The organism is Gallibacterium melopsittaci, assembly GCF_042433085.1.
Lineage (GTDB): Bacteria > Pseudomonadota > Gammaproteobacteria > Enterobacterales > Pasteurellaceae > Gallibacterium > Gallibacterium melopsittaci.
Window position 1 is genome coordinate 1 of record NZ_JBHLWA010000001.1, and the last position, 57,671, is coordinate 57,671.

A 57,671-nucleotide genomic window follows, 5' to 3' on the forward strand; every position below is an offset into this window, starting at 1 on the left:
TGACGCGTTTTCAGGTCAGCAATCTCGGTTTTATCAACTTGTTCGTTTGCTGTTGTGGTATCGCGAGAAAGGGTAGTCGGAATATCGCCTTGTTGCGTGGTAAGCTGAATATTGCTACCTACCGCACTGTGTGTAGTGCTGCTGTCTTGTTTATTGATATTTCCTAAGGCACTTAAGCCTGTTGCTAAGCCATTAACAATATTTTGCGTTGGGTCAGTAGAAAGCCCACCGCCGATAGATTCCACTTTGGCTTCACTGTGATTCTCAATATTTTCTGAGGTTAAGCTGCCTGTGGTAAAGTGGTTTTTCTCTTGGCTTGCTTGACTATCAACAATAGCTCCTTTTAAGTGTGTATTACCTGCTACATTGACAGTTAACCCTGCTTCACCTGCGTGTAACCCGCTTTGCGTTTCAACTTGTGCATAATTGAGTTTACCTTGATTGAGGCTGCCATTGACAGACGCATAAGAGCCACTGCCTATCACCGATACGCCAGCACTTATCCCACCTTGTGATTGTTTACTATCATACTGTTGGCTATCTTGGCGGCTTTCGATCATAATAGAGAAAATTACCTATCAATTTCGATATTTCATATTTTCCATACAAATTCTAGTATTATCACCATCTTGGGCTAAGCACCATTTCAAAGGTGGTCTAAAATACAGTCCTGAATTATAAAGACACTGAAAAAGATATCTTTGATGTAATTTTATAGCCTCTTTAAAGATTTTATATTCATCTTTATTTTCATACACTTTTTCCCAAGAAGAATTACCTTTATCAAATATCTTTTTTTGATTTGAATCTAATATGCTATAAGCCATATCGTCACAATCATTCCATATTTTTTCTTTTTTCACGTCACTTATGTTTTCAGGAGCATACCAGAATTTAAAAGATGATGGAGAACCATTTGCCAGATAACAACCAGATAATAGTAATAAGGAAAATAATAATATAATTTTTTTCATTATTCTTTCCCCTCTTTACTATTTAAGATAACTTTATTATTAAATTCCATTTTCTCTATTTTAGGTCCAATTTTTCCCCATATTCTTTTTTGATATGCCTCAATTTCGTTTATTTTTTCAATATCTACCTTTCTTTCCCTATTAGTACTTAAAAAGCGTATTGACTCCTTATCACGATAATATGCTTTTGTATGATGCCCAGTAATCAAATCCCATAATGGAATCCCTGTACTATTACTTCCTGTTGTATCAAAATAAGAAATTTTTCTTGACATAATTATTACTTTTGTAATCCACCAGACTAACATTACTAATAACTTTTGGAAGATTTTCTCTTTATTTTCTGTTTATGTAAAGTCTGCTTTTGTTTTTTTAGATTATTTGTTCAAATATTTCTCTATAATGAAATTAATATTTTATTTATTTATTTTTGTGTGAGGGGATTTTAAATTTATAATAAATTCAATGAATTATTGATTATTATTGTTATGAATACAATTAAATTTAAATGGACTGAGTTCTGTTCGATACAGAATTCAGTCCTTAAAATAGTAGTCCAACTTTTTTTAGCAGATCAATGAAAAATGGCATTATTTTTATCAATGATGTGGCAAATTAATGGTGCGAATTTGCATATTTAAACCGTCAATCATTAATAAACGGCCACATAATGATGTACCAATATTTAATAATACTTTGATTGCTTCTAATGCTTGGATTGAACCAACAACACCTACAATAGGGGAAAGTACACCTGCTTCCACGCAACTTAAAACATTTTCACCAAATAATTGGCTTAAATCACGATAAGTTGGTGTATTTGGTTGATAAGTGAAGACACTGACTTGTCCTTCCATACGAATTGCAGCACCAGATATCAGCGGTTTTTTCTGCTGTTCACAGAGGAGATCCAGTTGATTTCTGGTTTCAACATTATCTGTGCAGTCTAAAACCAGATCATAATGCGTTATCAGGTCAGATAATTCTTGGTTATTTAATTGTGCATTAATGGTATTAATTTGAATGAGTGGATTTAACTCAGATAACGTTTGTTTTGCTGAGTCAACTTTGGCTAATCCAATTCGGGTATCATTATGCAGTACTTGACGTTGCAAATTAGAGAGCGCAACAGTATCAAAATCAACCAGCATTAATTCACCAATACCTGCAGCAGCGAGATATTGTGAGGCTGCACAGCCTAAACCACCTAGCCCAATGATTAAGACTTTACTGCCTTTTAGACGTTCTTGACCATCAAAATCAATTGATTTCATAATGATTTGACGGTTATAACGTAGCGTTTCGTGATCAGTAAGTTCAATTTGCATAATTAATCAAGTAAGAAATTAAATGGTTCAATGGTTACGGTTTCGCCAGCAGTGACATTGCCACGATCCTTTTCTAACACAATAAAACAGTTACTTTGCACGAAAGAACTGAACATATGTGAACCTTGGAAACGTACTGGAACGACTTCAATTTGCCCTTGTTCATTGACAGAGTAATGACCACGTTGGAAGTCTAAACGACCTGCACTTTTTTTTAGGTTTGTCGCAGCTATTGCCTTGAATTGTTGAGGTGCTTGGTATTGACTAAAACCACTTAATTTTGCAATAGCTGGTTGTACTAATTGATAGAAAGTAACAAAGGCCGAAACGGGATTACCAGGCAAACCACAAAACCACGCATTGGTTAATTTTCCAAATGCAAAAGGTTTACCAGGTTTCATCAATAATTTCCAAAAGTTGATTGTGCCTAAACGCTCAATCACAGTTTTAGTAAAATCCGCTTCACCAACAGATACTCCACCACTGGTAATGACTAAATCGGCTTGTTTTTCTGCTGCACTAAAAGCTTTTTCAAATTCGGCTTCGTTATCAGGCAAAATACCGTAATCTAATACTTCACAATTTAAACGTTGTAGCATTAATTTCACGGCAAAACGATTAGTGTCATAGATTTGTCCAGCTTGTAATGGCTGACCAACAGGGACAAGTTCATCACCAGTAGAAATAATAGCAACTTTTAAACGAGGAAAGACTTCGACTTTTTCAATTCCTAAGGAAGCTAATAGAGGTAGTGAAGCAGAAGTTAATTTTGAGCCTTTGCTTAAAACAATCTCACCTATTTTGACATCATCACCAACGCGCCGTACATTTTCGCCTAATTTTGGTATTGCGTGGAAAGAAACAGAACCATCTGTATTCATTTGAACTTTTTCTTGCATAACAACCGCATCAGTACCAGCGGGAACCATTGCACCTGTCATTATTCTAATTACACTATTTGCAGGCCATTCACCTTGAAATGGCTGTCCAGCAAAGGCTTTACCCGCAACCATTAATGGTTTACCTGAGGATAAATCTGCTAAACGGACAGCATATCCATCCATTGCAGAGTTATCAAATGCAGGAACATTGATTGGCGAGATAATATCTGTTGCACAAATACGATGATCGGCTTCAGTAAGAGGAAGTATTTCATTTGGTCGATTAATTGAAGTCGGAAGTTGTTCTAAGAGTTGTTGACGAGCTTGTTCAAAAGTTAATAAATCTGCCATAACATTACCTTAATTAAAAAATATTGTGCAGAATTTTAACTCAATTAGGGAAAGGGATTAAATACTAAATAGGGAGAGTTTTTGTTTTTATAAAAAATCCCTTCGACTAGGAAGGGATTTTATAGATAACTTCAATTAGAGATTATTGCTCAAAACGTTTAAAGACTAATGTTGCGTTCGTTCCACCAAAACCAAAACTATTAGACATTACAGTTTGTAGGTTTGCATTACGGCGTGTTTCAGTAACAATATTACAGCCTTCAGCACGTTCATCTAACGTTTCAATATTAATACTTGGTGCAATAAAGTCATTTTCTAACATTAATAAGGTGTAGATTGCTTCATGTACACCAGCCGCACCTAAAGAGTGTCCAGTCATTGATTTTGTAGATGAAATCGCTGGCATATTTTCAGAGAATACGTCTTTAATTGCTTCTAACTCTTTTACGTCACCAACAGGGGTTGAAGTACCATGAACATTGAGGTAATCAATCGGCGTATCTACTGTTGCTAGCGCTTGTTTCATACAACGGATTGCGCCTTCACCACTTGGTGCAACCATATCATAACCGTCAGAAGTAGCACCATAACCTACGATTTCCGCATAAATTTTTGCACCACGAGCTAATGCGTGTTCAAGTTCTTCAACCACTACAATACCACCACCGCCAGCGATCACGAATCCGTCACGATTAGCATCATAAGCACGAGAGGCTTTTTCAGGGGTATCGTTATATTTGGTTGATACTGCACCCATCGCATCAAATTCACAGGCACATTCCCAAGATAACTCTTCTGCACCGCCAGCAAAAATAATATCTTGTTTACCAAGTTGAATTAATTCAACAGCATGACCGATACAATGAGCAGAAGTCGCACATGCAGAACTAATACTGTAGTTTACGCCTTTGATTTTAAATGGCGTTGCTAAACAAGCAGAAACACTAGATGCCATAGTGCGTGTTACTGCATAAGGACCAATGGCTTTTACACCACGAGGAGTACGCATAGCATCAGCTGCAACAATTTGATTGTGTGCAGAACCAGTACCCGCACCAACAACTAAGCCTGTTCTTTCATTAGAAACCATCTCTTCGGTTAACCCAGCATCTTCAATCGCTTCTTTCATTGAAAGGTAAGCATAAGCTGCAGCATCACCCATAAAACGGATAACTTTACGATCGATATGTTCACTTGGTGTCATTTTAATTGTACCAGCGACATGAGAACGCATACCCATTTCGACAAATTCTGGCATCGTAGTAATGCCTGATTTTCCCTCTAATAATGACGCTAATACTTCTTCTTTATTATTTCCGATACTAGAAATAACACCAAAACCAGTAATCACAGCTCTTTTCATTCGTAGTCCTTATGTAACTTGAGTGGATTTAAATAAATTTAAAAATTGTCGGTCTTTATACTAGGAATTTCGCAGAATACAAGCAATTTTTTACACAACCAATAACAGATAAGACCATTTATCCTGTTTTCACTTGTTGCATAAATAAAAATGATAGTTAGCTTACATCTTAAATAACTAGCGGTATTGAGTAAGATGGTTACTACTTTACAGAGGTGTTTTGTAACCGCTTAGGATATTTAGGTGAAATTCGGTGATGATTATAATATCATTACCCACCTTTGATAAAGTTATCTATTACATTCTATGTCTATGCAAAAAGTATCGTTTGCAGAAGTTTCCTTTCAAGCGAGTACGCCAATTTCCAGTCAGTTTGAGGATATTTATTTTTCACCAGAAGATGGTTTAGCAGAAAGTATCTATGTATTTCAACAGGGTAACAATCTATGGGAACGTTGGCAAAAGCACTCTCAAGAGTATTTTGTGATAGCGGAAACAGGGTTTGGAACAGGATTGAATTTTTTTGCGGTAAGTGCTTTATTCGCTCAATTTCGCCAAACTTTTCCACAAGCAACATTAAAACGACTCTTTTTTATTAGCTTTGAAAAATATCCTTTAACGTCTACAAGTTTGGAACAAGCGTATGCTGTTTATCCACAATTTCAATCTGCGGTGCAGCAGTTATTAAAACATTGGCAATTACCTATTGCAGGTTGTTATCGTTACCACTTTTCATCTGCCATAACATTAGATTTATGGTTTGGTGAGTTAGCTGATAATTTGCCGCAGTTAGGTGATTATTACAATGAGCAGATTGATGCTTGGTTTTTAGATGGATTCGCACCAAGTAAAAATCCAAGTATGTGGACGGATGTTTTATTTCAACAGATGTTTCGTTTAACCACAATAAATGGCACATTTGCTACGTTTACAGCAGCAAGTATTGTGCGTAAAGGATTATTAGCCGCTGGTTTTGAGGTACAAAAACGCAAAGGGTTTGGTAAAAAAAGAGAATGTTTAGTTGGACAAAAGATTGCCGTAAGTTCTCAACCTTTAATTACTCCTTGGTATTTACCACAAGCAGCAAATAACCCTAAAGAAGTTGCGATTATTGGTGGCGGTATTGCGAGTGTTTGTTTAGCTTATGCATTATGGCAGAGAGGAAGCGAAGTCACGATTTATTGTGAAGATGAAGCATTAGCGTTAAATGCGTCAGGAAATAAGCAAGGGGCATTTTATCCACAATTAAGTGATGACGATGAACGTCATTGTCGTTTTTATACTCACGCATTTGCTTATGGGCAGCAGTTTTTACATCAGATTACTCAACAGATTGATTTTGAACACCAATGGTGTGATGTATTGCTATGTGGCTATCAGCCATCAGTGAATCAGAAGTTAAAAAAAATTGCCGATAGAGGTTTCCCTGATACGTTGTTCCAATTACAAACAGCCGAACAATTAACGGAACGGGCGGGACTGAAAATAAGCTGTGATGGTGCTGTCATTTTTGGTGGTGCGTGGTTGAATCCACGTCAATTTGTACAAAATCTTGCTGCCTTTTTACAGCAACAAGGGGTAAAAATTTATCAGCAAACAGCCATTCAATCTCTTAGTTATCAAGATCAGTTATGGCATTTAGTCAGTACTGAACAGCAATATCGTCATCACTCAGTGGTGATTGCGAATGGACATAAATTACCGCAATTTAGTCAAACACAAGAATTACCAACTTATTCTGTGCGTGGGCAAGTGAGTCAAATTTCGACAACGGAAAGGTTACAACAGTTAAAAGCAATTTTGTGTTATGACGGCTATTTAACACCAGTGGATTCGGAAAAACGCTTTCATTGTCTTGGTGCTAGTCATATTCGTAATTGTGAACAACGTCACTTTAGTGAACAAGAACAACAAGAAAATCAACAGAAAATACAACAAAATCTTGCACCAGCAGATTGGCTTGAAGATATTGATACAAGTAGTAATTTAGCCAGAGTTGGTGTGCGTTGTAGTGTACGAGATCGCTTACCAATTTGCGGTAATGTAGGTGACTTTAGTCAACAAACTGCAGATTACCATAATTTATTTAATTTACGCCGCCGTCGTCAAACAATAGCACCAGCCGCACATTATCCTAATCTTTATCTTTTAGGCGCATTAGGTTCTAGAGGCCTCACTTCGGCACCATTGTTAGCTGAAACATTAGCTTCATTGATTTATGGCGAACCTTTGCCATTAAGTGCTGATATTTTAGCTGAGTTACAGCCGAATCGATTTTGGGTGCGTAAATGGTTAAAGGGTACACCAGTACCAAGTAGAGTAGTAACAAAGACAACAAAAAGTGAATTATAGATGAAAATATATAGTAAACATCAACGAGAATTAGATCTCTCTCAACCACAAGTAATGGGTATTTTGAATGTTACGCCAGATTCTTTTTCTGATAGTGGCAAGTTCTTAGCATTAGATAATGCGTTGTATCATGCAGAACAGATGATTCAACAAGGAGCGAGCATTATTGATATTGGTGGTGAATCAACTCGTCCAATGGCAGATGAAGTCACAGTAGAACAAGAACTAGCTCGAGTAGTACCTGTAGTGGAAGCATTACGACAACGTTTTGATTGTTGGATTTCAGTCGATACCTCGAAAGCAATGGTGATGCGTGAAGCAGCTAAAGTGGGAATGGATTTAATTAATGATATTCGTGCATTAAGTGAAGAAGGAGCATTAACTGCAGCAGTAGAGTTAGATCTTCCAGTTTGTTTAATGCATATGCAGGGACAACCTCGCACTATGCAACAAAATCCAGTCTATCAAGATGTAGTATCAGAAGTATTGGATTGGCTGTTACAACGTGCAGCAGTTTGTGAGCAGGCTGGTATTAGACGTGAGAATGTGATTCTAGATGTAGGATTTGGTTTTGGTAAAACACTGGAACATAATTACCTGTTATTGAATCAATTAGAGCGTTTTGTCGCGACAGATTATCCGATCTTAATTGGTTTATCTCGTAAATCGATGATTGGAAATGTGTTAAATAAACCAGTTGATCAGCGAATGATTGGTAGTGTGGCAGGGGCATTAATTGCAGTAATGAAAGGTGCACAAATCGTACGAGTGCATGATGTGGCAGCAACAGTTGATGCATTAAAAATTTGGCAAGCAACAGTGAATTAAAATTGTAGTAGAATAGCAACCAATTTGTGTTCGATAGACAATAAAAAAGGAATAGATTATGGCAGAACGTAAATATTTTGGTACTGATGGTGTGCGTGGGCGAGTAGGTAATTATCCGATTACGCCAGAATTTGCTTTAAAGTTAGGTTGGGCAGCAGGAAAAGTATTAGCAACGCAAGGATCGCGTAAAGTATTAATTGGTAAAGATACGCGTATTTCGGGTTATATGTTGGAATCTGCATTGGAAGCAGGTTTGGCGGCAGCTGGATTATCAGCAGCTTTTGTTGGTCCAATGCCAACCCCAGCGATCGCTTATTTAACTCGTACGTTTCGTGCTGAGGCTGGGATTGTGATTTCTGCTTCACACAATCCTTATTATGATAATGGGATCAAATTCTTTTCGGCACATGGCACAAAATTACCAGATGAAGTTGAATTAGCGATTGAAGCGTTACTAGAACAACCAATGACCTGTGTGGAATCTGCTGATTTAGGTAAAGCGAGTCGTATTAATGATGCAGCAGGACGTTATATTGAATTTTGTAAAAGTACATTCCCTGTGCATTTGAGCCTAGAAGGATTAAAAATAGTTGTCGATTGTGCAAATGGCGCAACCTACCATATTGCACCGAATGTGATGCGTGAACTAGGAGCAACTGTCATTGAAATTGGTACAAAACCAGATGGAATGAATATCAATGAGCGTTGTGGAGCAACTGATGTACGAGCTTTACAGGAAGTTGTTGTGCAAAGTAAGGCTGATGTTGGTTTAGCATATGATGGTGACGGCGATCGTATTATGATGGTCGATCATCTTGGTAATAAAGTTGATGGTGACCAAATTCTCTTTATTATTGCTCGAGAAGCATTACGTTCAGGAAAATTATCTGGCGGTGTCGTTGGGACATTAATGAGTAATATGAGTTTAGAACTTGCATTAAAAATGTTGGGAATTCCTTTTGTACGAGCGAAAGTTGGTGATCGTTATGTATTGGAACAAATGCAAGAACGTGGCTGGAAATTAGGTGGTGAAAATTCAGGTCATATTATTATTGCAGATAAAAATACGACAGGAGATGGCATTATTGCTTCACTACAAGTGTTAGCAGCAATGGTGACGCACGGTTTATCTTTAAATGAGTTAGCCAGTGCAGTACAACTATTCCCACAAGTTTTAATTAATGTGCGTTTTGATGGTGGTGCGAATCCACTTGAGAGTGATGCTGTAAAACAAGTTGCTGCAGATGTGGAAAAAAGATTGCATGGTAAAGGGCGTGTCTTATTACGAAAATCTGGTACTGAACCATTAATTCGAGTAATGGTAGAGTGTGAGGATGAGGTATTAGCCAAAAGCTGTGCAGAAGAAATTGCAGAAATTGTAAAGAAAAGTTAGTTTTAATTGATGAAATTAGAAAAAAATTTCACTATAATTATTAACTTTATAGGCGAAAAATATAAGGGTAAACAATGAAATTAAAAAGTTTGTTACTTCCAGTGACATTATCTGTGATGTTAGCCGCTTGTGGCAATCTGAGTAATGTCAATAAAGATGGCACAGCAGATAAGCTAGTATGGCCAAAAGTAGAAAGTAGTACTTTTAATTCTAATGGGTCTCAAAAGGGAATTTGGCCAAATTGGGATAATGTACATCAAATTTCAAAAGGGATGAATAAAGACCAAATTATGGCTCTTATTGGACGTCCTCATTTTAATGAAGGAATGTTTGATGTGCGTGAATGGGATTATGTCTTTAACTTACGCCAAAATGGCAAACATAAAGTTTGTCAATTTAAAGTTCTTTTCGATAAAAATATGGATGCACAATCTTTCTATTGGCTACCAGAGAATTGTGGCAGCCATGAAGAATACCAACTTTCCAGCGATTTTTTATTTGATTTAAATTCGGCTGATTTAAAGGCAGAGAGCCGTGAGGTGATTGGTGATCTAGTAAAAAAGTTAGCTAAAGACAAGCAAATTACAGTGACTGGTTATACCGATCGTTTAGGTTCAGATAGCTATAATTTAGCTTTGTCAAAAAAGAGAGCTGAAACAGTAAAAAAGTATATGGTTGAGTTAGGTGTAGAAGCAAATCGCATTAATGCGATTGGTTTAGGAAAAGCTGATCCAATTATGGCTTGTGATGCAGTAAGTGGTAAAGCATTAGTTAGCTGTTTAGCACCTAACCGTCGTGTAGTTATTGCAACTGATTAATTGTGTGTTCTTATCTAAACAAAAGGGCTATTTGACAGCCCTTTTGTTTTAACTTCATTTCTTTTTTATCTTCTCAAGTGTAAAATATGCCACTTCAACTCTAAACGCATAAAGCAAGTTTCAACAATGGGTAATAATCAATTGCTTGCTGTTTTTGTGAATGAAATAAGGAATTTTAGTTTATGGCATCAGTAAATAATTCTTATCCAGAACAAGCAGAGATGTTTAATTTAGCGACACTTTTTCAATATTACTGGAAGAAAAAATGGTGGATTATTTTATCAACTATTATTTTTACTGGTGCAGCTTATTTTTATGCCAATTCAATAAAACCTGAATGGAGTACTTCGGCAGAAGCGATTCCAGCTAATCCTAGTGCTATTGAAAAAATACTCGATTTAAATCAACGCTATGCATTAATTAGTGGTGAGAATTTTGATGTTAATGGTGTAAATGCGGCACTTTTTAATCAATTTGTGACAAATACAGCTATTTACGATGTTCGTAAAAATTATTTTTTAGAATCAGACTTATATAAAAACTTAAGTAGTAAACAAGCTGATGTACAGCAAAAATCTGCTTTAGAAAAACTGATTAAGAATATTACCGTTGTGACACCAGATATGAATAAAAAGGGGAATAATATTACCGTTATTACTGCTGAAAATAAGGCATTAGCGGATATTCCGTCAGTAAAATTAAGCTTTGTTGGCGATGATCTTCAATTATTACAAAAAACATTAGATGGGTTTATACAGTTTACGAATAAGATTACTTATCAACAGGCAATAGCTGATTTCTTGATTAAGGTAAAACAAAAAATTACTGCATTAAAATATCAACAAAAGCAGATTGAAGAACAATTACTATTAGAGAAACAATCTCAAATTCAATATTTACAAGCCGCCTTAGCCACAGCACAGCTCGCAGGAAATAATTCTCAAGATAACAATTTACGTTTAAATATTGATCTTAATGAAAAAAATATAAATTTATCAAATCCATATCTCTATTTATTGGGTAGTCAAAATTTGGCTGCACAGTTGGATGGATTAAAGCAACAAAAATTTATTTATCCTGCTTCTTATTATGCAGCTAAGCAAAAAATTGTTGATTTAGCGAATTTAGTTAATGATGCAGAAGCATTAAAAATTGATACTTTCCAATATAAAACTTCTCCAACTTATCCATATAAAGTAAAACCACAAAAAGCCTTAATTTGGGCTATTGGATTTTTATTTGGTTTAATCTTTTCTTGTATGGTTCTATTATTTATTTTGGTACTAAAGAAAAAATAATATGGGTAGTGCTATCGGCGATAAGCTGCTGAAAAATACGTTAATTTATAGTATTGGCAGCTTTGGATCAAAAATCCTTTCTTTTTTATTATTGCCTCTGTTTTCACTTTATTTATCAACAGTGGAAATGGGGCAATATGATTTAATTCTGACCTTTACGATGTTGGTTACGCCAGTAGTAACATTGCAATTATCAGATGCGATTTATCGTTGGTTAATTTCTGATGAGAAAACACCTGGCTCAGAAGCTAATGTGATTAGTACAGCTTTATTAATTTTTGCCTTTGCTAGTTTATTACTATTAGTAGTGGCAGCAACAATTAATTATTTTTATCCACAGCCTTATTTCGTAGAAACCTTAGTGTTATTACTTATTTCCTCTTTATTTTATATTTTGCAACAGGCATTGAGAGGACTAGGATTAACTAAACAATTTGCTTTATCCGGTATTTTATATTCGTTCTTACTATTATTATTTTCAGTAGCTGCTTTGTGGTGGTTTAGTGATAAATTATTTGCGGTATTAGCTGGAATGATTGTAGCCAATGGCATAGTCACATTGATTATTCTATTTCATTGGAAAATAAGCCGTTATCTTGCTTGGAAAAAGATCGATCGAAAGTTAATTAAACCAATGTTAGTTTATTCACTGCCCTTAGTGCCAAATGCCGTGAGTTGGTGGTTAATGACAATGGCGAATAAATATATTATTTTCCAACAAATTGATACAGCGGCTAATGGGATTTATGCTGTTTCTTCTCGTTTGCCAAGCATTTTAATGATTGTTTTTTCATTATTTTTATTAGCTTGGCAAGATGTCATTCTAAAAAATGATCAAGCAGATTATCGTGAAGTTACGGCAGCAACTTTTGCCCAGTTAGCAAAATTTATGTTTTCAATTGGCTTAATTTTTATCAGTATTAGTGAGCCATTGATCCATTATTTATTTGCTTCAACATTTTATTCTGCGTGGCAATATATGCCATTATTGGTATTAGCAACAGTATTTACTTCTTTTTGTGCATTTTTAGGAACAGCCTACCAACAGAAGAAAAATACATTAAAAATCCTTACGACGACTTTATTAGGTGCAGTGATCAATATTGCAATTAGTTTTAGCTTAATGGCTAAAATAGGATTGTTTGCTGCTGCATTAGGAACATTAGCGAGCTTTATGTTAGTGTTCTTTATTCGCCAACGCGATGTGAAATCTTTTTATCCAGTCCATCTTGCGTGGCAATCTTTTTGGTTTCCATTGGGATTAAGTTTTGCTTATTGTTATTTAGTGAACCTTAATCAATTTAGTATCAATTTAATTTTGCTTGTCGCTGCGATAGTTCTATTTTTTATTTTGAACTGGCAGTTAATCAGTAAAATTTTACATAAAGTAAAAGAGAGAGTTTTATGATCAACCCAAATAGACAACAATTATCTCGTTTAAGTGACATTATTTATGATCGTTTAGATCCCTTAATTGATAATGATTATGTTCTCTTAGATATTCCTGATCATCAGAATATTGGGGATCAAGCTATTTGGGCTGGAGAAATGGCCTATTTGGCACGTTTACCCTATAAATTAAAATATGCGGCACCTTACTATAATGTTGATCTGAAAAAAATTGGAAAAGATGACATTATTCTTTTTCATGGTGGTGGTAATTTTGGTGATGTGTGGGATGTATGTCAGAAATTGCGTGAACATGTGATTATGCATTGTCCAGAGAATAAAATTATCGTTTTTCCGCAAACTGTTTATTATCAATCACAACAAGCACTGGAGAAGAGCGCTGAAATTTTTAATGCTCACGGTAATGTGACAATTTGTGCAAGAGATCAAGTTTCTTATGGTTTGTTAAACAAATATTTTACTAAATGCCAAATTTTATTATTACCTGATATGGCATTCTGTTTGAATTTAGACTCCTTGATTGCGGAAGAAAAAACAGGCAAAACATTATTTGTGAAACGTACAGATAAAGAATTAAACACTGCTGCTGATTACCACGAAGTGGCAGAATTGGAAAATGTGACGATTTCAGATTGGCCAAGTTTTGAGAAAGAGTTTAAACAATTAATTAAATATAACCCAAATTTTGCCTTTTTCTCTTTGCGAGAGTTTTTATTTCGTGTAGCTAACCGTTTACCAGTGCTGATGCCACTTTATGTACAACCAATCGAGAAGATCGAAAATCGCCGTGATTTTTATATGGAGCTAGGCATCAATTTCTTAAATCGTTTTGATCAAATTTATACAACCCGCTTACATTGCTTCATTCTTGGTATTTTGTTAGGTAAAACAGTTTATATTTATGATAACTCCTATGGAAAAAATGCCTCGTTTTATCAAACGTGGTTACAGGATTTTAATCAATGTCATTTATTGAATGAGTCAACAAAATGAAAAGCGATATATTAGTTTCAGTGATTATTCCTTGCTATAACGGTGAGCAATATATTGAAGAAGCAGTTCAATCCATTTTACAGCAGAGTTATCATCACTTAGAAGTATTGGTCGTCAATGATGGATCAACCGATAGTTCTGCCGAAATTTTACAACGTTTGGCACAAGAAGATTTACGTGTTCGTTATATTGAAAATGAGCAAAATCTTGGCTTAATTGCAACCTTAAATAAAGCAATTCAATTAGCTCAAGGTAAATATATTGCTCGTATGGATGCCGATGATATTGCTTTGCCTGATCGGATTGAGAAACAGGTGGCATTTTTAGCTCAACATTCAGATGTTGCAGTGCTAGGTGGAGCAGTCGAAACTTTTGGTGAAGGAGTAGAAAATAAAATATTATCTTTACCAGCAGAAGATATGCAGATTAAAGCCTATCTTTTTTTAGCTTCAGCATTTCATCATCCGACAGTGATGTTTAATCTTGATGCCGTTGATAAAGCGGAATTAGTCTATCAACAACAATATTATCGAGCAGAAGATTATGGTCTTTGGGTCACATTGCTCACTAAAGGATACAAATTTGCTAATTTGTCAGAGGTTATTTTGCGTTATCGTATTTTGCCAAATAGTGAAACACGCTTGTTAGCAAAAAATTTAGCACAAAAAAATGAAGTATTGCGTAATATTCACCAATACTTGTTTACGCATCTAAATCTATCATTAACAGATGAACAAATTACGCAATATTCATTAGCCATTAACCGAGCTAATATTCAGTCATTGCAGCTAGGACAACTTTGTGCCATTTATCGCCAAGTTAGTAGCAAGGTGATTTACCCTGTGAAAAAATTGCTACTAAGCCGTTGGTTTAAATTATTGGCGTTAAAATTATTGAAGCGTTAACTCTCAGATAAGTATGAAAAAATTTGTCTTTTATTGGCTGTTTTTTACGTGGTTATTTAATATTAAATATAACTTCATTCCATTACATCCAGCTTTTACGTTGGGGATTATTGGTGTCTGTCTGTTAGTGCGTGATTACTGGCGACAACAACGTCTGGCTTTGCAATTCTTACCGTTAGGGTTGATTGTCATTCCCTTTGCTTTATCATTATTTCCTGCCAAGTTATTCAATCCAGCAGGATTTGAAATAGCTTATCTGATTCAAAATGGGCTTACGCCAATTATTTATCTTTTTGCGACCTACTTTTTCTATCGCTTTGCCGAGCATATTTATCCAAAAGTGGATTATCAATGTTTAACTGCAATTTGGATTAATACTGTGGTAGTGCAATCAATCCTTACGCTTGCTGTGAATATTTTGCCGTTTATGCAAGATATTTTGTTGTGGTTGATTCGATATAGTGAGGGACGAGGATTAATAGTTGCTTCTTTAGAACAAGGGAATCGTTTTATTGGTTTTGGGACACAGTTTTTTGGAGCAGGCATTATTTATGCGTTTACTATTATTCTATTGTCATTCCGTTTAGCCCAGCAACAGAATGGCATATTGTTTATCCGAGATTTAGTGATATTAGCAGTAATAAGTTTAGTTGGCTTATTGTTAGCGAGAACAGTATTAGTGGGTATTGCGATTGGCGGTATTATTTTTTGTTATCAGCGTTATTTTCGTGATTATTATCGAACCGCGTTATTCTGCTTTTTACTGTTACCGAGTGCATTATTGTTATTACTTATCTTTTTATATGCTGTATTAAATAACTTGTTAGGTGTGGATTTACTGCATTCAAAATTATTTTATTTTGCAGCAGAGATCTTTATCAATCTTTTTTCTGGTTCGGGGTTAGAAACAGAATCTACGGATATTTTGTTAGAGATGTATCAGGTTTTACCTACAACATTAAGGACGTGGTTAATCGGTGACGGGTTTTATTTGGCTCAGAATAGTATCGATGGGCTTTACTATATGGGTATTGATGTAGGGTATCTGCGTATTATCTTTGCCGTAGGGATTATTGGTTTATTGGTGAATTTAATGGTACATAGTTATTTGAGTGCCAAGATTATGCAATTACAACCACAACGAGCTTTACTTTATTTTGCGTTGCTCACACTCTATTTTATTTTGTTAATGAAAGGAATGGTGAGTTTTATTGCTTTACTTGGTTATTTTTATTTAGCTGAGTTAGCAGAGGTTAAATATGCAAACAGATAACAAAATTCATATTTTATATTTATGCGGTATTGCCGTACATGGTGGGGTAGGAAGCTATTTAAAAAGTGTAGCGCAACATTTCCCACAAGATCAGTATGTTTTACACATTACTTATTATTCGGCAGAACGTTTTGTTGAATTTGAACAAGCAATTTTAGCGCAGAATGCAAGTGTTGTTTTTCATCACTTGCCTGCTTTTTCGATCAAGAATTTGTTGACTGGAAAATTGTGGCGAGCAACGAAAGCCTTATACCAACAATATCATTTTGATTTGGTACATGCCCATAATCCTTATCTTTCCTTTATTCATTTCTATTGTGCAAAGCAGAATGGTATTGTAGGTCGCATTTTGCATTCACATAGTAGTCAACCATCGGGTAGCAAAATTAAAGCTCAGATTAATCGCCTGTTTTATCAACTTACCAAGTTATTTGTTACAGATCGGATTGCGTGTAGTCGAGTAGCAGGAGAGTTTTTATTTAGTAATCAACCTTATCAAATTATCTATAATGCGATTGATTGCAAACGTTTTGCATTTGATGCGGATAGTCGTAAGCAGTTGCGAAGCCAATTTCAACTAACAGAGGATACGATTGTACTCGGGCATGTAGGCAATTTTGAACCAGTCAAAAATCATCAGTTTTTACTCAATTTGATTGAGCAATTAGCAAAAACAACCACAAACTATAAACTTTTTTTAATTGGTGTTGGGGACAAACAAACCGAGTATGAACAGTGGGTATCGCAGCATCAACTCAATGATAAGGTTGTATTTTTAGGTTATCGCAAAGATGTTCCTCAATTATTGAATATGTTTGATATGTTCTTATTACCCTCTTTTTTTGAGGGATTTCCATTATCTACGCTAGAATCTCAATGTAATGGATTGCCTACTTTAGTTAGTAATAGTGTGACAGAAGAAGTCGCGATAACTGATCTTGTACAGTTTTATCCAATTGATCAAGGTGAGTCAATGTGGTCAGAGGCAATTCAACAAGCGACTTTATCCAATAAACGAGAAAGTTATGCAGCTGAGCTACAAACAAAAGGATTTAGTATTGATCAGCATATTCAACAATTAATTGATTGTTATCAACGTGTATTAGCACGAAAGTCATAAAGTTTGAAGGAATAAGTAATGAATTTTTCAGTATTGATGTCTTTGTATTATAAAGAAAAAGCAGAATATTTAACGCAATGTTTTCAAAGCCTGTTGGCACAAACAGTACCTGCAACTGAAATTGTTTTAGTGTTTGATGGGCCAATTCCACAATCTTTACAAGATTGTGTGAACGAATGGCAAACTCGCTTGCCACTAAAGATTGTGCCATTACCAGAAAATGTTGGATTAGGTAAGGCGTTAAATGCAGGATTAGCGGAATGTAGTTATGAATGGGTATTTCGGATGGATACAGATGATCTTTGTGTAGAAGATCGTTTTGCGAAACAAGTGGCATATATTGAAGCACATCCAGAAGTATCAATGGTTGGTGGGCAAATTGAAGAATTTGATACTGATAATCCAGAAGTAAAATCAATTCGCCGTGTACCGATCGAGGATAGCGAAATCAAAAAAATGGCACCAGTACGTTGTCCATTTAATCATATGGCATTGGCGTATAAAAAATCAGCCATCCAAGCTGTTGGCGGGTATCAACATCATCTATTCTTAGAAGACTACAATTTATGGTTACGTTTTTTAAGTGCAGGTTATATTACGCATAATTTACCCGATATTTTGATCAAAATGCGTGCAGGGCAAGGAATGTATAATCGTCGCCGTGGGGCACAATACTTTAAAAGTGAATGGAAGTTGGCAAAACTCAAGATCAAACTGGGTATGCAGAATCCAGTTAGTGCATTGGGAGTATTTATGGTGCGTGCAACGACGCGTATTCTACCAGGTAAGCTCTTGGGACAAGTGTATAAATTATTGCGTAAATTATAAGGAATGGCTATGAAACGAGTTGCTTTAATTCCTGTTCGTTCGACTGAACAAGCAGATATTCCTAATAAAAATGTATTGATGCTAGAAGGTAAATTGGTTGCAGGCTATACGATTGAAACCGTTTTACAAAGTGGGTGCTTTGATAAAATTGTGGTGTTAACTGATAAATTGGAATATCAAGATGCCTTAAGTCATTATGCGGTTGAGTTACAGTTATGTGAAACAGCTACCCTTATGACAGAAGATGCTTTGGTGACAGCTTGGCAAACCACAGAAGCATTAGCCGATGAATATCAAATCATTGCGATTTTTGCACCAGAAATGCCATTACGTTCAGTTGCTCAAATTCAACAAGCTGTTGAATTATTTGAGCAACAACAAGTTGATGAATTATATACCGTTAATCCTCAAGGTGTAAGAAATCCATCTATTTTACTCAAACGGTTATCTAGTCAAGTAGAACCTATAAAAACGTGCCATTATACCCTCAGTAAAGAAGCATCTTTATATATTGAAGATAGTTTTGAGTATGAGATTGTAAAAGCATTGTTGCAATTACGAGTGCGTTATCAAACCTCTTTACTGAATGTAAAACGCCGTATTGCTGAACGAAAACCAGATTTTCAACAAGTACGCGAAATAACCTTAGTGGGACATTCTTTATGGGATTATTGGCAAATTGAGCAATTAAATGATATTCCAGTCAATAATTTAGGGATTGGTGGCATTACCACTCAACAATATGTGGAATTAATTTTACAACCTCAAATGATCAAAGGATTGGGTAAATACACCCTAATTTTCTTGGGTATTAACGAGATGTGTCGTCCTGGCTGGCGAGCAGAAGATACCTTATATTGGCTTGATCAAACGATTCAACATTTGAAACAGATTAATCCAGCAACACAATTATATTTAATGGAAGTCAGTTATATGGCGTTTAAGCGAGAGTGTAGCAATGCAGAGATTGATCTATTTAATCATCAATTACGTCAACATTTTGCGGATAAAGGCGTGACGTTAATTGCTTCAAATAGTGTATTGCAGGATGGTTATCGTAAGCTCGATCTTGCATTTACTGATGATGGATTACATTTCAATCAAGTTGGTTATGGTCAGTTATCAAAATTATTGATACAAACACTTTTTGCCCAATAACGAGCAATTTTTTGAAGAATATAAATGTATGGGATTAAGCGAAAGGAGAAATAAGATGATAGCTAATCATAGTGAGGAATATAGCCAAAAAAATGTGGATCAGCAAGAACTGGCTAAATTTGAGAAAATGGCAGCGAGTTGGTGGGATTCAAATGGTGATTTCAAACCTATTCATCAGCTTAATCCATTACGTGTGAATTATATCTTGCAGCATGTGGGTGCATTAGCAGGAAAAAAAGTTTTAGATGTAGGCTGCGGTGGAGGCATTCTTGCAGAAAGTTTGGCAAAAACGGGGGCGATAGTAACGGGAATTGATATGAGTACTGAACCGTTAGCTGTGGCACGACAACATGCAGCAGAGCAAGAATTAATTATTAATTATCAACAAATTACTGTCGAAGATTTTTTGCAAAATCAGCAACAACAGCAAGCAGAAAAATTTGATGTTATTACCTGTATGGAAATGTTAGAGCATGTACCAGATCCGTTGTCCGTGATTCGTAGTTGTCAACAATTATTAAAGCCCAATGGCGTGTTGTTTATGTCAACTATTAATCGCACTTTAAAAGCGTGGGCTTTGGTCGTGCTTGGTGCGGAATATGTGTTGAAACTGTTACCACAAGGTACACACGATTATGAAAAATTTATTAAACCAGCAGAGTTACTTAATTATTGTGATCAAGTGGGATTAGTTTGCGAACAATTAAAGGGGTATCATTACAACCCACTTACAGGGCATTTCTGGTTAAATAATGATGTGAGTGCAAATTATTGGGGTGTATTTAAACAGATAAAATAGGCGAGAAAAAGATGTTATGTGCAATCTATAAAAGTCGTAAAAAAGAGGGAATGTATCTTTATATTGAAAAACGAGATAATTTTTCTGCCGTTCCAGAAGCATTATTAAACCTCTTTGGACAGCCACAATTTGTGATGTTATTTAATTTGTTAGGGCAGAAAAAATTAGCACAAGTGGATAATGAAACTGTATTGGAGCAGATTAAACAGCAAGGCTTTTATTTGCAAATGCCACCACCACCAGAAGATTTATTAGCAGGTTTTAAGCAAGAACAAGTAAAAAATAGGTTGTAAATTAATAAGATGTTTAAAAAAGTTATTCTTAGTGTTGCTGCATTAGTATTGGTTGGTTGTAGCAACTCAACCTCAAAAATGCCAACACAAGATATCAATTTTAGTTATCCTCAAGCTCGTATTCCTACCAATTTTAATCACTATGTTGATTATCTTCGCCAGCAAGCTGTGGCTCAAGGCGTAGATCCAACGGTAGTTTATTCGCAACAAAATATTCAATTTGTGGAACGTTCAATCGAATTAGATCAACAACAAGCAGGACGTAAGCGGAGCAGTACACCAGCAGCTCCAAATCCTAATGGAGTAACAAATTATCTCAATCGGGTATTAACTGATGCAAAAGTAGCACTAGCTATTCGTTATTTTGCTGAGCAACGCGTAGCAGTAGAAACTGCAAGCAGACGATTTGGGGTACAACCACAATATTTGGTTGCATTATGGGGAATGGAGAGCAGTTTTGGTCGTTATCAAGGCAATTTTGATGTACTTTCTGTCTTAGCAACATTAGCTTTTGAAGGACGGCGAGAATCTTTGTTTGCCAATGAGTTTATTAAAGCCTTAAGAATTATTGATCAAGGGCATATTGAACGTGAAAAGATGAAAGGATCTTGGGCAGGTGCAATGGGACAAACTCAATTTATGCCAAGTTCTTACTTAAGTTATGCGAAAGATGGTGATAATGATGGCATCGCAGATATTTGGCAAAATTACTATGATGCGTTTGCGTCAATTGCTAATTATTTGGCAACAGTAGGATGGAATAGCCAATTGCCATGGGGCGTGGAAGTACAACTTTCTGAGTGGATTGATCCAAACAGTGCTGGGACAGAAAATTATAAAGCTAAAACCATAAATGATTGGCAACGTTTGGGAATCGTATTACCACAAGATGCCTTTTCTCAACGTACTATTGGACAATTACAACAAACGAAGGTGTGGTTAGTATTGCCAAATGGTTTGGCTGGACGTGCTTTTTTAGTTTCACAAAACTTTAAAACAATTATGGACTGGAATAAATCCTATTATTTTGCTATCAGTATTGGCAAATTTGCTGATCGAATTGCGCAAGGTTCAGGGTTATAGTGTGAAAAATCCCTTTATATTGGTATAAAGGGATCCTTTACGTTAGAGAAAGGGCTTAAATCGTCGCCCACAGATCGTATTCATCTGCGTTATGAATGGTTGCCATCACAATATCGCCGACGTTAACCTGTTGTTCACTTAAATTATCAAGATAAACCACGCCATCAATTTCAGGTGCATCTGCCATTGAACGACCGATAATGCCTTCCTCATCAATTTCATCAATCATCACCGGTAACGTTTTACCAATTTTCTGTTGTAAACGTGCCGCAGAAATTTGTTGTTGTAATTGCATAAAGCGATGGAAGCGTTCTTCTTTCACCTCTTCAGGAACTTGATCTGCCATCTCTGTTGCTGGCGCACCTTCGACGGGACTAAATTTAAAACAGCCAACACGATCCAGTTGTGCTTCCTGAATAAAATCAAGCAACATTTGGAAATCTTCTTCCGTTTCCCCAGGGAAACCAACGATAAAGGTTGAACGTAAGGTTAGTTCAGGGCAAATTTCACGCCACTGTTTGATTCGCTCTAATGTACGATCAATCGCACCAGGGCGTTTCATGGCTTTTAGGATTTTTGGGCTAGCATGTTGGAGCGGAATATCTAAATATGGCAAGATTTTTCCCTGTGCCATTAATGGAATTAATTTATCCACATGTGGATATGGATAAACATAATGCAAACGAACCCATACCCCTAAGCTACCAAGTTGTTCACATAAAGTGAGCAAGTCATTTTTAATTGGCATTCCATTCCAGAAAACCGTTTTTGATTTTTGTTCTTTCTGATTTTTATCCAACGCATATGCAGAGGTATCTTGAGAAACGATTAATAACTCTTTTACCCCAGCATCGACTAAACGCTTTGCTTCGTCCAAAATGGTATTAATTGGGCGACTATCTAAATCACCACGCATTGATGGAATAATGCAGAATGTACAACGGTGATCGCAGCCTTCAGAAATTTTGACATAGGCATAATGTTTAGGCGTTAATTTAATTCCTTGTTTTGGTACCACATTGATATACGGATTATATTCAGGTTTTGGTGCATATTTATGGACATGATTCATCACTGCTTCATAACTGTGTGGACCAGTAATTTCTAATACTTTTGGGTGTACTTCACGGATTTGATTTTCTTTTGCGCCTAAACAACCCGTTACGATCACTTTGCCATTTTCTTCTAATGCTTCACCAATCGCTTCTAACGATTCTTGTACCGCACTATCAATAAAACCACAGGTGTTGACAATGACAAGATCTGCATTTTCATAAGTAGGGACAATGTTATAACCCTCTGCACGCAATTCAGTTAAAATACGTTCAGAGTCCACTAAATTTTTCGGACAACCAAGGCTTAAAAAGCCAATATTAGGTGTTGTAGTATTCATAGTTTTTATAGTTTGGATAATAGGATTAATCACTCAAAAAAGGCGTAGATTGTACAAAATTTAGGTGGGGAATGCTAGCATCGTATGTCAGATACTGCAGTATCTGACATACTGATAAACATTAGCGTTATGCTTGGGTGAGTTTGATTAAACGGGCGATATTTTGTGCCGTAGAGATTAAATTATCCTTTCCTAGTGCAAGTGTTTCTTCCAATGAGGCAAGGTTGCGGATAATTGGGAAAACCGCATCAATGCCTCCGTCATATACCACTTCATAATCAGAACGTAAGCAACCAGCAATGGCAATCACGGGTTTATTAAATTGTTTGGCGACTTTGGCAACGCCAATTGGTGTTTTACCGTGAATAGTTTGTCCATCAATTCTTCCTTCGCCAGTAATCACTAAATCTGCGTCCTTAATATAATGAGCTAATTGTGTTGCTGAAATAATGATTTCAACCCCCGCTTTTAATTGACAATGTGGCAATAATTGTAAGCCAGCCCCCATACCACCAGCGGCACCTGCCCCAGCAATATGATTAATCTCTTTGTGGTATTGTTGAGCGACAATTTTAGCAAAATGTGCTAGAGCAGTATCTAACTGTTGAACCATATTTGGAGTAGCACCTTTTTGTGGACCAAAGGTTGCTGAAGCACCAGTTTCGCCACATAAAGGGTTATCAACATCACACGCCACTTCAAATTGTACATTAGCTAAGTGTGGAACTAAGGTATCTAATTGAATTTGTTGTAAGTGTTGTAGTGCTGCACCACCAAAAGGTAGTTCATTTCCTTGAACATCAGTAAATTTAGCACCTAATGCTTGCAACATTCCTACGCCAGCGTCATTTGTTGCACTACCGCCAATACCAAGAATGATTTTGGTTACACCATAGTCTAAAGCAGCTTTAATTAATTCACCTGTACCATAACTGGTGGTAATGAGTGGATTACGCTGTTGTTCAGGTACAAGATGTAATCCTGAGGCAGCTGCCATTTCAATAATGGCTGTTTTTTGATCTGCTGAAAGTCCCCATTCTGCAATTACAGTATTACCAAGTGGTGCAGTAACTTGTGTTTTAATGACTGTTCCTTGCCACGCATCAATCAATGATTGTACTGTACCTTCACCGCCATCAGCCATCGGAATTTTGTAATATTCCGCATCTGGGAAAATACGCTTAAAACCTATCTCAATCGCTTGAGCTACTTGTAAAGCAGTTAGGCTTTCTTTAAAAGAATCTGGGGCGATAATAATTTTCATAAAAACCTCACTTAGCGAAAGATACCAAATATTAAAGTTGCAACTATCGTCATAGTAAAACCTACTATACTCTCATAAGGAATGAGCTTGAGTCGTTCTTTCATTTCCATATTCACACTTCCACCAGTTGCATGGAAAAATGAACCATGAGGCATATGATCGAAGACTGTTGCTCCAGCATGAATCATTGCTGCACCAGCTAAACTACTAATACCTAATTCTATTAATGTACTACTAAATACATTAGAGGCTACAACCGTTCCTGCAGTCGTTGAGGCGGTTGCTAATGACATTAATGCACCAGAAATTGGAGCTAGTAAGAAGTCAGGTAAACCTGAAGAAGATAAGGTAGTAACAATAACATCTTTTAATGTTGAATGACTGATAATACCAGCAAGTGTTCCAGTGCCTAATAACATGATGGCAACTGGCATCATTTTGTTTAATCCGCTGATCATATATTGGTTACAAAATTTAATTTTTCCCATTGAGAACAAACCAATAAATCCACCTAAGGGTAGAGCAATTAAAGGATCAACTGCGATGTTACAAAGTGGTCGCAAAGCTAAGAGAATAATGGCAATTAAAGGTGCTGAAATTGCACTAAAAAAATTTGGTAAATCTTCTTTTTTTGTAGTTTGTACTTCATCAGTATGAACAAAACTTCCTTTATGAATTAATTTTTTCGCTAAAAAGTAAGTGATAATTGCACCAAAAATGGCTGGAATAATGCCAGCAGCCATAACAGATGTTAGCGGTAGATGAAATGCATCTGCTGCAGCAATTGCATTAGGATTTGGGGACATAATATTCCCAGCTTTACCTCCACCAATCATAGCTAATAAAATTGCCATTTTTGATAGATGGCAACGTTTAGCTAATGCAAGAGCAATAGGAGAAACAGTAATCACAGAAACATCTACAAATACACCAACTGCAGTTAATAACAATGTAGCTAAAATTAAAGCAAATAAAGCTCTATTTTCACCTAATTTTTGAACAATTGTTTCTGCAATAGAGGTTGCCGCACCAGACTCAATTAAAACGCCAGCTAATATACCAGCAGCAAGGATTCGCATTACGGCAGTTGATATACCTTGAGCTCCACCAATCATTAATGAAACAGTATCGGTTAGTGTTGTACCACTAATTAGACCTCCACATAATGCACCGATCATCATACCGTATGCTGGTGGTACTTTTTTTAAAATTAATATAATGGCAATAATTAAAGCAATTATTGCACCTAATGCAGAAATGCTCATATAAATTAGTCTCCATAAAATAGTTGTAAGTATGGATATTATTGAGAATCTGGAGAAAAAATCGTTGGATAATTTAACAAATTTAATTGCATTTATTTGGTTATTTTTGTAGGTTTCTCTAATTTCTTTTGTTGTAAACTAAACAAGTATAAAATGAATTTTTCTGCTATCTTATTGAAAGATAAATGAGTTATTTCTTCAATTTTTTGTAAGCGATAGCGTAAGGAATTTTGATGTATAAAAAGTGATTCAGAAGTGAGAGTAAGATCACAATTTGAAGAAAAATATTTTTCGAGAGTTTTGACTAGATTAGTATATTTATCTTCAGTTAAAACTTGTAAAGGGCGTAGAAGTTCTTGACATTGCCAAGAGTCAAAATATTGTTCTAATAAAGCGGGTAATTTGTAATCTTCAAATAGATAAAGTGCTTTGTTAGGAGATTTTTTAATCCCGTATTCTAATGTACTGAAGGCTGTAGAATAAGCATAATAGAGAGCCTGTTTACCTGAAAATATACCACCAATAGCGATTTTTGCCTTTACTGGTAATCTATTCACAAACTGTGTTGGCAATGAAAAATTTTGATTCGTTGGTATTGCTTGTAAAATGGCAATTTGATTTAAAGCCGTGATAACAGTCATCTTACTCGGATAATATTGTTCAAGATAAATGAACAAATGTTGGATATTCTCTTCATTTCCTTCTTGTAATTTGAGTAAAATACACACAAAGTTTTCATCAAAATTAATACCAAACTCTTTTGCTTTAATTAATAGTTCATTAGATAGTGTGGCGGTTTTAATAATAGTTAAAAAAAACTCCTCTTTATAACGATGACGCCAACGTTCTTGTTCCAAAAGGATGGCTTGTTCTGTAATTAGTTCAGCGGTCATTTTAACTAATTCAGCAAAAGGTTTGACCTCTGAAGGCATTCCTGAAATTCCAACTACACCTAAAATTTTTCCTTGATAAGTAATTGGAAGATTAATTCCTTCTCGTGCTTCATAATTCCACAATTTTGCGAGTTCGCTAGTGATCTCAATTACTCGATTTTCACGAATAGCGAGAACTGCGCCAGTATGTTTTTGATTTAGACGTGATGGATTTCCAGATGCAATAATAATGCCATTTTGATCCATAACATTTACTGAATAAGGAATAATCTTCATCGTACGGATAACAATTTTTTGTGCAATTTCTTTATTAATATTCATTTTTAAGATGGTAATAAATAGTAAGGATGAAAAAGATAATCTATTTTAGAAGAAAAGGGATAAGAGAGGAGGAAAATCTTCTCTAAAACAGCGAAATAAACAGGGATTAGGCTTTCCTCTAATTAGGTAGAGCTGTTACTGTGCTGACGATAAAATAGACAATTTGGTAAATTTTTGATATTTTGAAACAAATTTTATCTATCTTTATTTCAAAAAATCTAATAAAATTTCTAAAATTAGTTAATAAATTGTGAAGTCCATCTGCTGATTTCACAGTCCTAATTTAACAGATAATGTTTTATCAGTCGCTTAATACTTTCCTTGCTGTAGAAAGTATTACAGCATTTTGTCAACTTATAATACATAAAAAGGAAGAACCCATGTCGGATATGGTAAAAAATGACGTGGATCCGATTGAAACCAACGATTGGTTGTTGGCAATCGATTCAGTGATTCGTGAAGAGGGTGTTGAACGAGCTCAATATATTATTGAACAACTTATTCAACGTGCGAGAGCAAATAATGTTTCACTTCCAACTGGAATGACAACAGACTATATCAATACCATTCCTGTTAGTGAAGAGCCTAATTACCCAGGTAATTTAGACCTTGAACGTCGTATTCGTGGAGCTGTTCGTTGGAATGCTATTATGGCTGTATTACGTGCGTCTAAGAAAGATCTAGAATTAGGCGGACACATGGCGTCTTTCCAATCTTCCGCAACTATTTATGAAGTTTGTTTCAACCATTTCTTTAAAGCGCGTAATGAAAAAAATGGTGGAGACCTCGTTTTCTTCCAAGGTCACATCGCACCAGGAATTTATGCACGTGCATTTGTTGAAGGTCGTTTAACTGAAGAACAAATGGATAACTTCCGCCAAGAAGCACATGGCAAAGGTTTATCTTCTTATCCACATCCGAGATTATTACCAGAATTCTGGCAATTCCCAACTGTATCAATGGGCTTAGGACCATTGAATGCAATTTATCAAGCTCGTTTCTTAAAATATTTAAATAATCGTGGCTTAAAAGATACTTCAGATCAAACCGTATATGCCTTCTTAGGTGATGGTGAAATGGATGAAGTTGAATCACGTGGTGCATTAGCATTTGCTGCACGTGAAAAATTAGATAATTTAGTATTTATCATTAACTGTAACCTACAACGCCTTGATGGCCCAGTAACAGGTAACGGTAAGATTATCCAAGAATTAGAAAGTAACTTTAACGGCGCTGGCTGGGAAGTGATTAAAGTAATTTGGGGGCGTCGTTGGGATCGCTTATTACAAAAAGACACTTCAGGTAAATTATTACAATTAATGATGGAAGTTGTTGATGGTGACTACCAAACAATGAAATCAAAAGATGGTGCTTACGTACGTGAACACTTCTTTGGTCGTTATCCAGAAACTGCAGATTTAGTTAAAGATATGACAGATGATGAAATCTGGGCATTAAATCGCGGTGGTCACGATCCAATCAAAATCTTTGCTGCATTAAATAAAGCAAAACAAGTGAAAGATAAACCAGTTGTATTACTTGTGAAAACCATTAAAGGTTATGGTATGGGTGATGCAGCAGAAGGTAAGAATATTGCTCACCAAGTTAAGAAAATGGATATGTCTGGCGTTAAACACGTTCGTGACCGTTTCAATATTCCTGTCTCTGATGCAGATCTTGAAAAATTACCATATATCCAATTTGCTGAAGGTTCAGAAGAGTACAAATATATTCATGAACGTCGTCAAGCATTAAAAGGTTATGTGCCAACTCGTTTACCACGCTTTACACAACAATTTGATGTACCAGCTATTGAAGAGTTTTCACAATTATTTGAAGCACAATCACGTCCTATCTCTACGACTATGGCATTTGTGCGTACATTAAATGTGTTATTAAAAGATAAATCAATTGGTAAACACATTGTGCCAATTATTGCTGATGAAGCACGTACTTTTGGTATGGAAGGGCTTTTCCGTCAAATCGGTATCTATAACCCACATGGTCAAAATTATATGCCTCAAGACCGTGAACAAGTGGCTTATTATCGTGAAGCAGTTGATGGTCAAGTGTTACAAGAAGGTATCAATGAGCAAGGTGCAACAGCATCTTGGATTGCAGCAGCAACTTCATACAGTACCAATGACTTGCCAATGATCCCATTCTTTGTGTACTACTCAATGTTTGGTTTCCAACGTGTTGGTGATTTAATGTGGTTAGCTGGCGACCAACGTGCGAGAGGATTTATGATTGGTGGTACTTCAGGTCGTACAACCTTAAATGGTGAAGGTTTACAACATGAAGATGGTCATAGCCATATTCAAGCATTAACTATCCCAAGTTGTGTATCTTATGACCCAGCATTTGCATTCGAAGTCCCAGTTATTATTCAAGATGGTGTACGTCGTATGTATGGTCCAGAGCAAGAAGATGTGTATTACTACATCACAACCTTGAATGAAACTTATGATCAACCAGCAATGCCGAAAGGTGCAGAAGAGGGTATTCGTAAAGGTATCTATAAATTTGAAACTGTTACTGGTCAAGGTAAAGGTAAGGTTCAATTATTAGGTTCTGGTGCAATTCTTCGTCATGTTCGTGAAGCAGCACAATTATTAGCAAATGATTTCGGTGTTTCTTCTGATGTTTATAGCGTAACTTCATTCACAGAACTTGCGAGAGAAGGTAACGAAATCGAACGTTATAATACTTTACATCCAGAAGCAGAAGCGAAAGTGCCTTACATCACTAAAGTGATGAATGATGCACCAGCGGTTGCTGCGACAGATTATATGCGTTTATTTGCTGATCAAGTACGTGCTTATGTACCAGCAAGCAGCTATCTTGTTCTTGGTACAGATGGTTTCGGCCGTTCAGATAGCCGTGAAAACTTACGTTCACACTTTGAAGTTGATGCAAAACATGTTGCAGTTGCTGCATTATCTCAACTTGTGAAAGCAGGTACTTTAGATAAGAAAGTATTGGTAGAAGCAATCAGCAAATATGGTATTGATGCTGATAAAGCATACTCTTTACACGCATAATTAACTGTAACAATCACAAGGATATAAAAACATGTCAAAACAAATTCTTATACCTGATATCGGCGGTGATGAAGTTACTGTAACAGAAGTTATGGTCAAAGTAGGTGATACTGTTGAAGTTGATCAAAGTGTGATCAATGTTGAGGGTGATAAAGCTTCAATGGAAGTACCAGCACCAGAAGCAGGTGTAGTAAAAGAACTTTTAGTAAAAGTTGGTGATAAAGTTTCTACTGGTACACCAATGTTTATTTTAGAAGAAGCAGGTGCGGCAGCACCAGCTTCAGCGCCAGCAGCAGAAGCACCTGTAGCGGCAGCACCAGTGGCAGCAGCATCTATTGTTGATGTAAATGTACCTGATATTGGTGGTGATGAAGTTAACGTGACTGAAATTATGGTCAGTGTTGGCGATAGCGTTACTGCAGAACAATCATTAATCACTGTTGAAGGTGATAAGGCTTCAATGGAAGTGCCAGCACCATTTGCAGGCGTAGTAAAAGAAATCTTAGTGAAATCAGGTGATAAAGTTTCTACTGGTTCATTAATTATGCGTTTTGAAGTAGCAGGTGCAGCAGCTGCGCCTGTAGCAGAAGCAGCTCTGGCACCAGCAGCACAACCTGCAGCAGTATCAGGTGGTGTACAAGATGTTCATGTACCTGATATTGGTGGAGATGAAGTTAATGTTACCGAAATTATGGTAAATGTTGGTGATAGCGTAAGTGAAGAACAATCATTAATTACCGTTGAAGGTGATAAGGCTTCAATGGAAGTGCCAGCACCATTTGCAGGTGTAGTAAAAGAAATTTTAGTGAAATCAGGCGATAAAGTTTCTACTGGTTCATTGATTATGCGTTTTGAAGTAGCAGGTGCAGCACCTGTCGCAGCAGCACCAGCTCAACAACCAGCAGCTCCAGCAGCAGCGCCTGCGCCAGTAGCTTCAGCTCCAGTTGCTGCGTCATCTGAAGATGTGACAAAGAGTGCAAGTTTTGCACATGCCACACCAGTTGTTCGCCGTTTAGCACGTGAGTTTGGTGTTAACTTAGATAAAGTTAAAGGAACTGGCCGTAAAGGACGTATCTTAAAAGAAGACGTTCAAGCATATGTGAAGAATGCTGTTAAGATTGCTGAATCTGGTGCAGCAGCACCAGCAGCTGCAGCAGCAGGTAATGCAGGTGCAGGTTTAGGCTTATTACCATGGCCGAAAGTTGATTTCAGTAAATTTGGTGAAACTGAAGAAGTTGAATTAGGTCGTATTAAGAAGATCTCTGGTGCGAACTTACATCGTAACTGGGTAATGATTCCTCATGTTACACAATGGGATAAAGCTGATATTACTGAACTCGAAAAATTCAGAAAAGAACAAAATGTTCTTGCTGAAAAACAAAAACTTGATGTTAAAATTACTCCGCTTGTCTTTATTATGAAAGCTGTTGCGAAAGCGTTAGAAGCGTATCCAACATTTAATAGCTCAATTACTGAAGATGCACAGCGTTTAATCTTGAAGAAATACATCAATATTGGTGTGGCAGTAGATACACCAAATGGTTTAGTGGTACCTGTATTCAGAGATGTTAATAAGAAAGGTGTTATTGAGCTTTCTCGTGAATTAGCAGAAGTTTCTAAGAAAGCGCGTGCTGGTAAATTAACTGCATCTGATATGCAAGGTGGTTGTTTCACTATTTCAAGCTTAGGTGGTATTGGCGGTACTCACTTTACCCCAATCGTAAATGCACCAGAAGTTGCAATCTTAGGTGTGTCTAAATCAGAAATGACACCAGTTTGGAATGGTAAAGAATTTACTCCACGTTTGATGTTACCATTATCATTATCTTACGATCACCGTGTGATCGATGGTGCTGATGGTGCACGCTTTATTACCTATATCAGTGGTGTGTTGTCGGATTTACGCCGCTTAGTCATGTAGTAAATGGAAGCAAAAGCCTGATTATTCAGGCTTTTGTTACAAATTAATTTAAATTACCGTATCTAAATGGATTAGATACAGGGAAAAAAGAGGCTGAACATGAATAAAGAAATTAAAACACAAGTGGTCGTATTAGGTGCTGGTCCTGCTGGATACTCTGCAGCATTCCGTTGTGCGGACTTGGGCTTGGAAACTGTAATTATTGAACGTTTCTCAACACTTGGTGGTGTATGTTTAAATGTGGGTTGTATTCCATCTAAAGCATTATTACACGTTGCCAAAGTGATTGAAGAAGCAAAATCTTTAGCTCAACATGGTATCGTTTTCGGTGAACCAAAAACCGATATTGAAAAAATTCGTGGCTGGAAAGAAAAAGTAATTAGCCAATTAACTGGCGGTTTAGCTGGTATGGCGAAAATGCGTAAAGTTCAAGTTGTTAATGGTTATGGTAAATTTGCGAGTGCAAATAGCATTATTGTTGCTGGTGAAGAGGGTGAAACCAAAATTACCTTTGATAATGCAATCATTGCAGCAGGTTCTCGTCCAATTCAATTACCATTTATTCCACATGATGATCCTCGTGTTTGGGATTCAACAGATGCATTAAAACTTAAAGAAGTACCAGAAAAATTACTCATTATGGGTGGTGGTATTATCGGTCTTGAAATGGGAACTGTTTATCATGCATTAGGTTCACAAATTGATGTAGTGGAAATGTTTGATCAAGTTATCCCAGCAGCGGATAAAGATGTTGTTAAGATCTTTACTAAACGTATTGAGAAGAAATTTAACCTTTTATTAGAAACTAAAGTGACTGCAGTAGAAGCAAAAGAAGATGGTATTTATGTTTCAATGGAAGGTAAAGGTGCAAATGAAACTCGTCGTTATGATGCAGTATTAGTAGCGATTGGTCGTACCCCAAATGGTAAATTAATTGATGCTCATGTCGCTGGTGTTGAAGTTGATGAGCGTGGCTTTATTCGTACTGATAAACAAATGCGTACTAATGTGCCACATATCTTCGCAATCGGTGATATTGTTGGTCAACCAATGTTAGCTCACAAAGGTGTTCATGAAGGCCATGTTGCTGCGGAAGTTATCGCTGGACAAAAACACTACTTCGATCCAAAAGTCATTCCTTCAATTGCTTATACTGAACCAGAGGTGGCTTGGGTAGGTAAGACAGAGAAAGAATGTAAAGCGGAAGGTATCGCTTATGAAGTTGCAACATTCCCATGGGCAGCATCAGGTCGTGCGATTGCTTCTGACTGTTCAGATGGTATGACTAAACTTATTTTTGATAAGAATACGCATCGTGTAATTGGTGGAGCGATTGTTGGTACTAATGGTGGTGAATTATTAGGTGAAATCGGCTTAGCCATCGAAATGGGCTGTGATGCAGAAGATTTAGCCTTAACTATCCATGCTCACCCAACATTACATGAATCAGTAGGTCTTGCAGCAGAAGTGTTTGAGGGTACCGTAACAGACTTACCAAATGCAAAAGCGAAAAAGAAAAAATAATTTCCTAGCAAATTAATTTTTTCGTAATACAATTTAAAAATCTGCACTTTAGCGATAGTTGAGGTGCAGATTTTTTACTTATTTATCTTCATACCCTTGAGATTAGGAAAAAGTTCCCCATATACCCCGAATTCGTGTAATAGACAAGAGAACAATAATTATGAATATAGAATTATCAGATACAAAACAAATTCCTGTCTTACCATTGCGAGATGTTGTCGTTTTTCCTCATATAGTGATGCCACTCTATGTTGGACGAGCTAAATCAATACGAAGCCTGGATGAGGCAATGGACAGTGGCAAAGATATTTTATTAGTCACACAAAAAGAAGCGAATCTGGAAGAACCTAGAGCAGAAGATATTTATCAAGTTGGTACCGTTGCTACCATTATTCAATTATTAAAATTACATGATGGTACAGTAAAGGTTTTAGTCGAAGGTAAAACAAGAGCAAAAATAGAACAATTTTATGATGATGAATATTTTGCTGCCGAAGTGACAGAAATTCCTGAAATTATTGATAATCAACTTGAATTAAACGTTATTCAGAATACGGTATTAACAGAATTAGATAAATTCTCAACTCAACAACATAATAAGATTAAACCAGAAGTCTTAGCTGCATTAAAAGAAATCGATGCACCCGAAAAATTATCTGATACCTTAGCTGGTAATATGCCGTTAAGTATTGAGAAAAAACAAGGCTTATTGGAAGAAGCTAATGTATTAAAACGTTTTGAAGCACTTATCGGATTAATTCAAACTGAGATGGAAATTAACAGTATTGATAAGAAAATCCGTGATCGTGTGAAGAAACAGATGGAAAAGAATCAACGTGATTACTATCTCAATGAGCAAATTAAAGCAATTCAAAAAGAATTAGGCGAAGTTGAAGGTGCAGAGAATGAAATTCAGCAATTAAAGAAAAAAATTGCTGATGCCAGAATGCCGAAAGCCGTAGAAGAAAAGGCAGAAGCAGAATTACAAAAGCTCAAAATGATGTCGCCTATGTCTGCTGAAGCAACCGTTGTACGTAGTTATATTGATTGGATGGTGCAAGTGCCATGGCATAAACGTACTAAAGTGAAGAAAGATCTGAAGAAGGCAGAAGAGGTATTAAATAACGATCATTATGGTTTAGAACGTGTTAAAGAGCGTATTTTAGAATATTTAGCCGTACAAACTCGTACTAACCAAATGCGTGGACCGATTCTTTGTCTTGTTGGACCGCCAGGGGTAGGAAAAACATCTTTAGGGCAATCTATTGCACAAGCAACCGGGCGTAAATATGTGCGTATGGCGTTAGGTGGTGTGCGTGATGAAGCAGAAATTCGTGGACATCGTCGTACTTACATTGGTGCCTTGCCAGGCAAGTTAATCCAAAATATGGCGAAAGTTGGTGTAAGAAATCCGCTTTTCTTATTAGATGAGATTGATAAGTTAGGTGCAGATATGCGAGGCGATCCAGCATCTGCATTATTAGAAGTATTAGATCCAGAACAAAATAATACCTTTAGTGATCACTATTTAGAAGTGGATTACGATCTCTCTGACGTAATGTTCGTTGCAACCTCTAACTCAATGAATATCCCAGGGCCATTATTGGATCGTATGGAAGTGATTCGTTTATCGGGTTATACCGAAGATGAAAAATTAAATATTGCAGTACGTCATTTGTTGAAAAAACAGATTGAACGTAATGGCTTAAAAGCACAAGAGTTGACCATTAAAGAAGAAGCGATTTTAGATATTATTCGTTATTACACTCGCGAAGCTGGTGTGCGTAGTCTAGAACGTGAAATTTCGAAAATCTGTCGCAAAGCAGTGAAAAATTTACTGTTAGATAAATCATTAAAACATGTTGTTGTTGATAGCAGCAATTTACATGATTATCTTGGGGTAAGACGTTTTGAATATGGTAAAGCAGATAGCCAAAACCGTATTGGTGAAGTAACTGGATTGGCATGGACAGAAGTTGGAGGAGATTTATTAACAATTGAATCTGCTTCTGTTTCAGGCAAAGGTAAACTTAACTATACAGGTTCACTTGGTGATGTGATGAAAGAATCCATTCAAGCGGCGATGACTGTGGTACGTGCTAGAGCAGAAAAACTTGGTATTAATCCTGATTTCTATGAGAAACGAGATATCCATATTCACGTTCCTGAAGGTGCAACACCAAAAGATGGTCCGAGTGCAGGGATTGCAATGTGTACAGCGTTAGTTTCTTGCTTAACAGGTAATCCTGTGAGAGCTGATGTTGCAATGACGGGGGAAATTACCTTACGCGGTAAAGTGTTACCAATTGGTGGGTTAAAAGAGAAACTCTTGGCAGCTCATCGTGGTGGAATTAAGCGAGTTCTCATTCCAAAAGAGAATGTCAAAGATCTTGAGGATATTCCAGAAAATGCAAAAGCAGCACTTGATATTCGTCCAGTGGAAACTATTGATGAAGTATTAGCTTTAGCATTAGAAAAACCGCCAGTTGGCATTGAAGTGATTAAGGATTTACCTAAATCGAAAAAACGAGCTACAAAAGTAGTAAGTTCAACAGTAAATTAAATCTAAAAAGCTGGTTAATGATGATATTAACCAGCTTTTTTAGCATTTATAGCAACGATAGATACAACTGCAGTCAAAGCATATCAGCTAACCAATCAAAGTGGATGACAAATATCATCATATCATCAAAGTATTAGCTTGCAATGAAGTTAAAGTATTACTACTAGAACAAGTAAAAAATCAACTTTCTGTATATGTTTAAAAAATTAGAAAATTTAAACATATTTTATTGATATGTTGATTGGTTAAACATATACATCAAAATATGTTTAAAAAATTGGAAATTTTAAAGATGACAAATTGGAATCGTGAACTTTCCTATAATTCATTACCAGATTACCTCCTTCACAGGCATTAGAAACTAAAGCTATTCTTAAACAAACTATTTTATCCCGAGCAGCATTGGCTGAACTAAAACAAGCAGTAGAACTTATTCCTAATCAATCGATGTTAACTAATACAATTCCAATTATGGAAGCGAAAGCGAGTAGTGAAATTGAAAATATTATGACAACAACGGATAAGTTATTTCAGTCATTACAAATAGAAAATAATGGTAGTGATCCTGCAACGAAAGAAGCATTACGATACCGAACAGCGCTATTTACTGGACATAAAAGTTTAGATCGACTTCCTTTATGTACACAAACGGCTGTACTTGTATGTAGTGAAATTAAAGGCAGAGATATGGATATTCGTAAAGTAAGTGGTACAGCAATACGTAACGGTACAACAGGCGAAACTATCTATACTCCTCCTGTGGGAGAGCAACTTATTCGTAATAAATTAGCTAATTGGGAACGATTTATTCATCAAAATGAAGATCTTGATCCATTAATTATTTTAGCAGTTGCTCATTATCAATTTGAAGCAATCCACCCATTTACTGATGGTAATGGACGAACAGGGCGAATATTAAATAGTTTATTGTTAATTAACAAAGGTTTATTAAATTTACCAATTCTATATTTAAGTCGATATATTATTCAAAATAAGAATGACTATTATCGTCTATTATTAAAGGTTACAGCAGAACAAAATTGGCAGGATTGGATTATTTATATTTTAAAAGGTATAGAAGATACTGCAAAATGGACGGTAAAAAAGATAGAAGCTATTAGGCTATTATTAGAAGAAACAAAACGTTATATACAAGATAAGTTACCACAAATTTATCAACGAGAATTAGTTGATCTATTATTTGAACAACCATATACACGAATTCAAAATTTAGAAAAAGCTGGAATTGCAAAGCGGCAAACTGCCTCAAAATATTTAAAAGAGTTATGTGATATTGGTATTTTAGAAGAAATTTCTATTGGGCGAGATAAGCTATTTATTCATGTGAAATTGATGGAGTTGTTGAGGGGAGAGAGTAATCAGTTTGTAGAATATAGATAGGATTAGATAGACTAATCCTAATTTTATTTAATATCATCACAAATCAAACTTTCTGATTTTTATACCCTAGCAACATCGCATAAAATAAAACAGTTAAGAAAAAATAGAACATATTACCAGAGTTATGGGAAAAAAAGGCTTGGGTTAAACCATATGATATAACAGATGTGATATGGATAATGCCTAAAGTAGAAAAAAGTTTAATTTCCTCATTTTCTTTATATTTTCTGTAAGCTTGTGCAAAAGCATATAGTGGAAATAGAAAAATACTTAGCAATGATAGAAAGCCAAAAATTCCTCTTTCTAAGAAATCATTTAAATATTGATTATGAGCATGCCCCAAATTTGCAGGATATTCAGCTAATAAACCTAATCTGCCAAGCTCTCTTCTTCGTTCATCAGCACCTTTGTGTCCCCAACCTAAGATAGGTTTTTCTCTTATCATTGCAAGAGAAGCTTCCCATAAATCTAATCTTGCACCAACAGAAGTATTCGAATTTCCAGGTTTACCAAAATTAGCAACTTCAATATAAGCTTTTTCAATTTGAGATAACATTTTTGCAGAAGGCGTCATCAACAAAATAGAAATAATCGCTACAAGAGAAACAGAAAAGCTAACAATAACTTTTTTAGTAAGCATATGGCGATTTAAATAAAATAAGGTCAAGATAATAAATGGCATCAATAACCAACCACCACGACTTGCAGAAAGAAAACTGCCTAGCATTCCTCCGAAAGAACCTATTGCACATAATAAAACCAGATAATATTGCTTATGTTTCCAACAATAGAACATTAAAGCAAGGCTAAACATGCCAACTGACATCGCCATATCGCCAGATTGAATTACATAGGTTGTATCGGATAAAGCACGATCATAGTGTAAGAAAAATTTCTGATAAAACGCATAACATCCAGTTGCTATACCAGATAGTGGGATACTATACAGTAGATTTTTTAAGCTCAATGGATATGCTTTTATCAAGAAAAAAAGTAGTAAAAAACAGATACTCCTACTCGCATTGTCTAGGGTTTTAATTGAATCACTATGAATAAAAATACTTAATATATAAAGAGTAAAATAAATGCTAAATGGAACTATAAAAAAATAGTAATTTTTGTTTTTAATCTTTGTTAGAGATTTATTTTTTATTATTGAATAAATAATAAAAAATACAGCGATAATAATTAAAATTGCCCCACTACTATAAGCCTTTGGAACAATAACTAGAGCAATAAAAAAATAAGTAATGATAAGATTAAAAAAAATAGATAAATATTTATGGGAGGAAGTAAATGGTATCTGCATAAAAAGGATTTTCCAAAATATAAATATACTCAGAGTGAAGATTTATTTCTTTAAACTCCCCCCCCCCTTACCACAAAGGCAAGGGAGAAAGATATTAACGACTGCGGAAAACAATACGACCTTTACTTAAATCATAAGGTGTCATTTCAACAGTTACTTTGTCACCAGTTAAAATACGAATATAGTTTTTTCTCATTTTGCCTGAGATATGTGCAGTAACAACGTGTCCATTTTCTAATTCGACACGGAACATTGTGTTTGGCAAGGTTTCTAAAATGGTACCTTGCATTTCAATACTATCTTCTTTTGCCATGTTTCCTCTAAAAAATTACAACAAAAATGGATTAATCAAATAAACAGCTACTTGAGGTAGTTGCATAAAAACGGTGCGATTATACATGGTTATGTCGGTAGCGGAAAGTGAAAAATGTAAAAACTTGAATATGCTTAAGTTGCAATAATAATCAGTATGAGTCAATTTAACATTTTGATTAATAAGGAAAACACTTACTTCTTATTATCAGACATCAACTTAGTTATGTATTTTGTTGCTGTTATACACATAAGTTTTATAAACGTTGCTTGCAAAAATCAAAACATCTTCTAAAATATGCGAGATTTTTTGATTAGTAGGCGAGAGTTTTTTGATATGGAACAGCAAAGAGCGCAAAATGATAGGGATGATGAAATAGATTTAGTTGAACTATTTTCGCTATTATGGAAAAAGAAATTAACTATTTTTATCACTACATTGGTATGTGTATTAATTGCAGCAGGATATGCTTTTACAGCAAAAGAACGTTGGACATCTAAAGCAACTGTAATTATGCCGACATCGGTTGCATTGAAAGAATATAATAATGTACAACAAGAATATGCCCGTATCTTAGGAAATACTTTTGATATTAAAAGTTTATCTCAGCAGATGTTTACTAAATTTACTGAGTTGCTTTATTCATTAGATGAAAGACAATCTTTTCTTGTGAGTTCAGATGTATATAAACAAGCTATTTCTGATGGAAAAACAGAAGAACAGCAAAGAAGTATTATGAATGAGATGGTTACTAAAGATATTTCTATTACGGTACCAGATCTTAAAAAAGATCCAAATGCTTTAGGCATCACAATTAGTTTTTCTGCTGAATCGCCAGTACTAGCACAAAACACCTTAAAGAAATTTATTGATACTATTAATCAACAAGCAGTCACTTTCAATATAGATAATTTTCTGATTGATTATAAGGAAAAGATAGCTGATCTAAAATTTGAACAAAGTAAGATTCAACAAGATTTGGAAGTACAAAAGAAAGTTAAGTTAGAAAAGTTAAACAAAGCATTAGAAGTTGCAACAAAAGCAGGAATTACAGATTTAGTGAAAACTGGAGAGAATAATTCTGAATTAGCTATGTTAGCATTGATGAAATCAAATGATACAGCCATTTCAGTTTCTGTACCACAAACACAATTGCAATCACAATTACCTCAGTTGCAACTAACAGACAATCCTTATTTGTTCATGCTAGGAACAAAGTATCTAACATCGCAAATTGAAGTAGTGAGTTCTACTAATATTATTTATCCGCAACGATATTATGAGATTCAAGCACAATTAGAGCATTTAGAGAAATTAGGACAGAACTTAAAAAATATAAAGGCAGATGCTTTTACTTATTTATCTTCTCCTGATTATCCTGTGGTTAAAGATGCTCCTAAGAGATTGTTAATTTTATTGGTAGGGGCTTTATTGGGATTAATTTTATCAATTATTTATATATTTATTAATAATATATTTTCTGAACAAGAAAGTTGATAGTTATTAAGTTATAAATAAAAAATATTTTTTATTTTCTTACTTTAAGAATAAAAAGTAATTTAAATTTAGAATACATAGTATATTTAATGTTACTAGTAGGTAATGGAGATATAATAATACAATTCATATTTTAAACGATCTAATGTCGTTTAATGAATCAGTTAAAAGACTAAATTTAACTAATATTATTTTTTATGAAAAGATAAATAAGAAATATACTTGTATAAATATAAAAAAATTTTTTAACTTTAATAAGGAAAAATAAAATTTATGGAACTAGAAGCTATACAAATGTTATGGATTGGGGAAAAATTGAGCCCTATTGAACAACTATCAATTCGTTCTTTTTTAGCTAATGGGCATCCAGTTCATTTATATGTATATGAAGATGTAATTGGAATCCCAGAGGGAACAACTGTACTGAATGCAAATGAAATAATTCCATCAAATCAAATATTTAAGTTTTTAGGTTCATATGCAGCATTTGCAGATCTTTTTAGATGGAAATTGTTATTAGATAAAGGGGGTTATTATTCAGATATGGATGTAATTTGTATTAAGCCTTTTAGATTTCAATGTGATATCATCGTTGGGTGGGAACAAAATGGGACTTTATTAACGCCAACAATTATGAAATTTCCAGCCAAAAGTCCATTAGTAGAAATAATGTATAATAGTGCAAAATATCCACTCAAGATATTTAGGCATGATAATTGGAAAGTAATATTGAAAAAATTATATTATTTTCTTACTAGGAAAGAAATGAAGGCAATAGGTTGGGGAGAGTGTGCTGGACCATTAGCATTATCTAGAGCATATTTTTATTATCAATATAACAAGAAAATTATTCCTCTGGATAGTGATGTTTTTTATCCAATTTATTGGACTAAGGTTAAAAAATTTATTGAACCAGATGCGATTAGTATAGATAGTTTACCTAAAAGTACTCATGCAGTTCATTTATGGAACGAAGTATGGAAAAGAGAAGGTATGGATAAGAATAAAAGATACGCATCTAATACATTGTTAGGTGAATTATTTAATAAATATTATAAATAATAATATTTTTCTTAGAGAAGGTAATTTTGAAAACATCTTTAATTGCTAATGCTATATTTAATTTATTTTATACACTATCCTCAGTTATATTTCCCGTAGCTATAATGGCTTATATATCTAGGATATTGTTACCTGATGGGATAGGAGTTATTTCATATGCTCAGAATTTATCATATTATTTTGTTATTCTAAGTACTGTAGGTTTTTCTTATTATGGCATTAAACAGATTGCTAAAGTAAAGGATGATACTGAGGAAACGAATAGGGTATTTTCAGAAATATTTCTATTAAGTGTAATATTTTCAGTATTTTCTTCTATATTATATATAGTTTTAATTGCATCTGTATCGAGTTTAAAAAATGAATTTACTTTATATTTGATGTATGGAATACAAATCTTTCTAGGATTTACTAATATAGATTGGTTTTACAAAGGAAAAGAAGACTTTGTTTATATAACTGTCAGAAGTTTTATATTAAGAATAATAACATTAGTTTTTATTTTTACTATGGTTAAAACTAAAGATGATTATCTAGTTTTTGCGTTTCTAATGAGTTTTGGAATGATCTCTAATCATATAGTAAATATCTTTTATTTAAAAAAGTATATTAAATTTGTGATAAAAGGTCTTAATATAAAAAGGCATGTTAATATAGTGTTTTATTGGTCTCTTTTAGGTTTGTTAAGTTGCATTTATAATAATATAGATATAACTATTTTAGGATTTTTTGGAACTAATCATGATATTGGCATATACTCTAACTCTATAAAATTAATTAATTCTTTAGTTTCTATTTGTACCGCAATTTCAGCTGTCTTGTTACCTAGACTGAGTTATGTATTTAAACATGATAGGAAACAATTAAATGATATTTTAGATAATGCATTTAGTGTTATTTGTTTTATAGTTTTTCCAGCAGTTATACTATTAATAGTATTATCTAATTCTATAGTGGATATTTTTTTTGGTGTAGATTTTTATGAAGTTGCTACTTTAGTAAAATTTCTTTCGGTTATAGTTTTTATAAAAGTTTTTGGTGATTTATTTTGTTTTCAATTATTAATTGCATCAAATAATGAAAAAAAGAGATTGCCTATTAATCTATGGGGAGTAATTATTAATATAATCCTTAATATTGTTCTTATTCCTTTTTTTAGCTACTATGGTTCTATTTTAGCTTTATTGATTACTGAATTGCTAGTAAATATATATTTGTTTGTGATTGTTTATAAAAAAGTTAGATTCAAAATAAATTATTTTTTTCCATTATCCATTGGAATATTAGGTAGTGTGATTTTGTGTATAACTAGTCTTTTTTTAGAATCTTATGATGTATCAATATTTTTTAATACAATATTTAGTATCAGTGTATATGTAATATTTAATTTTCTTGTTAAAAATCCAATTATAGATAAGTTTCTTGATATTTTTCATAAAAAATACAGAATCTTCTTTTTTAAAAGATAGGAATAAGAATCTTTTATAGTAGAGTAAATAGTTTTACTAAATAAAATATTTATCATTAAGGTGAAAATGGTAATTTTTTATATAGAGGAAAAATAATAATATTTATGATAGGACATTGTTTATGAAAATATCATTAATCATGGCGACATTAGGAAGAACAAAAGAAATATATAATCTTCTTGATTCTTTAGTTTCTCAAACTTATAAAAATTTTGAATTAATAGTAGTCGATCAGAATGAACATTATGAAGTTAAGAATATAATAGATAAATTTTTAAATAAATTAGATATAAAATATATTAGAAGTAATATTAAAGGTTTATCTATAAATAGAAATATTGGACTTAAATATTGTGACGGAGATATAGTAGCATTTCCTGATGATGACTGCTTTTATTCTAATAATGTGTTAGAAGAAGTTTATAAAATCTTTATGGATAAAGATATTAAATTAGCTTTAATAGAAGCTATAGATCCAGTAACAAATGAAATTTATATATCTTTCAACTTAAACATTATAAGAAAAAATATTATAAAATATAGTCTTTCCTGTAATATTTTTTTGAAATATGACAGAAACTATTTATTTGATGAAAAGCTTGGTGTTGGAACCTATTTTTCTTCTGGTGAAGAGACAGATTATTTGTGGCAACAGTTATCTTCAAAAGATAAAATTATCTTTATAAAAGATGCTTACTTATATCATTTAAAAGGTGGCTATAATGCTTTAACTTTTAGAAAAGCATATAAATATGGTCTAGGTTTCGGAGCAATATTTAAAAAAGATATATTTCTCAGAAAGAATTATGGTAATATTATTTTATTTCTTAATTATTTATTAAGAAGTATTGGGGGAATCCTTATATCAAGGAATAAAAAAATGTATATTGGATCTTTTTTTGGTAGAATAATTGGATTTATAAAATATAAATAATAGGAAAATTTATGTTATATTATTTTATTCCAATATATGCTTTTTTAGTATATTTTATTGGATATTTAATCAATCCTAAAGGAGTATATGGGACATTATGGAATATACTTTCTTTACTCCCAATTATTTTATTTTTATCATATATAGCAATATTTAGAGATATATCTATAGGGACGGATACAGAAAATTATGAAAAAATTTTTCTTCAATCTGAAGAAGGAATAGAGTTTAGCTATATATTTTTATCTGATTTTGTAAAATCAATTGGGGGAGATTTTAGACTATTTATCTTTTTTGTATTTTTATTAGCTTTTTGTTCTAAGTTGTTCTCATTTTTCAAGGCATCTTATTCTTTACATCTGTCCTTATTAATTTATTCTGGTATGTGGTACTTAGTATATGATATGAATGGAATTAGACAAGGGATGGCACTGGGTTTTATTTGTATTTCATACTATTTTATTTTTAATAGTAAAATAATATATTCATTTATTTTTACTTGTATAGCATCTTGTTTTCATTATACTGCGATTATTTTTATTCCTTTTTTATTGATTCATAAAATTAAATGTTCTAAAAAAATATTATATTTGATACTATTATTCTCTTTAGTGTTGGGAGGAATTAATTTTTCAGAAGTTATTATTAGTTTTCTATCTAATTTTCAATATTTGCAGTTGAGATTAATAGACAGAGTCTTATCTTATCAAGCAGATGAACTTTTTAATACTAATGTATTTTATTCATTTAAGACTGTGTCTAGACTATTTATTATTTTTATTGTTATATTTTTTATTGATAAAATAAATGCTGATAAACAGTATAAAAACATTGTTTTATGGGGAATGTTAATAAATTTTTTTATTTATTGTATTTTTAGTCAGTATGAAATAATAGGAGTGAGATTATCATTATATTATCGATTGTCAGAAATATTTTTCTTTTCTATGCTACCTTTAGCTTTCAAGAATAATATTTCAAGAGTTATTGTTGTTGGATTATTGTGTTTATATGTGAGTCTTAATGTATATCAGATACTATCTTTACCTAATAATAACTTATATCCTTACAAGTCTTTTATTTCTATCATATAGAGGGATATTATATGATTATTTTTGACACACGCTGGGTAGGAAATAATGGTATAGGGCGATTTTCTAAAGAAGTGTATGATAGACTTTATTTAGAAAAATGTAATTTAAGTGGTAGTCCAGTTAGTCCATTAGATCCTTTTAAATTATCATTAATTTATAAAAATATGGATAGAAAAACTTTATTTCTATCACCAGGTTATAATGGACCATTGTTCTCTGATATTTCATATATTCTGACTATACATGATATTAATCATATAGATAGAAAGGAAAATAGTAATATTTTTAAAAGAATTTATTATCGAACGGTATTATTTAAATTAGTAAGCAATGCAAAATTGATTTTTACTGTGTCTGAATTTTCTAAGGAAAGAATTTTAGATTATTTTCATATAGATAAAAATAAAGTGATAGTAGTTGGTAATGGAGTTTCTGAAGAATTTTCAACGATTGGTAATAAATTTGATATAGGTAATCCATATATATTATGCGTAAGTAATAGAAAAAAACACAAAAATGAAGAAGGGTTGCTAGATGCTTTTTCTCGTTCTAATATTCCTAAATATGTAAAACTTATTTTTACAGGGAAGGAAACAGAAGAATTAAAAGAACTAATAGCAGAGTTAAATTTGGACAATCGAGTAATATTTATAGGAAAAGTTTCGAATGCTCAGTTATCTGATTTGTATAGAGGGGCTGTATTTACTATTTTTCCTTCATTTTATGAAGGATTTGGTTTGCCTATAGTTGAGTCTTTTGCCTGTGGTACACCTGTTATCACATCTAATGTGACTTCTATGCCTGAAATCGCAAAAGACGGAGCAATACTTATTAATCCTAATAATATAGAAGAAATTATTAATTCTATAGATTTGCTTTTTAATGATACTGATTTGCAAAAATCTTTATCACAAAGAGGAATAGAAATTGCAAAAGAATATACTTGGGAAAATACTGTAAATAAAATAAGAAATGCTATTTTAGATTTAGGATATAACTTAGAATTGAGAGATAAAGCATGAAAAAAGCTCTTATTCATGATTGGTTTTCTGTTTATGCTGGTGCAGAAAAATGTATTAGTAGTTTTACTAATATTTGGGATGATTTTGATATTTATAGTCTGATAGATTTTTTAAGTGATAAGGATAGAAATTTAATACTTAAAGGTAAAAAGGCTAATATCAGTTTTATACAAAATTTGCCAAAAGCAAAAGAAAAATATCGAAATTATTTACCTCTATTTCCTTTTGCAATAGAGCAATTTAATTTAGAAGAATATGATCTTATATTATCATCTTCACATTGTGTTGCTAAAGGAGTATTAACTCATAGTGAGCAGTTACATATTAGTTATATTCATACTCCAATTAGATATGCATGGGATTTATACTTTCGATATTTAAAGGAAAGTGGATTAGATAGAGGTATTAAAAGTATTATTGCTAAATACTTTTTACATAAATTAAGATTATGGGATATATCAACTATTAATCGAGTTGATCACTATATAGCAAATTCCCAATATATTTCAAATAGAATCAAAAAAGTATATGGTAGAGATTCTGATGTTATCTATCCTCCAGTAGATATAAATAAATTTACTATTTGTGATTCTAAAGAAGAGTTTTTTTTAACAGCTTCTCGGTTAGTACCATATAAAAAAATAGATTTAATTGTAGAAGCATTCTCTAAAACGAAGAAAAAGTTAGTTGTTGTGGGGACAGGACCAGACATGGACAAGATTAAGTCTAAGGCATCTAGTAATATTGAGATATTAGGATATCAGGAAGATTCAATATTGATAGATTTAATGAGGAAAGCAAAAGCATTTGTATTTGCTGCAGAAGAGGATTTTGGAATTATACCAGTTGAAGCTCAGGCCTGCGGAACACCAGTTATTTGTCTTTCTAAAGGGGGGACAAGAGAGACTGTAATTAATAATAAAACAGGAATATGGTTTGATAGGCAAGATATTCCTAGTTTATTGGATGCTTTAGATAAATTCGAAAAAAAGAGAAGTGAATTTGATCCCCTTATTATTAGAGAGAATGCTACACGATTTTCAGTAGAACGCTTTGAAAGTGAAATAAAATCTTATGTAGAGCAAAAATATAACTTATTTCAAGAGAGAAAATATAAATGATAAATCTTATTCTTTGTGGTGGAGCTGGTACTAGATTATGGCCTTTGAGTACAACAAAAATGCCAAAACAATTTGTTAGATTATTTGAAAATAAGTCACTTTTTCAGATGAATATTGAACGTAATAAAGAACATTGCGGTCATCATTTAATAGTATCTAATGTTGGGCAGTATTTATTGGCACTAGAACAAGCGAATGAAATTTATGATAGAAACATAAGCTATATTTTAGAACCAATTGGTAGAAATACAGCACCAGCAATCGCATTAGCTTGTTTTTCCTTAAAATATGATGATGTGATATTGGTAACCTCATCAGATCATTTAATTAGAGATGATTTTGAATATCAGAAGGCTGTTGAAAAAGCAAGAGGGTATGCTGAGCAAGGTTTTTTAGTTACTTTTGGATTATATGCTAAATATCCAGAAGTAGGATTTGGATATATAGAAACACATGATAAAGAAAATGTAGAAGAGTTCCATGAAAAGCCGGACTTTGAAACAGCAAAACAATATATTGAAAGTGGAAATTATTATTGGAATAGTGGAATGTTTTGTTTTAAAGCTGGTGTTTTTCTTGAAGAATTAAAAAAATATTCACCAGATATTTATTCTAAAGCCTATACAGCATTTCATAATATGAATACAAATGAGGATAATGTTTCTTTTATTCATGAAAATGATATGAAAAATATTCCTGCAAATAGTATTGATTATGCAGTAATGGAATATTCAAAGAAAATTAAAGTAGTGTGTGCAGATTTTGGTTGGTCAGATGTAGGTAGTTTTGATTCATTGTCAACAGAGTATATAAAAGATAATAATGAAAATGCTTCAAATATAGAAAAATTTATAGCAATAAATAGTCATAATAATTTTGTTTTTAGTGATAAAAAAATTGTGGCTACTATTGATATTAATGATCTATTAATTATTAACTTAGACGATGCCTTATTGATTTCTAAAAAAGGTTCATCTCAAAAAGTGAAAGATATTGTATCATTATTGAATGATAAATAAAGATCATGAATGGGCTTACTAAAAATATGAATAAAGAATTACTATGTAAATCAATATTGGCAAGTGTCGATTTTATACTTGTTTATTTTTCTTTTTTTCTTAGTATTGAACTATTAAATTTCGTTAGTAGTGATTTTTCACATTTTTTACCACAAGCAGAATACTTTAGAAGAGAGATAATACATATTGTATTATCTCTTTTATGTGTTGCTTGGTTTTGGACTCGATTACGTCATTATACATACCGAAAACCATGTTGGTTTGAGTTAAAAGAAATTATTCGAACATTATTGATTTTTGCAATTTTTGAATTGGCAATTATTGCTTTTTCTAAATTATTCTTTTCTAGATATTTATGGGGATTAACTTGGATTATTGCTTTAATAATTGTTCCTTTAGGTCGTTTTTTTGTTAAAAAATTGTTAATAAAATCAGGCTTGTATACTAAAAATACCATTATTATTGGATCAAAGAAAAATGCGTTAGATGCTTATATGGCACTAACTAGTGAACCTTATTTAGGTTTGAAAATAATACAATTTGTAAATATTGATAGTGGATTTATGGAGGAAGAAATTAGAAAAACAGGAATTTCTATTGTTAATGCAGATAAGGTTGATTTTACTGATACGTCCATGCAATTTATTCTTGCATTGGAAGAAAATGAAGATGTTTTTCGAGATTTATGGTTGAGAAAATTAACGAAAAAAAATTGTCGATCTATTTCTATTGTACCAACTGTACGAGGTATACCACTTTATAGTACAGATATGGCATTTCTTTTTAGTTATGAAGTTATGCTATTACGAGTACATAATAATTTAGCTAAAAGAACATCACGTTTTTTAAAGCGGGCTATGGATATCATGGGCTCATTATCATTAATTATTTTATTATCACCATTATTACTTACTTTATATTATTTAGTTTCAAAAGATGGTGGAAATGCTATTTATGGGCATACTCGAATAGGTCGTCACAAAAAGCCATTTAAATGCTTAAAGTTTCGCTCAATGGTGTTAAATTCTCAGGAAGTATTACAACAAGTACTTGCTAATGATCCTGTTGCTAGAGCAGAGTGGGAGCAGGATTTTAAATTGAAAAATGATCCTAGGATTACAAAAGTAGGGCACTTTTTGCGTAAAACAAGCTTAGATGAATTACCTCAGTTATTTAATGTATTAAAAGGCGAAATGAGTTTAGTTGGACCTAGACCGATCGTTAAAGCAGAGTTAGCGAGATATAACGAAGATATTGATTACTATCTAATGGCTAAACCAGGAATGACTGGTTTATGGCAGGTGAGTGGTCGTAATGATGTGGATTATGCGACACGAGTTTATTATGATTCATGGTATGTTAAAAATTGGTCTATTTGGAATGATATTGTAATTCTATTTAAGACAATTAAAGTTGTATTAAATCGTAGTGGGGCTTATTAATATTTTTTATTCATGAAAATTCTCATCACAGGCGGAGCTGGGTTTATCGGCTCCGCTGTTATTCGTTATATTCTCCAATCAACTCCTCATCAAGTAATTAATCTTGATAAACTTACTTATGCGGCGAATCTTTTATTTTTAGAAACAATTCAATCTAATTCAAGATATTTTTTTGAGAAAGGCGATATTTGTGATCGTGAATTACTTGATAAAATTTTTTCAATGTATCAGCCTGATGCAGTTTTGCATTTAGCTGCTGAAAGTCATGTTGATCGCTCTATTAATAAACCAGCTACTTTTATAGAAACTAACATTATTGGTACATATACGTTGCTTGAGACAGCACGACATTATTGGGAATCATTGTCTACTAAAAAGAAAAAGAATTTTCGCTTTTTACATATTTCGACAGATGAGGTGTATGGTGATTTACAAGATAAGCAAACTTTTTTTACGGAAGATACCGCGTATGCACCAAGTAGTCCATATTCCGCGTCAAAAGCAGCAAGTGATCATCTTGTTCGTGCTTGGCATAGAACATATGGTTTGCCAGCAATAGTAACGAATTGTTCTAATAATTATGGTCCTTACCAATTTCCAGAAAAATTGATCCCACTCACGATTTTGAATGCTTTGTCAGGAAAACCATTACCGATATATGGTAATGGTTTACAGGTACGTGATTGGTTATATGTTGAAGATCATGCAAAGGCATTGTATCGAGTGTTGCTACACGGACGAACTGGTGAAACATACAATATTGGTGGGAATAATGAACGCACAAATATTGAAGTAGTAACAATGATTTGCCAAATTTTGGAAGAATTAGCACCAAATAAACCAAAAGGAATTATTGCTTACCAAGATCTTATTACTTATGTCGCAGATAGAGCAGGACATGATGTACGTTATGCAATTGATGCCACGAAAATTCAGCAAGAGTTGGATTGGTATCCGGAAGAAACATTTGAGAGTGGATTGAGAAAAACGGTGATGTGGTATTGGAGTGCTCTAAAATTAAATGGGGGATATTATGAAATATAGAGTTCATAGAAATATGAAAACGAATAAATATATAAATTATATGAAAAATAATGTGAGTTTTATTAGCCTTTGTTTATCAATACTCTTTCCTATTGCCTTTGTATTTAATATTTTATTTTTTTGGGGATATCTCATAGAGATTAAGTCAATAAATCTCCTTCCATCTGTGTTATTAAATGGCAATCTTCCCGTTGTAATATTTTTATCTTTATACTTCTTTTATGTTCTACTTTATATACCAATATTTTTAACCAGAATGAATTTTATTAAGAAGTATATTGTTAACCTAAAAGAATTGATAATATTTATAATTAGTAACATATTTGAGTATATCTTATTTTATAGTGCTTTTTTGTGGGATGAAAGATATGTTTTACTTTTAACTTTATTAAACCTTTCTGCTTATTGTGTTTTGTATAAAATAAAATATAAAAATTTATTTTCTCTTAATTTTTTTAATAATTTTTTCCAAAATTTTCTTTATTCATTGATGTCATTTATAATGATGCCTTTTTTTATCTTTTTTCTGTTTTATTATGATACAGATAAATTTTTTGATAAAAATGTATTTAGTGAAGTATATATAATATATTGTATATTATTATTATTCATAGGAACTATTTTTTTAATAAATAAAAATCATATTGAGTATTTATCAAATCGTTTAAAGTGTCTAAAAAGATTAGAAATAAATAATATTAATTATATAAAAGTTTTTTTTATACTTTGTTCTTTATCTATTTTACTGATAATGTTTCTTCCACAAGTTAAAGTAAATAAATCTGTAATGATTTTTATGGGAGTTAGAGATGCAAAAGATAAATGTTATCAGATAGAAAATAATTTTTTTGATAATAACTTTTTATCTTCAGAGAATAATGACTTTGAATTTAATTCTGAAGCAAAATGCTATAAAGGAAAAATTTTATGGAGAATAGGAGATACATATGTATTTCAATTCTTTAATAAGAAAGATTCTGATGATGAAGCATTCATTTTTCAATTGAAAAAAGAGGATATTTATCTTGTCCAAGGGGTTAAAAAATAGCAATTATGTTTAAAATAATTGTGATAATAAATTATATGAAGAATTGCATTATTTAAATTATAATTATAAATATTTAATTTAAATTAGTATGGATAGATTATTGAATGAATTGGGTCATAAGTTTAATTAGTACTTAATAAAATGTTGCTTGAGGTATATTAAGGTATTATGTATGAGAGAAGTTGATGAATTTTATAAGTATTTAGATCATTATTTAGCGAAAGAGAAGACAGATTATGCAACATTGCTAACAGGTAATTGGGGTGTGGGAAAAACATATTTCATTAAAGAATATATAGAATCAAGAAAAAGAGGAAATTATAAAAATAAATTTATCTATATTAGTCTTTTTGGCCTAAAAAGTATAAAAGAAGTTAAAGATTCTATTTTTCAAGGAATCCATCCATTTCTATCTTCTAAAATTACGAAAAATATAGTGAAATTAGTTAAGGGATCAATAAATGCTACTACAAAAATTCATATAGTAGATGATTATGAGAGTAATATTGAATTTTCTATCAATTCTAATTATTTCAATTCTATTATGAAGGAAGATAATGGGAAAAAATTTTTTATATTTGATGACTTAGAGAGAACATTAATACCTATAGAAGAGATATTGGGGTTTATTAATCTTTTAGTGGAACATCATAATAACAAAGTAATTTTGATTGCTTCAGAAAATATGATTGAAAATTCGAAAATGACTTATTTTAATAAGTTTAAAGAAAAAGTGGTTAATAAAACTATAAATCTTTATTTAAATGAAAAAACTATCTGGATAGATCTTCTGAATAAATATGGAAAATTTTTCTGTCAAAAAGATATCAATATAATAAAAGATTTATTTGAAAAGTTTGGAAATAATAATTTGAGATGTCTATTAAGAACATTCGATAATTTCTTTTACATTAAAGAGTTTATAGAAACTGATCTTTTTGAAAATAAGCTATTTAAAGAAATTTTTATTCAATATTTTTTTTATTTGTCTTTGTTATATAAATTAAAAAATAGTTTTGATGCTGCATGGTCTACTATTGAAAAGCAACATTTTTCTGATTATCAATTTCTTAATAATAAAGTATGGGAAAATATTATTTTAGGAGTTCCTGTCAAAAATTTAAATGAATTAATTTCTCAACATTTTATTTTTAAATCAGAAAATGATAAACCAAATTGGATTAAATTATGGAAATGGCCTGACTTAGAGAAGGAAGAGTTTTATGAAGTATTATATAAAGTAAAAAAAGAATATATCGAATTTAAATATAATGATTTGAGTATAGTTATGCATGTTTTTAGATTATTAGCATTTTTTTATAAAAAAGATATTCGATTGGATTTGGAATTATCTTGTATGGCAGATGTTGCGAAAAAGTATATATATGATAATAGGTTAAAAGAAAGTTGGGTAAAAAGTAAAGCTTTTGATTTATTGTCTAATGGTAGTGGGTATGGCTATATAGAGATAGAAGATAAAGAAATTAATGATATGTTTGATGAAATTAAATCTACACATGATTTAATTAAAAGAGAATATGAGGCTTATAAAGAGAGTATTTTAATAAAGGAGATAGAAAATTTGATTAAGTTAAAAGATGAGGCTAAGCTTAATGAGTTAATTTGTAAAACATATGAATACTACCCTATTATGCATAAAATAGGATCTGATTTTGTTAAAAAAATGAAAATTAATTCTATATATTTATTGTTATCATTTTTTGGTTATAGATATTCTGAAACTAAGAGGCTAGATGGAAAAAGTATAATATTTCATTTATATCCTGAGTTAACATTTTTAGAATTAATGAGAGAAAGGTTAATCATTATTAATGAAGAAGAAAGCGATAAATTTATAAAAATTAAAGTAGATATGACGTTAAAAAAATTAAATAAATTTATTAGTATATTTTATCAATATAAAAGTTAAAATTAGCATATAGGACAAAAAAGTTGTTAATTGTTATTTCTGATAATTCTTACAACTTTTCTTATTAAGAATCCTGCATAATATTTTATCATAAATAGAAAATTGATATAGCGCTTTAAATTGGCATAAACCTCCTCTTATATGATGATATTTATAAGAAAAATAACCATTTTCGTTGGTTTTATCATTCCTCTCTTTTAAAAACGCTTGATGTTCAATATCTAATTGTCGATAGAATTCACTTCTGAGCTTCACATGAGAGTTTTTATAATTATTGTTAATTCTTTACACCCACTTGTGATTGATGCTTTTTTCTTAAATTTATCATTACAATCTTATTTTGTTGCTAATTGAGTATTATCTTTTAAAAAGCTAATTCAGAATGTTTTTTAAATGATCTATTAATTTATTATTAAGTATAATTATCCCTTCTAGAGTAATTTCTGAATTTTTTCTATTTGTGTAGATCCAATTGATAAATTTTTCTGATGAGTCCCAAAAAAGATCTCTATCGTTGGGGGAAAGATTAAAATTAATGGGTAAAATCAGTAGATCGTCATTTGGTATTGTATATTTAAATATATCACCATATGCAGTAGCTTTTTCTTTTATAGCTAAATCTCTAAATTCTCCCCAAGCTGGAAAAAATAATCGACAACCTCTTGTGTGAGAAAACTTATTTTGAATAATCTTTCTCATATATGTATTTGTAACAGGCATAGTATCATTTTTATAAAATTGATAAGTTGTTTTATAAATAAATTGATTGGTATTTAAAGTTTCTTGATTAATGCAATAGAATAAATTCTTATTTTTAAAATAAAAAAGTAAGTATTTTATTATTTCTGATTTTATAGAATTATTAATAATATATTCGTTCTTTTTAATATTATAATTAATAGTATAATCAGTATCTATTTCTGATATGTAAGGTATTTCATTATTATATATTTTATGCAAAAGTTTTTCTAGGGATAATGTTGGTTTGTTGAAAAAGGAAATTTGTAATTTATTTATATATTTGATAATGTTTTTATTTTTGTTTTCTAAGCCTGGATATGTTAATAAATAGTTTAGTGCAGCAAATGGTTTATCTTCGTCAGATAGATTATTGAAATTTTCTATAATGTATTCAGAAATAGTTAAATATATCTTTTTTCGTATGTTGGAATCAGCTTCTGGCAATACGCTTTCTCTGTTGTAACTAAGAAGTTTATCTGCACTATCTGAATAAATGTCAGCATCAAATTGTATACCAGTGAAGCGTAATAAAAACTTTGGTATTCTTTGCCCTCTAAAAAAAGTATGTATATGACAAATTTTATCTTCAAATCTAATATTACTTAATAGAATATTATGTTCTTTACTAAAATAGTAATATTCCTTTTCTTTTATAAGAGAAGAGGGGGCAATAGCATTTTTTATATTAATTTTGATTGGTGCATGTAGACTAAATTTTTTTATTTTATTTATAAGAGATATTCTTTTGACAAAATCTAATCTAAAAGAAGGACTAGTAATATCGTATTCTTTTAATCTATTAGTTATCTGAAAATTGATATCATCATCAAAAGAATAACTATATCTTTCAGGGAATTTTTCAATTCTAATAGCTATTTTAAATTCACATCCATACGAAGTAATATTATCAACCTCTTCAATTGTAATACCTTTTATTTTATGAAAATGAATTTTTAGATTTTTTTGATCAAAAATAGATCTACTTGTAATATAAAATTCATCAGCTAATAAAAATGCACTTTGTAGACCTATACCAAATATACCAGAAGGCTTAAACCATGTAGGCATTTCTTCTAGAATTTTTTGTTTGTATGTATTATTTCTTGACCCCCCGATTTCTAGCATATAGGTAAGATCATTTATACTAATTCCAATCCCTTGATCTTTGATAGTCAATAGCCATATATTTTGTCCATCTTCTTTAAGTTCAACATCAATTTTATAATTATTTACTAAATCAACAAATTGTGTATCTATGGGCGATAGATTAGAAAAGTCATATTTGTGTTTGTTTTCAATCCAAATTCGATATAAAGTAGCATCGATAGCATTTTGTAATATTTCACGTATACTATCAAAATAAGAGCTATATAATCCTGTTCCTCTTATTAAATTAAGCAAACTTTGTTTATTAATATTAAATGATGGTTTTTTACCTTCCTGAATAATTAAGAAAGGTTTTTGAATCTTGACTACTGGATTCATTAGGGTTGGTAATCTACCTAGTGTTTCACTAGGAACAATTTTATCCCAATATTGTGTTTGCTTATGATATTCAAATTTTAACCATTCAAACCAATCAAATGCAGTTTCATAAGATTCGGGTGTTGGGCAGTGACATTCAATTTCAATACGTTCAGAATCTAAGCGAAAATGTTGTACTGAAAGATGTTTATCTTTATGAGCTTTGCTAATAATAGGCAGATTATTACCATGTATACTCATCATTACTGGACAGAATCTATTATCATCAATATCAAGAAGATCAGCTATTCTTAATAAACAGGCAACATATCTAGGATGGCAATCTTCTGTAGCTAAACCAGCTTCAGCTTTTGGAAGAGCTGCTATCATATCATCAAAATCACTACCATGGGCTTTGCAGATTTTGGCTAGGATATTGAATAAGCGTTTGGGAAGAAGCTCATTTCTGGAAGAGTTTAAACCTATTTCTTCTACTGGATTTCTAACAATGTTGGCAGAATTTAAGGGATGTTTTTTTCTAAACCATTCAGCAAGTAGTTGCGTATATTGTTGTATAAAGTCATGAGATGCAGATTTTTGAGGTAATATAGCTTGATTATCTAGCCAATTTTGTGCAAACAAGGATAATTCATGATCTTTATGCATTGCTAATTGTTTTATAAAATTCTGAAATTCTTCAGAATCTATATCTTGTATTTGTTTCTTTGTAATAACCATACCAATATCATGGTTATAGGCTGATTCTAGTATTAACCATAGATCAGTTGCAGATAAATATTGCATTTTATCTCCTAATAATCTTTCAATATTGATAATTATTTGGTTAGAATGAGATGCGTCATGACGGCTATAATGAGAGAAAATAATATTAACATTTTGCAATGCTTTACTGATTAACTCTTTGTCAAAGTCCCATTGAGATTTCAGGTGTTGTAATTGTGGGTGTTTTTGGCAAGCAAGATCAAAATAACGTTCTAAGCTATAAAAAGTTGTACTCATTTATATATACCTTGAATAAAAATAATCATCTACATCTACATCTACATCTACATCTACATCTACATCTACATCATTTTTAAAGGGAATTATTTGTTTGATTATTTAACAAACCCTCTCTTATATTTCATATGACTTTGAATATTTCTTTCAGCATCTTTCTTATCCCAAATTTGTAATTCCCAAGGATAATAGAAATTGCTAGAATTTTTAAAATAAATATGAATGCCGATATATTCTTCTTTATCTCTAAGATACCAATTTTTTAATCCATATTTTTCTTTCCAATTATCGAGTTGTTCCATAATTTGTGAAATATCTTCACTAGAAACAATAATTCGTGCGCCAAAGATATCGTTTAAAATACTATTAACAGGGTAGCCTTCACTTCGCTGTTGAAAACGCTTTATCTTATCTAAGATGGATTCAGATGTTTTTACTCGATAAAAATAAGATATATCATACAGATCTGCACGATATAGATAATCATTAATTGACTCATGCAGATTTAAGCGATACGCAAGGATATGTTCTACAGGGACTTTAGAAAGGGTATGTTTTAGATTGACTTTTTCAATTTTGCCTGTTTCAAAGTAGTCTTGTGAAAATGCAAAATGAACTTTATTAATTTCATCAATAAGGCGTTCAACTTTTTTTAGCATATTCATTTATCTTATCTTCAAATAGTTTATTTAATACATTCAAGTATATAATGAAGAATAATATATCACATAATAATACATTCAGTATTAAAAATATATTGGCATAGCTACTAAAAAATTAATATGAGTAAAAAGAAATATTGAAAAATTACACTAGAGCTATTGTCATATCTAATCTATCTAACAATAAATTACCTAGTAGTTGATAAATTCATTTACCCACAACCCTTCTCACCAAAACCCTTCTCATTACACTACCTACTAAATGCAAGATAAATAATACAACCGACAGTAGATATAATGGCGTGCTGCCTAATGCGGCAAATGGTGTTTTACCGACTACTTTTGTGACTTGTGCGGTGAGGGTAGTTTGTTGGAATTGTGGTGCTTGGCTAATGATTTTACCGTGGGCATCAATAAACGCTGTTACCCCAGTATTAGTAGCT

At 32.7% G+C, this 57,671-nt stretch carries 46 protein-coding genes and 1 pseudogene (1 of these 47 running past the window's edge); 32 read left to right on the forward strand and 15 right to left on the reverse strand.

Annotated elements, in window-relative coordinates:
- From ACFFHT_RS00005 to fabB, 6 genes and pseudogenes are all read right to left on the reverse strand, one after another.
- Positions 1-560, reverse strand: a pseudogene (locus ACFFHT_RS00005) (VENN motif pre-toxin domain-containing protein); the annotation flags it as partial.
- An 18-nt stretch (positions 561-578) separates the two neighbouring features.
- Positions 579-974: a hypothetical protein gene (locus ACFFHT_RS00010; protein WP_382372271.1), complete on the reverse strand. Its 396-nt coding sequence runs from the start codon at positions 972-974 to the stop codon at positions 579-581.
- A complete protein-coding gene (locus ACFFHT_RS00015; protein WP_382372273.1) occupies positions 974-1,249 on the reverse strand; it encodes a hypothetical protein in 276 nt (91 codons plus the stop codon). The genes ACFFHT_RS00010 and ACFFHT_RS00015 overlap by 1 nt, the downstream gene beginning before the upstream one ends.
- A 324-nt stretch (positions 1,250-1,573) precedes the next feature.
- Entirely contained in the window at positions 1,574-2,302 is a 729-nt protein-coding gene (moeB, locus tag ACFFHT_RS00020) for a molybdopterin-synthase adenylyltransferase MoeB (RefSeq protein ID WP_382372275.1), read from the reverse strand.
- A gap of 2 nt (positions 2,303-2,304) precedes the next feature.
- Positions 2,305-3,534, reverse strand: a complete 1,230-nt coding sequence (gene moeA / locus ACFFHT_RS00025; RefSeq protein WP_382372277.1) for a molybdopterin molybdotransferase MoeA — start codon at positions 3,532-3,534, stop codon at positions 2,305-2,307.
- A 142-nt stretch (positions 3,535-3,676) separates the two neighbouring features.
- Positions 3,677-4,897, reverse strand: a complete 1,221-nt coding sequence (gene fabB / locus ACFFHT_RS00030) for a beta-ketoacyl-ACP synthase I (RefSeq protein ID WP_382372279.1) — start codon at positions 4,895-4,897, stop codon at positions 3,677-3,679.
- A gap of 312 nt (positions 4,898-5,209) precedes the next feature.
- On the opposite strand from fabB, the gene mnmC reads away from it, so the two are divergent.
- From mnmC to ACFFHT_RS00105, 15 genes are all read left to right on the forward strand, one after another.
- Complete coding sequence (mnmC, locus tag ACFFHT_RS00035) at positions 5,210-7,249, forward strand: bifunctional tRNA (5-methylaminomethyl-2-thiouridine)(34)-methyltransferase MnmC2/FAD-dependent 5-carboxymethylaminomethyl-2-thiouridine(34) oxidoreductase MnmC1 (protein ID WP_382372501.1); 2,040 nt, start codon at positions 5,210-5,212, stop codon at positions 7,247-7,249.
- Positions 7,250-8,077, forward strand: coding sequence for a dihydropteroate synthase (gene folP / locus ACFFHT_RS00040; RefSeq protein ID WP_382372281.1), 828 nt, complete (start codon positions 7,250-7,252; stop codon positions 8,075-8,077).
- 58 nt (positions 8,078-8,135) lie between these two features.
- The gene (gene glmM, locus ACFFHT_RS00045) at positions 8,136-9,470 is read left to right on the forward strand and encodes a phosphoglucosamine mutase (protein WP_382372283.1); all 1,335 of its coding nucleotides are present in this window, start codon (positions 8,136-8,138) and stop codon (positions 9,468-9,470) included.
- Positions 9,471-9,544: 74 nt separating this feature from the next.
- Positions 9,545-10,288, forward strand: a complete 744-nt coding sequence (locus tag ACFFHT_RS00050; RefSeq protein ID WP_382372285.1) for an OmpA family protein — start codon at positions 9,545-9,547, stop codon at positions 10,286-10,288.
- A 182-nt stretch (positions 10,289-10,470) separates the two neighbouring features.
- Entirely contained in the window at positions 10,471-11,586 is a 1,116-nt protein-coding gene (locus ACFFHT_RS00055) for an LPS O-antigen chain length determinant protein WzzB (RefSeq protein ID WP_382372287.1), read from the forward strand.
- A 1-nt stretch (position 11,587) separates the two neighbouring features.
- On the forward strand, positions 11,588-12,994 hold the full coding sequence (locus ACFFHT_RS00060) for an oligosaccharide flippase family protein (RefSeq protein ID WP_382372289.1): 1,407 nt from the start codon (positions 11,588-11,590) through the stop codon (positions 12,992-12,994).
- The gene (locus ACFFHT_RS00065; RefSeq protein WP_382372291.1) at positions 12,991-13,989 is read left to right on the forward strand and encodes a polysaccharide pyruvyl transferase family protein; all 999 of its coding nucleotides are present in this window, start codon (positions 12,991-12,993) and stop codon (positions 13,987-13,989) included. The genes ACFFHT_RS00060 and ACFFHT_RS00065 overlap by 4 nt, the downstream gene beginning before the upstream one ends.
- Positions 13,986-14,894, forward strand: a complete 909-nt coding sequence (locus tag ACFFHT_RS00070) for a glycosyltransferase family 2 protein (protein WP_382372293.1) — start codon at positions 13,986-13,988, stop codon at positions 14,892-14,894. Before ACFFHT_RS00065 ends, ACFFHT_RS00070 begins: the two co-directional genes overlap by 4 nt.
- A gap of 13 nt (positions 14,895-14,907) precedes the next feature.
- Positions 14,908-16,167 carry a hypothetical protein gene (locus ACFFHT_RS00075; protein WP_382372295.1) on the forward strand — a complete coding sequence of 420 codons (1,260 nt, stop codon included), beginning with the start codon at positions 14,908-14,910 and terminating at the stop codon, positions 16,165-16,167.
- Complete coding sequence (locus tag ACFFHT_RS00080) at positions 16,154-17,287, forward strand: glycosyltransferase (RefSeq protein ID WP_382372297.1); 1,134 nt, start codon at positions 16,154-16,156, stop codon at positions 17,285-17,287. Before ACFFHT_RS00075 ends, ACFFHT_RS00080 begins: the two co-directional genes overlap by 14 nt.
- Positions 17,288-17,305: 18 nt before the next feature.
- Positions 17,306-18,115, forward strand: a complete 810-nt coding sequence (locus ACFFHT_RS00085; protein WP_382372299.1) for a glycosyltransferase family 2 protein — start codon at positions 17,306-17,308, stop codon at positions 18,113-18,115.
- Between the two features lie 9 nt (positions 18,116-18,124).
- The gene (locus ACFFHT_RS00090; protein WP_382372301.1) at positions 18,125-19,273 is read left to right on the forward strand and encodes a GDSL-type esterase/lipase family protein; all 1,149 of its coding nucleotides are present in this window, start codon (positions 18,125-18,127) and stop codon (positions 19,271-19,273) included.
- Between the two features lie 55 nt (positions 19,274-19,328).
- Positions 19,329-20,072, forward strand: a complete 744-nt coding sequence (gene ubiG / locus ACFFHT_RS00095) for a bifunctional 2-polyprenyl-6-hydroxyphenol methylase/3-demethylubiquinol 3-O-methyltransferase UbiG (RefSeq protein ID WP_382372303.1) — start codon at positions 19,329-19,331, stop codon at positions 20,070-20,072.
- A gap of 11 nt (positions 20,073-20,083) precedes the next feature.
- Positions 20,084-20,365: a YcgL domain-containing protein gene (locus ACFFHT_RS00100; RefSeq protein ID WP_382372305.1), complete on the forward strand. Its 282-nt coding sequence runs from the start codon at positions 20,084-20,086 to the stop codon at positions 20,363-20,365.
- Between the two features lie 9 nt (positions 20,366-20,374).
- On the forward strand, positions 20,375-21,448 hold the full coding sequence (locus tag ACFFHT_RS00105; RefSeq protein ID WP_382372306.1) for a lytic murein transglycosylase: 1,074 nt from the start codon (positions 20,375-20,377) through the stop codon (positions 21,446-21,448).
- A 55-nt stretch (positions 21,449-21,503) separates the two neighbouring features.
- On the opposite strand, the gene rimO is transcribed toward ACFFHT_RS00105, so the two are convergent.
- From rimO to ACFFHT_RS00125, 4 genes are all read right to left on the reverse strand, one after another.
- Positions 21,504-22,841 carry a 30S ribosomal protein S12 methylthiotransferase RimO gene (gene rimO, locus ACFFHT_RS00110; protein ID WP_382372308.1) on the reverse strand — a complete coding sequence of 446 codons (1,338 nt, stop codon included), beginning with the start codon at positions 22,839-22,841 and terminating at the stop codon, positions 21,504-21,506.
- A 127-nt stretch (positions 22,842-22,968) separates the two neighbouring features.
- Positions 22,969-24,105 carry a glycerate kinase gene (locus ACFFHT_RS00115; RefSeq protein ID WP_382372310.1) on the reverse strand — a complete coding sequence of 379 codons (1,137 nt, stop codon included), beginning with the start codon at positions 24,103-24,105 and terminating at the stop codon, positions 22,969-22,971.
- An 11-nt stretch (positions 24,106-24,116) separates the two neighbouring features.
- Positions 24,117-25,493, reverse strand: coding sequence for a GntP family permease (locus tag ACFFHT_RS00120; RefSeq protein ID WP_382372503.1), 1,377 nt, complete (start codon positions 25,491-25,493; stop codon positions 24,117-24,119).
- On the reverse strand, positions 25,463-26,584 hold the full coding sequence (locus tag ACFFHT_RS00125; protein ID WP_382372312.1) for a sugar diacid recognition domain-containing protein: 1,122 nt from the start codon (positions 26,582-26,584) through the stop codon (positions 25,463-25,465). Before ACFFHT_RS00125 ends, ACFFHT_RS00120 begins: the two co-directional genes overlap by 31 nt.
- Before the next feature lie 380 nt (positions 26,585-26,964).
- On the opposite strand from ACFFHT_RS00125, the gene aceE reads away from it, so the two are divergent.
- The 5 genes from aceE (at position 26,965) to fic (ending at position 37,037) form a co-directional block, all read left to right on the forward strand.
- The gene (gene aceE / locus ACFFHT_RS00130) at positions 26,965-29,628 is read left to right on the forward strand and encodes a pyruvate dehydrogenase (acetyl-transferring), homodimeric type (protein WP_382372314.1); all 2,664 of its coding nucleotides are present in this window, start codon (positions 26,965-26,967) and stop codon (positions 29,626-29,628) included.
- 31 nt (positions 29,629-29,659) lie between these two features.
- On the forward strand, positions 29,660-31,549 hold the full coding sequence (aceF, locus tag ACFFHT_RS00135; protein WP_382372316.1) for a pyruvate dehydrogenase complex dihydrolipoyllysine-residue acetyltransferase: 1,890 nt from the start codon (positions 29,660-29,662) through the stop codon (positions 31,547-31,549).
- A 99-nt stretch (positions 31,550-31,648) separates the two neighbouring features.
- The gene (lpdA, locus tag ACFFHT_RS00140) at positions 31,649-33,073 is read left to right on the forward strand and encodes a dihydrolipoyl dehydrogenase (RefSeq protein ID WP_382372318.1); all 1,425 of its coding nucleotides are present in this window, start codon (positions 31,649-31,651) and stop codon (positions 33,071-33,073) included.
- A gap of 160 nt (positions 33,074-33,233) precedes the next feature.
- Positions 33,234-35,636: an endopeptidase La gene (lon, locus tag ACFFHT_RS00145; protein ID WP_382372320.1), complete on the forward strand. Its 2,403-nt coding sequence runs from the start codon at positions 33,234-33,236 to the stop codon at positions 35,634-35,636.
- A 384-nt stretch (positions 35,637-36,020) separates the two neighbouring features.
- Positions 36,021-37,037 (forward strand): protein adenylyltransferase Fic, encoded by a 1,017-nt coding sequence (gene fic / locus ACFFHT_RS00150; protein ID WP_382372505.1) that lies wholly within the window; start codon positions 36,021-36,023, stop codon positions 37,035-37,037.
- Positions 37,038-37,080: 43 nt separating this feature from the next.
- Here the strand turns inward: fic and ACFFHT_RS00155 are convergent, their stop codons facing one another.
- Together ACFFHT_RS00155 and infA are read right to left on the reverse strand one after the other, a co-directional pair.
- Positions 37,081-38,346, reverse strand: a complete 1,266-nt coding sequence (locus tag ACFFHT_RS00155; RefSeq protein ID WP_382372321.1) for an O-antigen ligase family protein — start codon at positions 38,344-38,346, stop codon at positions 37,081-37,083.
- 94 nt (positions 38,347-38,440) lie between these two features.
- Positions 38,441-38,659, reverse strand: coding sequence for a translation initiation factor IF-1 (infA, locus tag ACFFHT_RS00160; RefSeq protein WP_013746899.1), 219 nt, complete (start codon positions 38,657-38,659; stop codon positions 38,441-38,443).
- 336 nt (positions 38,660-38,995) lie between these two features.
- Here infA and ACFFHT_RS00165 point away from each other — a divergent pair, with 336 nt between their 5' ends.
- The 12 genes from ACFFHT_RS00165 (at position 38,996) to ACFFHT_RS00220 (ending at position 53,341) form a co-directional block, all read left to right on the forward strand.
- On the forward strand, positions 38,996-40,156 hold the full coding sequence (locus ACFFHT_RS00165) for an LPS O-antigen chain length determinant protein WzzB (protein ID WP_382372324.1): 1,161 nt from the start codon (positions 38,996-38,998) through the stop codon (positions 40,154-40,156).
- Positions 40,157-40,429: 273 nt separating this feature from the next.
- The gene (locus ACFFHT_RS00170) at positions 40,430-41,218 is read left to right on the forward strand and encodes a glycosyltransferase (protein ID WP_382372326.1); all 789 of its coding nucleotides are present in this window, start codon (positions 40,430-40,432) and stop codon (positions 41,216-41,218) included.
- Between the two features lie 26 nt (positions 41,219-41,244).
- On the forward strand, positions 41,245-42,687 hold the full coding sequence (locus ACFFHT_RS00175) for an oligosaccharide flippase family protein (protein ID WP_382372328.1): 1,443 nt from the start codon (positions 41,245-41,247) through the stop codon (positions 42,685-42,687).
- Between the two features lie 121 nt (positions 42,688-42,808).
- Positions 42,809-43,621, forward strand: a complete 813-nt coding sequence (locus ACFFHT_RS00180; RefSeq protein ID WP_382372330.1) for a glycosyltransferase family 2 protein — start codon at positions 42,809-42,811, stop codon at positions 43,619-43,621.
- 11 nt (positions 43,622-43,632) lie between these two features.
- A complete protein-coding gene (locus ACFFHT_RS00185) occupies positions 43,633-44,715 on the forward strand; it encodes an EpsG family protein (protein ID WP_382372332.1) in 1,083 nt (360 codons plus the stop codon).
- An 11-nt stretch (positions 44,716-44,726) separates the two neighbouring features.
- A complete protein-coding gene (locus ACFFHT_RS00190; RefSeq protein ID WP_382372334.1) occupies positions 44,727-45,737 on the forward strand; it encodes a glycosyltransferase family 4 protein in 1,011 nt (336 codons plus the stop codon).
- Complete coding sequence (locus ACFFHT_RS00195) at positions 45,734-46,858, forward strand: glycosyltransferase family 4 protein (RefSeq protein WP_382372336.1); 1,125 nt, start codon at positions 45,734-45,736, stop codon at positions 46,856-46,858. Before ACFFHT_RS00190 ends, ACFFHT_RS00195 begins: the two co-directional genes overlap by 4 nt.
- A complete protein-coding gene (locus ACFFHT_RS00200) occupies positions 46,855-47,877 on the forward strand; it encodes a mannose-1-phosphate guanylyltransferase (RefSeq protein WP_382372338.1) in 1,023 nt (340 codons plus the stop codon). Before ACFFHT_RS00195 ends, ACFFHT_RS00200 begins: the two co-directional genes overlap by 4 nt.
- Before the next feature lie 26 nt (positions 47,878-47,903).
- Positions 47,904-49,319 (forward strand): undecaprenyl-phosphate galactose phosphotransferase WbaP, encoded by a 1,416-nt coding sequence (gene wbaP, locus ACFFHT_RS00205; RefSeq protein WP_382372340.1) that lies wholly within the window; start codon positions 47,904-47,906, stop codon positions 49,317-49,319.
- A 12-nt stretch (positions 49,320-49,331) separates the two neighbouring features.
- On the forward strand, positions 49,332-50,363 hold the full coding sequence (gene rfbB, locus ACFFHT_RS00210; protein ID WP_382372342.1) for a dTDP-glucose 4,6-dehydratase: 1,032 nt from the start codon (positions 49,332-49,334) through the stop codon (positions 50,361-50,363).
- The gene (locus ACFFHT_RS00215) at positions 50,353-51,411 is read left to right on the forward strand and encodes a hypothetical protein (protein WP_382372344.1); all 1,059 of its coding nucleotides are present in this window, start codon (positions 50,353-50,355) and stop codon (positions 51,409-51,411) included. Before rfbB ends, ACFFHT_RS00215 begins: the two co-directional genes overlap by 11 nt.
- A gap of 172 nt (positions 51,412-51,583) precedes the next feature.
- The gene (locus ACFFHT_RS00220) at positions 51,584-53,341 is read left to right on the forward strand and encodes a P-loop NTPase fold protein (protein ID WP_382372345.1); all 1,758 of its coding nucleotides are present in this window, start codon (positions 51,584-51,586) and stop codon (positions 53,339-53,341) included.
- A 372-nt stretch (positions 53,342-53,713) separates the two neighbouring features.
- On the opposite strand, the gene ACFFHT_RS00225 is transcribed toward ACFFHT_RS00220, so the two are convergent.
- The 3 genes from ACFFHT_RS00225 to lnt all read right to left on the reverse strand — a co-directional run.
- Positions 53,714-56,566: an HD domain-containing protein gene (locus tag ACFFHT_RS00225; RefSeq protein WP_382372347.1), complete on the reverse strand. Its 2,853-nt coding sequence runs from the start codon at positions 56,564-56,566 to the stop codon at positions 53,714-53,716.
- A gap of 98 nt (positions 56,567-56,664) precedes the next feature.
- Positions 56,665-57,225, reverse strand: coding sequence for a RelA/SpoT-related domain-containing protein (locus ACFFHT_RS00230; RefSeq protein ID WP_382372507.1), 561 nt, complete (start codon positions 57,223-57,225; stop codon positions 56,665-56,667).
- Between the two features lie 211 nt (positions 57,226-57,436).
- On the reverse strand, positions 57,437-57,671 hold the 3' end of the coding sequence (gene lnt, locus ACFFHT_RS00235; protein WP_382372349.1) for an apolipoprotein N-acyltransferase. 1,304 nt of this gene lie beyond the right edge of the window; the window shows 235 of its 1,539 coding nt (coding positions 1,305-1,539); its start codon lies beyond the right edge, outside the window; the stop codon is at positions 57,437-57,439.

Bases quoted from the DNA above. Each gene is read 5' to 3' on its own strand.
- ACFFHT_RS00085 (WP_382372299.1), top strand. From the start codon at position 17,306: ATGAATTTTTCAGTATTGATGTCTTTGTATTATAAAGAAAAAGCAGAA.
- moeA (WP_382372277.1), bottom strand. From the start codon at position 3,534: ATGGCAGATTTATTAACTTTTGAACAAGCTCGTCAACAACTCTTAGAA.
- glmM (WP_382372283.1), top strand. From the start codon at position 8,136: ATGGCAGAACGTAAATATTTTGGTACTGATGGTGTGCGTGGGCGAGTA.
- ACFFHT_RS00125 (WP_382372312.1), bottom strand. From the start codon at position 26,584: ATGAATATTAATAAAGAAATTGCACAAAAAATTGTTATCCGTACGATG.
- ACFFHT_RS00220 (WP_382372345.1), top strand. From the start codon at position 51,584: ATGAGAGAAGTTGATGAATTTTATAAGTATTTAGATCATTATTTAGCG.
- wbaP (WP_382372340.1), top strand. From the start codon at position 47,904: ATGAATAAAGAATTACTATGTAAATCAATATTGGCAAGTGTCGATTTT.
- ACFFHT_RS00055 (WP_382372287.1), top strand. From the start codon at position 10,471: ATGGCATCAGTAAATAATTCTTATCCAGAACAAGCAGAGATGTTTAAT.
- ACFFHT_RS00080 (WP_382372297.1), top strand. From the start codon at position 16,154: ATGCAAACAGATAACAAAATTCATATTTTATATTTATGCGGTATTGCC.
- ACFFHT_RS00165 (WP_382372324.1), top strand. From the start codon at position 38,996: ATGGAACAGCAAAGAGCGCAAAATGATAGGGATGATGAAATAGATTTA.
- lpdA (WP_382372318.1), top strand. From the start codon at position 31,649: ATGAATAAAGAAATTAAAACACAAGTGGTCGTATTAGGTGCTGGTCCT.
- infA (WP_013746899.1), bottom strand. From the start codon at position 38,659: ATGGCAAAAGAAGATAGTATTGAAATGCAAGGTACCATTTTAGAAACC.
- ACFFHT_RS00195 (WP_382372336.1), top strand. From the start codon at position 45,734: ATGAAAAAAGCTCTTATTCATGATTGGTTTTCTGTTTATGCTGGTGCA.
- ACFFHT_RS00065 (WP_382372291.1), top strand. From the start codon at position 12,991: ATGATCAACCCAAATAGACAACAATTATCTCGTTTAAGTGACATTATT.
- ACFFHT_RS00230 (WP_382372507.1), bottom strand. From the start codon at position 57,225: ATGCTAAAAAAAGTTGAACGCCTTATTGATGAAATTAATAAAGTTCAT.
- ubiG (WP_382372303.1), top strand. From the start codon at position 19,329: ATGATAGCTAATCATAGTGAGGAATATAGCCAAAAAAATGTGGATCAG.
- rfbB (WP_382372342.1), top strand. From the start codon at position 49,332: ATGAAAATTCTCATCACAGGCGGAGCTGGGTTTATCGGCTCCGCTGTT.
- ACFFHT_RS00090 (WP_382372301.1), top strand. From the start codon at position 18,125: ATGAAACGAGTTGCTTTAATTCCTGTTCGTTCGACTGAACAAGCAGAT.
- mnmC (WP_382372501.1), top strand. From the start codon at position 5,210: ATGCAAAAAGTATCGTTTGCAGAAGTTTCCTTTCAAGCGAGTACGCCA.
- ACFFHT_RS00185 (WP_382372332.1), top strand. From the start codon at position 43,633: ATGTTATATTATTTTATTCCAATATATGCTTTTTTAGTATATTTTATT.
- ACFFHT_RS00060 (WP_382372289.1), top strand. From the start codon at position 11,588: ATGGGTAGTGCTATCGGCGATAAGCTGCTGAAAAATACGTTAATTTAT.
- ACFFHT_RS00105 (WP_382372306.1), top strand. From the start codon at position 20,375: ATGTTTAAAAAAGTTATTCTTAGTGTTGCTGCATTAGTATTGGTTGGT.
- ACFFHT_RS00190 (WP_382372334.1), top strand. From the start codon at position 44,727: ATGATTATTTTTGACACACGCTGGGTAGGAAATAATGGTATAGGGCGA.
- aceF (WP_382372316.1), top strand. From the start codon at position 29,660: ATGTCAAAACAAATTCTTATACCTGATATCGGCGGTGATGAAGTTACT.
- rimO (WP_382372308.1), bottom strand. From the start codon at position 22,841: ATGAATACTACAACACCTAATATTGGCTTTTTAAGCCTTGGTTGTCCG.
- ACFFHT_RS00170 (WP_382372326.1), top strand. From the start codon at position 40,430: ATGGAACTAGAAGCTATACAAATGTTATGGATTGGGGAAAAATTGAGC.
- ACFFHT_RS00100 (WP_382372305.1), top strand. From the start codon at position 20,084: ATGTTATGTGCAATCTATAAAAGTCGTAAAAAAGAGGGAATGTATCTT.
- ACFFHT_RS00015 (WP_382372273.1), bottom strand. From the start codon at position 1,249: ATGTCAAGAAAAATTTCTTATTTTGATACAACAGGAAGTAATAGTACA.
- ACFFHT_RS00180 (WP_382372330.1), top strand. From the start codon at position 42,809: ATGAAAATATCATTAATCATGGCGACATTAGGAAGAACAAAAGAAATA.
- ACFFHT_RS00215 (WP_382372344.1), top strand. From the start codon at position 50,353: ATGAAATATAGAGTTCATAGAAATATGAAAACGAATAAATATATAAAT.
- lon (WP_382372320.1), top strand. From the start codon at position 33,234: ATGAATATAGAATTATCAGATACAAAACAAATTCCTGTCTTACCATTG.
- ACFFHT_RS00155 (WP_382372321.1), bottom strand. From the start codon at position 38,346: ATGCAGATACCATTTACTTCCTCCCATAAATATTTATCTATTTTTTTT.
- ACFFHT_RS00225 (WP_382372347.1), bottom strand. From the start codon at position 56,566: ATGAGTACAACTTTTTATAGCTTAGAACGTTATTTTGATCTTGCTTGC.
- ACFFHT_RS00050 (WP_382372285.1), top strand. From the start codon at position 9,545: ATGAAATTAAAAAGTTTGTTACTTCCAGTGACATTATCTGTGATGTTA.
- ACFFHT_RS00010 (WP_382372271.1), bottom strand. From the start codon at position 974: ATGAAAAAAATTATATTATTATTTTCCTTATTACTATTATCTGGTTGT.
- ACFFHT_RS00070 (WP_382372293.1), top strand. From the start codon at position 13,986: ATGAAAAGCGATATATTAGTTTCAGTGATTATTCCTTGCTATAACGGT.
- aceE (WP_382372314.1), top strand. From the start codon at position 26,965: ATGTCGGATATGGTAAAAAATGACGTGGATCCGATTGAAACCAACGAT.
- ACFFHT_RS00200 (WP_382372338.1), top strand. From the start codon at position 46,855: ATGATAAATCTTATTCTTTGTGGTGGAGCTGGTACTAGATTATGGCCT.
- ACFFHT_RS00075 (WP_382372295.1), top strand. From the start codon at position 14,908: ATGAAAAAATTTGTCTTTTATTGGCTGTTTTTTACGTGGTTATTTAAT.
- fabB (WP_382372279.1), bottom strand. From the start codon at position 4,897: ATGAAAAGAGCTGTGATTACTGGTTTTGGTGTTATTTCTAGTATCGGA.
- folP (WP_382372281.1), top strand. From the start codon at position 7,250: ATGAAAATATATAGTAAACATCAACGAGAATTAGATCTCTCTCAACCA.
- ACFFHT_RS00115 (WP_382372310.1), bottom strand. From the start codon at position 24,105: ATGAAAATTATTATCGCCCCAGATTCTTTTAAAGAAAGCCTAACTGCT.
- moeB (WP_382372275.1), bottom strand. From the start codon at position 2,302: ATGCAAATTGAACTTACTGATCACGAAACGCTACGTTATAACCGTCAA.